Consider the following 55,687-nt stretch of genomic DNA (forward strand, 5'->3'; position numbering starts at 1 on the left):
TGTTTTTGTGGGGTTTCGAAAGGTCCCGGTGCAACAAAAAACCCCTCGTGCCGTGAGGCAAGCGAGGGGAGCGCGCCGGTGCGGTCTCCTCGGAGACCACCGGCCGGCCGGGCGTGCGCCGACCCCGTCCCCACGGTGCGGCGCGCGGGCGGACCGCCGTCATCCGCTCGGACGACGGTCCACGTTCATCAGGTCCCGCTTCCCCGGGGAGCGGGTGGGGAGGCGGGGAGGCCGAGTGCCGGAAGCACGGCGCACTCGATGAAGCGGGTGAGGAAGGCGGCGTCGTCGGGGTGCCGTCCCTCCAGGAGCGGCCGGACGCGCATGACGCCGAGCATCTGGGCGGCCACGTAGTCGGCCGCGGGGTTGTCGGCGTCGATCTCGCCGCGCCGGACGGCTCGTTCGACCATGGCGTCGAAGGCGGCGATGGCCGGGGCGATCAGTGTGGAGCGGAGTGCGCAGAGCAGGTCGGGATTCTGGAGCGCGGCATGGCTGAGGGCGTGCATCAGGGCGGTGTCCTCGCCGGACGCCGCGTCCACCACCCGCGCCGCCTCGTGCAGATCGCCGCTCAGGCTGCCGGTGTCGATGTCCGAGAACCGGGTCTTGCGGCTGCCGTGCAGCGCGGCGACTACCAGCTCCGGTTTGGATCCCCACTGGCGGTAGAGCGTGGACTTCCCGCACCGGGTGCGCGAGGCGACGCCCTCCATCGTCAGTGAGTCGTAGCCGCTCTCCCGCAGGAGTTCCAGCACGGCGGTGTACAGCTCCTGCGCCCGTTCCGGTGTGATCTTCGACCGGCGTGACGCGGGTACGGACTCCTGTGCTGAACCGGGCGACGGCATCTGCTTCCCTCTCTGCGACTCTGCGGCTGGGGACCCTCGATACGCCAGTGTACCGATACGCGCGTGTACCGATACGCCGACGTATCGGTACACTGGCGTATCGATACGGTGTGGACTGTCCACGCCGACGTCGTAACAGCGCACCGTCAGCAAAGGGGCACGGGTGATGCACACCCGCAGCGAGCCTGCGGAGCGGGAGCCGGACGCCTCAGCCCGACCGCCCCTCGTCCGCGAGCTGCTTCTGATAGCCGGACTCTTCCTGGCCTACAAACTCGGCCGCCAGGCCGCGAACGGCCATGTCGAGGCGGCCTTCCACAACGCCGGCCACGTCTGGAACTTCGAGAGGGCTCTCGGCCTTCCCGGCGAGGGGGCCGTGCAAGGCGTTCTGCTGCACAGCGACACGCTCGTCGAGGCGGCGAACACCTACTACGCGACCGTGCACTTCCCGGCCACGGTGGCGTTCCTGGTCTGGCTGTACTGGCGCCGCCCGCGCCACTACGTCTGGTCACGCCGCGTCCTGGCCGCGCTCACCGGCGCCGCGCTCGCCCTGCATCTGCTCTTCCCGCTCGCCCCGCCGCGCATGCTGCACGCCGCCGGTCTCGTCGACACCGGGCAGGTCTACGGGCCGACCGTGTACGGCGAGACGCCCGCGACCGACTCGATGGCCAACCAGTTCGCGGCCATGCCCTCACTGCACTTCGGCTGGGCCCTGGCGGTCGCCGTGGGACTGATCGTCGCCACCCGCTCCCGGTGGAGCCTGCTGTGGCTGCTGCACCCCCTGCTCACCCTGTTCGTCGTCGTGGGCACCGCCAACCACTACTGGCTCGACGTGATCGTGGTCTCCGCCCTGCTCGCCGTCGCGTACGCCGCGCTCAGGCTGCCGCGCACCCCGGTCCGCACGCACCTGCCGTGGCCGGCCGCCGTCCCGCCGCAGAACTACGCGTCCCCCGCGTACGCACGATCCGGAGCGCGCCGATGAACGCCACACTCATAGCCGTCGCGCTCTCCCTCGTCTCCGCCGGCGCCTACGCGGCCGCCGCGGTCGCCCAGGCCCGGCTGGCCGGCCGGACCGACCCCTCCGCCGGGGCGCTGCGCCTGATGGGCCGCGGGGCCTGGTGGTCGGCGGTCGGCCTGAACGCCGGCGGTGCGCTGCTGCACGTCGCCGCGCTGAAGTACGGACCGCTCACCCTGGTCCAGCCGCTCGGCGCGCTCACGCTCGTCGCCGCCGTCCCGCTCGGCGCCCGTTCCGCCGGCCGACGGGTCAGCCGTACGGAGTGGCGCGGCACGCTCCTCACGCTCGTCGGCCTCGCCGCGCTGCTCCTGGCCGCGGGCGGCGCTGCGCCGCACGACACGCTGAGCCTCCCCGAGGCGCTGGGCGTCGGGGCGGTGACCATGGCGCTCGTCGCCGCGCTCAGCCGCCCGGGCACCCGGCCCGGACTCCGGCACGCCGCCGCCTCCGGCATCACGTCCGGGGTGGCCTCCGCCCTCACCCAGACCCTCACGGTCGCCGCGACCGACCACTCGGGCCCGCTGCTGAGCTGGCGGCTGGTGACCGTGGCGGTGCTCGTCTCCTTCTTCGCCCTGGGCGGCCTGATGCTGTCCCAGACCGCCTACCGGGGCGGCCTCGGCGCCCCGCTCGCCGTGGTCACCCTCGCCAACCCGGTCGCGGCCGCCGCGATCGGCCTGATCCTGCTCGGCGAGCGCATCCAGGGCGGCCTGCTCGGCCTGCTCCCCGCGCTCATCGGCGCCTGCGCCGCCGTGGAGGGCGTGATCCTGCTCAGCCGTGCGCAGGCGCGGAGCTCCGCCGGGGCCGTCACCGCGCCGGCCGGGGTGACTCCCGCGCCGCCCGCCGTCACCGGGCGGCCGTCCAGGGTCGTCATCACCGGTGGGGTCGTCACCGCCCCACGCACCGCCGAGCCGCTCACGCTGCGTCCCGAACCGGTCGGGTCCCCGGGCAGCGGGCCCGGCTAGGGCTTGTCCGGCCCGTCAGGCGACCCGGCTGCGGCGGCTGCGGCAGGCTGAGCCCGCCGACGCATCCGCAGCCCTCCGTACGGCTCTGCCACCTCGGTGAATCGGTCACCCTAACGGGGTAATGCCCGACAGATCACGGGATAGTACCTTAGGTATGGCAACGACGAAGGCACATGACTGAGCCTCAGCTTTGCCCAGGTCCGAGCGCCCGACGCGGTTTGCGCAGCGCCAGAAGCACAGTCGTGAATACGGGCCGACACGGCCGCTTCTGCTTCCCACCCCAAGGACACGACCGGCTGCGGGAACACGCAGCTGGATGACGATCGACGTCAGGTCAGCCACGGCCGGTGCGCGGTCCGCCAGGCTGTCTTCTTCCACTCCCCGGTCGCGCGGCCGGCTTCCGATCCGCCGGTATCGCTCGACGCGCCTGCCCCCGCTCGCCCTTCATCCGTTTCGGCCGCAGAGCCGGCGGACCACCCCCGCGTGCTCAAGCGCGCCCGAGTGGTGTGGCGCACACCGTTGCCACCACCACTGGACCCCACAGAAGGAGTTGGCCCATGAGTGAATGCGGCTGCGGGCAGTCCCCGATCGTCATCGGGGGTTGCAAGCCCTCCAAGCCGGACTGTCCTCCCACTGCCTGCTCCGGTTCCAAGCCGGACTGTCCCCCCGCTGCCTGTCCCGGCTCCAAGCCGTGCGAGCACTGCGAGACGACCCCCCTGCGCGACTCCGCGCCGTACCGGGTCGCCGCGACCGCGAGCAGCACCGACCCGACGCCGTACTACACCATCGCCAACACCCATGCCGCACTGGACCCTGCCGTGGCCCAGACCATCCTGGACAGCGGCACGGGCACGTTCCCGGCCGACGACGGGACGCACAACGGCCAGCACACCTGGCTCGCGGGCGTCGTGCGCATCGACCCCACGACGTTGCGCGGGGACCCCACCAGCGTCACGATCAGCGCCTCGGTCCACGTCCACAACGACGGCAGGAGCACCGCCTGCCAGCTCTACGGCCGCTTCGCGCTGTGGAACGGCACGACCTCGATCCGCACCGATCTCCTGGGCCCACCCGATCTGCCGGCCGGTGGCGACGACAACGGTGTCATCCCGCCTACCACCGTGCCCCTCGCGGACGTCCTCGCGGGAAAGGTCGTCGTCGAACTCAACCTGGAAACAGGCAACGACGACACCTGCCGAGTCGGCCCCAAGCAGTGGACCGTCGACAGCTTCGTCCTCACCGTCCAGGCGTCCGCCCCGGGCTGCGGCAGGCCGTTCCTCCGTACGACCTGCCGCGACTGCGACGGCGCGGTCACCTGCACGACCGACACCCTCGACGGCTCGACCCTCTACGCCCCGGTCCCGCCGGTCATCCCCGTCGCCTCCTGCGGGAACGGATGCGCCACCGCCTGCCCTCCGTGTCTCTCCACCGACCGGGGGAACGCCATCATCCGGGGCAGCGACGGGTGTCTGTACGCGCCCGACACACCTGCTCTGGACCCGTCCCCGTGCAACGCCGCACGGAACACGACCGGTGGGCTGCTCGTGCCGCGGATCGGGCTGGCGGGTATCGCTCCCGGCGGCAACACCAGCACCCGGCGGTCGGTGGACATCGACGTCACCGGGACGCCCGGCTGCCCCGAAAGGTGGGAGATCGGCGCCCGCCTCACGCCGGTGAGCGCGTTTCTCAACTCCGAGCGCCAGCACGCCAACCTCCTGGCCCGGACCGGTGCCGACGTACCGATCCCCGAGTCCGACATCGTGCTCCCGGAAGCCGGGGTCTACCACATCGACAGCGACGTGCGGTACGCGCTCGGTTCCGCCACGGGCGGCAGCGGCTACATCGTCGGCTGGCTCAGGGACGAGACCACGGACACCCTCCTGACGAGCTTCACCCAGATCGCGGCGATCAACGCGGACAGGCAGGAGCAGCAGGGCGGAACCACACACATCATGACCGAGTACACGGTCGCCTCCGGCCCCCGGACGGTCCGGCTGCACCTGATGTTCGTCCTCACCGGCGGCAAGATCTCCAACGCCGAGGCCGGCGGCACCGACAGCAACGGCGCTACCCGGATGCGCTTCCTCAAGGTCAGGGATTAGGAAGTCGCCTGTCGCATCAGCGGCCGGGCAGTTCCCAGGAGACGCCGTCAGGCCGGGGCGGCTGTGCGCCGGCCCCCGGCCCGGAACCCTCCAGGTCGTCGATCGCCCTGGTCAGCCAGCCCGTCCAGAACGTCTCCAGATCGATGCCGCCACGCAGTACCAGATGACGCAGCCGGTCCTCCTCGGTGGTCCGCTCCGGAGGGAAGTCCCGTTTCTCGATCTCCAGGTACTCCGCCAGCTGCTTCCGGTGCAGCACCAGATGTCTGCGCAGCTCCCCGGCCAGCCCCGGGGCGCCGACCACGGCGGCCGCCCGCATCCTCAGCAGCAGGGGATCGCGTACCGGCCGCGGATCCTCGGACAGCGACACCCACGCCGTCAGCGCCTCGCGGCCGGCGGGCAGCACCTCGTACTCCTTCCTCTGCCCACGCGCCGGCTGCGCGGCCGGGAGGACCCGGATGTGCCCGGCCTGCACAAGCTTCCCCAGTTCGCGGTAAATCTGCTGGTGCGTGGACGGCCAGAAGTAGCCGATCGACCGGTCGAACCTCCGGGTCAGTTCGAGACCGGACGACGGCTTCTCGAGCAGGGCCGTGAGGATCGCGTGCGGGAGTGACATGCAGTGCATCCTAGAGACGGCGCGAGCGGGTGATCACAGCTCCGCGGCGAGCTCCGTGCCCTGACGGATCGCACGCTTGGCGTCGAGTTCCGCCGCCACGTCGGCGCCGCCGATCAGATGCGCCGGACGGCCCGCGGCGAGCAGTTCCTCGTACAGCTCACGCCGCGGCTCCTGGCCCGCGCACAGCACCACGGTGTCGACCGGCAGCAGGTGCTGCTCGCCGTCCACGGTGAGGTGCAGGCCCTCGTCGTCGATCAGGTCGTACGACGCGCCCGCGATCATCGTCACCCCGCGGTGGCGCAGCTCGGTCCGGTGGATCCAGCCGGTCGTCTTCCCCAGCCCCGCACCGACCTTGCTCGCCTTGCGCTGGATCAGATGGACCGTGCGCGGGGACTTCGGGCGCTCCGGGGCCCGCAGCCCGCCCCGGTCCGCGTACTCCGTGTCCACGCCCCACTGCCGGAAGAAGACCTCCGGGTCCAGACTCGCCGCGTCGCCCCCGTCGGTCAGGAACTCGGCGACGTCGAAGCCGATCCCGCCCGCCCCGACGACCGCCACCCGGTCACCGACCTGCGCGCCGCCCCTCAGGACGTCCAGATAGCTCACCACGCTGGAGTGCCCGACGCCGGGGATCGCGGGGGTGCGGGGCTCGACCCCGGTGGCCAGGACGACCTCGTCGAAGCCGTCGAGCGCGGTGGACGTGGCCCGGGTGCCGAGCCGGAGCTCGACTCCCTCCTCGGAGAGCCGCGTACGGAAGTAGCGCAGCGTCTCGTCGAACTCCTCCTTGCCGGGCACCCGGCGCGCGACGTTCAGCTGGCCGCCGATCTCGTCGGCCGCGTCGAACAGGGTCACCGCGTGCCCGCGCTCGGAGGCCGTGACCGCGCAGGCCAGTCCGGCCGGTCCGGCGCCGACCACCGCGACGCGCTTGCGGACCCGGGTCGGTGCGAGCACCAGTTCGGTCTCGTGGCAGGCGCGCGGATTCACCAGGCAGGAGGTGATCCGCAGGCTGAAGATGTGGTCCAGACAGGCCTGGTTGCAGCCGATGCAGGTGTTGATGGCGTCGGCGCGGCCCTCGGCCGCCTTGGCGACGAAGTCGGGATCGGCGAGGAAGGGCCTCGCCATCGACACCATGTCCGCGCGGCCCGAGGCGAGGACCTCCTCCGCCAGCTCCGGGGTGTTGATGCGGTTGCTGGTCACCAGCGGCACGGAGACCGCGCCCCGCACCTTCTCCGTCACCCAGGTGAAGGCGCCGCGCGGCACGGAGGTCGCGATGGTCGGGATGCGGGCCTCGTGCCAGCCGATCCCGGTGTTGATGATGGTCGCCCCGGCCGCCTCGATCTCGCGGGCGAGCCGGACGACCTCCTCCAGCGTGGAACCACCGGGCACGAGGTCCAGCATGGACAGCCGGTAGATCAGGATGAAGTCGGGGCCGACCCGCTCACGCACGCGGCGCACGATCTCGACGGGGAAGCGGATGCGGTTCTCGTACGAACCGCCCCAGCGGTCCTCCCGGTGGTTCGTCGCCGCGACGATGAACTCGTTGATCAGATAGCCCTCCGAGCCCATGATCTCGACGCCGTCGTAGCCCGCCCGGCGCGCGAGCTCCGCGGCCCGGACGAATTCCTCGATGGTCTCCTCGACCTCGTCGTCGTCGAGCGCGTGCGGGGTGAACGCGCTGATCGGGGCCTTGAGCGCGCTCGGCGCCACCAGGTCGGGGTGGTGGGCGTAGCGCCCGGAGTGCAGGATCTGCATCGCGATCCTGCCACCCGCAGCGTGCACGGCCGCCGTGACCTCGGAGTGCTGTTCCGCCTCGGCCTCGGTGGTCATCTTGGCGCCGCCGGGGAAGGAGCACGCGCGCTCGCTCGGCGCGATCCCCCCGGTGACCATGAGGCCCACCCCACCGCGTGCGCGCGCCGCGTAGAACGCGGCCATCCGCTCGAAGCCGTGCTCGACCTCCTCGAGACCGATGTGCATCGACCCCATCAGCACCCGGTTGGGGAGCGTGGTGAAGCCGAGGTCGAGCGGGCTCAGCAGGGTGGGGTACGGGCTCATCCGGGTCTCCTCGCAGGTGTCGTCGAGCCAGTTGTAGACCACCCGAGCGCCATTGTGCAACTAGTTGCACAATGGCGTACGTCGCAGTTCCCGCAAGGCCCGACGCACGGATGGAGTAACACCGGCGACCCCTGCGGCCCGCCCCGGACGAGAGTGGTTCCGTACGGCTCACCGCCGCTGCTCCTCCTTGTCGACAGGAGACACCCATGGCCTGTACCAACCGACGCGACCTCGGCCTTCTCGTACTCAGGCTCGGCACGGGTGCCGTCCTGGCGGCCCACGGCAGCCAGAAACTGGGCGGGTGGTTCGGCGGGGGAGGCATCCAGGGGACCACCGCGGCGATGGAGGCCATGGGCTTCCACCCGCCGAAGCACAGCGCCCTGGCGGCCGGACTCGGTGAGGCCGGAGGCGGGGTCCTGCTGGCGCTCGGCCTCGCCACCCCCGCGGCGGGTGCCGCAGCGGCGGGCACGATGGCGGGTGCCGTCGCCGTGCACGCACCCGCGGGGTTCTTCGCCATGGGCGGCGGCTACGAGTACCCGGCGTTCCTCGGCTTCGCCGCCGCCGCGATCGGCGTGACGGGGGCCGGCCGCTACTCCCTGGACCATGCCACCGGGCACGTCCTCGACCGCCCGTGGGTCATGGCACTCGCGTTCGCGGGCAGCGCCCTCGGGGCGGCCGCCGTGGTCGGCCGCCGCGCCAAGGGTCAGGCCGCGCAGGACGAGCCGGCGGAAGAGGGCGCGTAACTCCTCCGCATCGATCGTCGATTCAGGGGCACCAGGCAGTGCATGAATGCGAACGCGCTGTCGATGAACGCACGCGGCAAGGCGAGACGGGCCTCGCGCAGCCGGGCCATGGACGTGGGTGCCCGCGCCGGCTTCGTGGCGCGCGGGGTGATCTACCTCCTGGTGGGAGTCCTGGCCCTGCGCATCGCCTTCCCCGACGGAGGCGGAGGCGGGAAGCAGGCCGACCGCGGTGGCGTCATCGCGGAGATCGCCGAGAAGCCGTTCGGGAGCATCCTCCTTCTCGTACTCGGTGTGGCGCTGGCGGGTATGGCGGTGTGGCGGCTCTCCGAGGCGGCCTTCGGCCAGGCGGGCCCCGAAGGCGACAAGCCCGGCAAACGCGCCATGGCAGCCGCACGCTCCGTCTTCTACGCCTTCGTGTCGTTCTCCGTGCTCTCCTACGCGCTCGGCGACAAGGGCAGCGGCAGCGGATCGAGCGACCGTCAGACCGACGACGTCACGGCGCGGGTCCTCCAGTGGACCGGCGGTCAGTGGATCGTGGGGATCGCCGGTGCCGTGGTGGTCGGCGCGGGTCTGTGGATGGCCTACCGCGCCCTCGCACGCAAGTACCACAAGCACCTGAAGATGGGCGGCATGACCAAGAAGACCCGTCAGGCCGTCGACGTCGTGGGCGTCCTGGGCGGCACCGTCCGTGGCGCGGTCTTCGTCACAGCGGGCGGGTTCGCCGTGGCCGCCGCCGTCCGGCACGAACCGGGCCGCGCCAAGGGCATGGACGACACCCTGCGTTCCTTCACGGAGACGCCCGCAGGGCCCTGGCTGCTCGTCCTCGTCGCCGTCGGGCTGGCCGCCTTCGGCCTCTTCTCCTGGGCCAACGCCCGCTGGCGCAAGGTCTGACCGGGACGCCACCCGGGCTCAGTCCAGCCCCCGCGCCTCCTTGAACCTGGCCAGCCCTTCCGGGAGCGTGACGACCGGCTCCGGGTAGTCGTAGCGCCCGCGCTCCCGTCCGGGAAGTTTCCACGGCTCGTGCACGGCGGACCCGGAGACCCCGGCGAGCTCGGGTACCCAGCGGCGTACGTACGCACCGTCGGGGTCGTACCGCCTGGCCTGAGTCACCGGGTTGAGCACCCGGTTGGGCCGGCTGTCCGTGCCCGTGCCGGCCACCCACTGCCAGTTGAGCTGGTTGTTCGCGATGTCCCCGTCGACCAGCAGCTCCAGGAAGTGGCGCGCTCCGGTCCGCCAGTCCACGTACAGCGTCTTGGCGAGGAAGCTCGCCGTCAGCAGCCGCCCGCGGTTGTGCATCCAGCCCTCGTGGAGGAGCTGGCGCATGGCGGCGTCCACCACCGGATAGCCCGTGCGGCCCTCCTTCCAGGCGGCCGTGTCGTCCTCCGCCGCCGGCCCGGTCCGCCAACGGTCCTGCCGGGGACGGTAGTCGGCGCGGGCGGCCGCCGGGCGGTTGGCCAGGACCTGCCGGTGGAAGTCCCGCCAGCACACCTGCCGTACGAAGGCGTCCGCACCCGGTCCGCCCGCGGCGCGGGCACGGTGGACCACCTCGGTGGGGGAGAGCGTGCCGAAGTGGAGGTGCGGCGAGAGCCGCGAGGTGGCGTCGCCCGCGAGGTCGTCGTGACGGTCCTCGTACGACCCGAGACCGTGACGGCACCAGGCGGCGAACAGCCTGCGTCCCTCGGCCTCGCCGCCCCCGGCAAGGCCCGGGGACAACCCCCGCAGGCCGGCACGCGAGGGCAGCGCGGCGGACGCCAGGCCCTCCGGTACGCGCACGGTGCGAGGCGCCCGGAAGGGTGAGCGGAGCCCTTCCTCGGACCACCGCCGGAAGTACGGGGTGAAGACGGCGAAGTGGTCCCTGCCCGCCCCGGAGGGGACGACCGCACCGGGCGGGACGACATCGGCCGTCGCGTCGTGCACGCTCAGCCGGCAGCGTACGGAGGCGAGAGCCTCGCGCAGCCGTTCCTCCCGCCGCTGCGCGTAGGCGCTCATGCCCGCCGCCACGTGGACCGCCTCCGCCCCCGTCCCGGCGACGACCCGTCCGACCTCGTCGGCCACGTCCCCCTCGCGGACGATCAGGCGCCCGCCGCGCTCGCGGAGCCCCGCGTCCAAATCCCGGAGGCAGTCGGCCAGGAACGCGCGCCGGTTCGGAGCGCCGAACCCGGCGGCCTGAACGCCCTCGTCGAGAACGAAGAGAGGAACCACCTCGTCCGCCGAAGCGAGCGCCGAGTGCAGCGGCGGATGGTCGTGCAACCGCAGATCCGAAGTGAACAGGACGATCGCCACGGTCATGCCGGGCCACCCCCCGTGCCACGGCCCGCCGCCAGCGCGATGTTGCGGGCCATCCCGCCGAAGACCACGGCGTGGAAGGGCGACACGCTCCACCAGTAGGCGTGGCCGAGGAGTCCGGACGGGTGGAAGACGGCCCGCTGCCGGTAGCGCGACCGGCCGTCCTCGCCCTTCTCCGCGTACATCTCCAGCCAGGCCAAACCCGGCAGTCGCATCTCCGCGCGCAGCCGGAGCAGCCGGCCGGGCTCGATCTCCTCGACCCGCCAGAAATCCAGCGAGTCCCCGACCCGCAGCCGTTGGGCGTCCCGCCTGCCCCGGCGCAGGCCCACGCCGCCCACCAGCCGGTCCAGCCAGCCCCTGACCGCCCAGGCCGGCGGGAAGGAGTACCAGCCGTTCTCACCGCCGATCCCCTCGATGACCCGCCACAGGGCCTCGGGGGATGCGTCCACATCGCGCTCACGTACATCGGTGTAGAGGCTCCCGCCCGCCCAGTCGGGGTCGGTGGGGAGTGGATCACTGGGAATGCCCGGGGTGGATGCGGAGGACCACCGCGTCGTCACCCTCGCCTCGCGCACTCTCTGCAGTGCGAGCGTGAGGGCGGTGGCGAAGGAGAAGGGCTGCCCTGGGCCGTCCGGCACATGACCGGCGATGTCGTGCTCCTGGCACACGACTTCGTAGCGCAGGGACTCCGCGAGCGGGCGGGCGATGGACGCGGGCACGGGAGTGATCAGCCCGACCCAGTGGCTGGACAGGCCCGGCGAGAGCATCGGCACCGGCAGGATCAGCCGGTGGGGGAGCCCGGCGACCTGGGCGTACTTCTGCATCATGTCGCGGTACGTCATGACGTCGGGTCCGCCGATGTCGAAGGCGCGGTTCACATCGGCGGGCATGTGCGCACTGCCCACGAGGTAACGCAGCACGTCCCGCACTGCGATGGGCTGGATCCGTGTCGACACCCAGCTGGGGGTGACCATGACAGGCAACCGCTCGGTGAGATAGCGCAGCATCTCGAAGGACGCCGAACCGGAACCGATGATGACCGCGGCGCGCAGTACGGTCGTCGGTACCCCGGAATCGAGCAGGATGCGCCCGACCTCGGCGCGCGAGCGCAGATGCGGGGACAGCTCCCTCTCGGGGATGTCCGGGGGTGTGAGCCCGCCCAGATAGACGATGCGCCGGACGCCGGCCGCCTTCGCCCGCTCGGCGAAGTTCCGTGCCGCGTCGCGGTCGGTCCTCTCGAAGTCCGGCCCGGTGGCCAGCGCGTGGACCAGGTAGTACGCGACGTCGATGTCACGCATCGCCGCGCCCAGGGACTCCGCGTCGGTCACGTCCCCCTTGACCACCTCGGCCTCGCCCGCCCACGGATGGTCCCGCAGCTTCTCAGGGGTCCGCGCCAGGCAGCGCACCCGGTGGCCGGCCCCCAGGAGTGCGGGTACGAGGCGGCCGCCGATGTAGCCCGTCGCGCCCGTCACCAGGCACCGTGGCCCGCCGCTGTCGTCCTTGCTCTCCATGGCGCCTCGCTCCGGCTCGGGTCTCCTCCGTCCACGGTCTCCCCGTGGGGGCGGATCCGCTCGCGGACACGCCGAGGCCCACCCCTGCGGGTGGCGGAGCGGCAGGGCTCAGCGAGGCTCGGGCTTCTCGGTGGCCGTCCCCCTGATGACGCGCGGGTCGTTCGCCCCGTCGGCCGGAGGGTCCGCGGGAACCGTGGGGGAGATGCCGTCGGACTTCAGGGCCCGGGCCTCGCTCTTGAGGATCCGGGCCGACTTGCCCAGGGAACGTGCGAGTTCGGGGAGCTTCCTGGCACCGAAGATCAGGACCGCGATGATGAGGAAGATCGCGATCTCACTGATTCCGAACATGACGGCTGTCTTCTCCCTGGTGGGTGTGAGGAGCTCTCCCGGCAGTCCGGGACTCCCCGGTCCGCGGCGGCGCGCCAAATCTACAGCACTGTAGAAGCCCACGGCAGGGTGTCCGGCGGACCGGGCGCTCCCCCTGTCCCGAGGCCGCAGTGCGGTCGTGCGCGCCTAGTATGGGGCGGTGGACAGTGCAGACGGCCCTCGCGACGGATCGGGCGCGGATACGGCGGGGGTGTCGGATCTCCAGGCTCTCGCCGCGCAGTTGCGCCGGATGAACAGTGAGATCAACCGACTGGTCCACGCCTTCGCCCACGCGCAGGGCCTGCACGCCACGGACGTACAGGCGCTCGGGGCGATCCTCGACGCGGACACGCCGCTGACTCCGGGACGGCTGCGTGAGCACCTCGGCCTGACGTCCGGCGCGGTCACCGCGTGCCTGGACCGGCTGGAGCGCTCGGGTCACATCAGGCGCGCACGCGAGAGCTCCGACCGCCGGGTCGTGCATCTCCACTACGAGCCCGGCGCCAAGGCGGCCGCGCGCTCGTTCTTCATGCCCCTCGCGGAAGCGGCGGCAGGGGCGCGTTCCGCGTCGGCGCCCCAGGAGTTGGAGGCCACGCTCCGCTTCCTCGGCCGGATGAACGGTGAACTCGCCCGTATGCAGGTGCCTCGGCGCTGAACCGCCGTGCCGGTGGGAGGCTGGACTGTGCGGCATGTAATCTCAATCATTGAGATACATCATGATTGAGAGATCGCGGCCGACCCAGGAGTGCCATGTCCACCGCATCGAGGCCGGTCCGCCGGCTGGTTCTTGTCCCTGTGTTCCTCGTCCTCGCCTGGCTCGTCGTCGGCGGCGCCTTCGGTCCGTACGCCGGGAAGCTCGGGGAGGTGGCCACGAACGACCAGGCCGCGTTCCTGCCGCAGAGCGCGGAGTCCACCCGGGTCATCGAGGCCCAGAAGGCGTTCAGCAAGCAGGAGACCGTGCCCGCCGTCGTGGTCTGGACGTCGGCCGACGAGGGTGAGGAGCTCGGCCCGGAGCAGCAGAAGGCGGCCACGGCCGCCCTCGCCTCGGCGAAGGACGGTCCCGGAGCCGCCGGCCGGGTGAGCCCGGCGCTGCCGTCCGAGGACGGCCGAGCGCTGGAAGGCGTGGTCCAGCTGCGGCCGGACCTGGGGGACGAACTCCCGAACGCCCTCGCCCATGTCCGGAGCCTCGCTGAGGACGTCCCGGGGACGGTGGTCGGGCTCGCGGGCCCCGCGGCCTCCCAGGCCGACCTGTCCGACGCCTTCGCCGGAATCGACGGACTGCTGCTGGGCGTCGCCCTGGTGACCGTGCTCGTCATCCTGCTCCTGGTCTACCGGAGCGTCCTGCTCCCTCTGATCATCATCATCGGCGCGGTCTTCGCACTCGGCGTCGCCTGCGCGATCGTCTACGTACTGGCCGACCACGACATCGTCCGGGTCGACGGGCAGGTCCAGGGCATCCTGTCGATCCTGGTCATCGGAGCCGCCACCGACTACGCGCTGCTGCTCACCGCGCGGTTCCGTGAGGAGCTCGGGCGGAAGCCCGACAAGTGGACCGCGATGCGCGCGGCACTCCGTGAATCCGCGGGCCCGATCACGGCCAGCGCCGCCACCGTGGCGCTGGGGCTCCTCGCGCTCCTGCTCAGCGACCTGACCAACAACCGCGCCCTCGGACCCGTGGGCGCCATCGGCATCGTGTGCTCCGTCCTGAGCGCTCTGACCTTCCTGCCCGCCGTCCTGGTCCTGCTGGGCCGGGCCGCGTACTGGCCGTCGGGCCCGAAGAAGGGCGGGGCCGAGGCCGATTCCGGTGCGAAGGGGATCTGGCCGAGGATCGCGGCGCTGGTCGACCGCTCCCCGCGCAAGGTGTGGGCCGTCACGCTGGTCGGCCTCCTCGCCTGCGCGGCCTTCATGCCCACGCTGAACTCCAAGGGGGTACCCCTCAAGGAGATCTTCGTCAACGACGCGCCGTCCGTCGCTGCGCAGGAGACCCTGAGCCGCCACTTCCCCGGCGGATCGGGCAACCCCGCCGTCGTGATCGCCGCCGCGGACCGGTCCAAGCAGGTCGTCGCGGCCGCCGAGGAGGTACCCGGGGTCGCGGGCGTCTCCGTCATGACCGTCTCCGGACAGCCGGGCGGCGGGGAACCGCTCGTCGTGGACGGGCGCGTCCGCGTGGACGCGACCCTCGCGGACACGGCGGACAGCGACGCCGCCAAGGAGACGGTCACGCGGCTGCGCGACGCGGTCCACGCCGTACCCGGCGCCGAGGCACTCGTCGGCGGCTACACCGCACAGCAGTACGACACCCAGAGGACCGCGGAGCACGACCGCAACATCATCGTGCCCGTGGTGCTGGTCATCATCCTCGTCATCCTCATCGGTCTGCTCCGCTCGCTGCTGATGCCGCTCCTGCTCGTGGCCACGGTGGCGCTCAACTTCCTGGCCACACTGGGCATCTCGTCCCTCGTCTTCGAGCATGTCTTCGGCTTCAGCGGCACCGACTCCTCCGTGCCGCTGTACGGATTCGTGTTCCTGGTCGCCCTCGGCGTGGACTACAACATCTTCCTGATGTCCCGCGTCCGCGAGGAGTCCCTGATCCACGGCACCCGGCAGGGTGTGCTGCGTGGGCTGACCACCACGGGCGGGGTCATCACCTCCGCCGGTGTCGTCCTGGCGGCCACCTTCGCCGCCCTGGGGGTCATCCCGCTCGCCTTCCTCGTCCAGATCGCGTTCATCGTCGCGTTCGGCGTCCTGCTCGACACCCTCGTCGTGCGCTCGCTCCTGGTGCCGGCGCTGGTGAGGGACATCGGACCCGTCGCCTGGTGGCCGGGCGCGCTGAGCCGGAGCCGCGAGGACGCGCCGGGGGAAGAGACGAAAACCCTGGCGTGACGCCGGGGCGGCACGGCCTCCGGAGGCGTTGATGTCCCGGTGGGGCAGAAGTCCCACCGGGACATTTTAAGGTGTACGATGCATCTATGAATGCGACAGGGAAGGTCCCGGAACGGCGCAGCCGCAAGGCGCGCAGGACGCGGGACGCGCTGGCGCGGAACGCGTTCGATCTCGTACTCGAACGTGGTCTGCGGAGCGTGACGGTCGAGGAGATCGCGCAGGCGGCAGATGTCGACCGGCGCACCTTCAGCCGGTACTTCCCGAGCAAGGAGGCCGCCGTCCTCGACGCAGTGCGGGGCGACGGCGACAGGATCAACCGAGCGCTCCGCGAGCGCCCCCTGGCCGAACCGCCGCTCACCGCCTACCGCCGGGCCGTCCTCGACTGGCTCGACGACCCGGAGGCGGAGCCCTGGCACGTGCGGCCACGCATCTTCGACCTGCTGCGCATGGCCGAGGAGGAACCCACTCTGTACGCGGCGTACCACCACATCCGGGTGGACGCCCAGGAGGAGTCGGTGGCGATTCTCGCGGAACGGCTCGGTGCCGACCCACGGCAGGACCTCCGTCCCGCCGTGGCCGTCGCCGCGGGAGCTGGAGCGCTCCTCGCGGCCCAGGCGGCCTGGGTGCGGGGCGGCCGGCCGGCCGCCCTGCCCGAGTTCGTCGTACACGCCTTCGACGCCCTCTCCGCGAACCTGCTGGAACCCCGGCAGGACGGGCCGGCGCCCCACAGCACCACGCAAGGAAGCACACCATGAGCACCACCCTCCCCACCGCCTACGCAGCGGAGTTCGCCGGCAAGGTCGCCTTCATCACCGGCGGAGCGTCCGGCATCGGCCTCGCCCTCTCCCGGAGGCTCGCCGCGAGCGGCGCCTCCGTCGTCGTCGCCGACTACAACGAGGAGAGCGCGCGCAAGGCCGCCGACGAGCTGAAGGCCACCGGCGCCCGCGCCGCCGCGGTCGCCCTCGACGTCACCGACCCCGCCTCCGTCGAGGCCGGCGTGCGCTTCGCCGTCGACACCTTCGGCGCCCTGCACCTCGCCGTGAACAACGCCGGCATCGGCGGCCCCTCGCAGCCCACCGGTGAGTACGGGATCGAGGACTGGAACAAGGTCGTCACCACCAACCTCAGCGGCGTCTTCTACTCGATGCGGTACGAGCTCCCGGCCATCCTCGCCTCGGGCGGCGGCGCCGTTGTCAACATGTCGTCGATCCTCGGCACCAACGGTTTCGCGGGCTCCCCGGCCTATGTCGCGGCCAAGCACGGCGTCGTCGGCCTCACCAAGACCGCCGCACTCGAATACGCGGCACAGAACGTACGTATCAACGCGGTCGGCCCCGGTTTCATCGACACCCCGCTGCTCCGCGACACCGACTCCCCGGCGCGTGACCACCTGATCTCCCTGCATCCGGCCGGCCGTCTCGGCACGTCGGAGGAGGTCGCCGAGCTCACCGCCTTCCTGCTCTCGGACCGCGCCTCCTTCGTCCACGGCAGCTACCACCTGGTGGACGGCGGCTACTCCGCGTCCTGACCCCCGAGTGGCGCACCGCCACCACGAGGGTCACAAAGGAAGTACGGAGAACGAAGGAGAGACATGAAAGCCGTCCAGTACCGCACCGTCGGCGCCGCCCCCGAGGTCGTCGAGATACCCGAGCCCGTGGCGGGGCCCGGCCAGATCCTGCTGAAGGTCAGCGCCGCCGGTGTCTGCCACTCGGACATCGCCGTGATGAGCTGGCCCGCCGAGGGGTTCCCCTACGAGCTGCCGCTCACACTCGGTCACGAGGGCGTCGGTACGGTCGCCGCCCTCGGCGAGGGCGCCGAAGGCGTCTCGGTGGGAGACGCGGTCGCCGTCTACGGCCCGTGGGGCTGCGGCACCTGCGTGAACTGCGCGGAGGGACGGGAGAACTACTGCCTGCGCGCCGCCGACCTCGGCATCAACCCGCCCGGCCTGGGCAACCCGGGCGCCATGGCCGAGTACATGATCGTCGACGACGTCCGTCATCTGACGCCCATCGGCGACCTGGACCCGGTCAGGACCGTCTCGCTGACCGACGCGGGCCTCACCCCGTACCACGCGATCAAGCGCTCGCTGCCGAAGCTCACCCCCGGCGCCACCGCCGTGGTCATCGGGACCGGCGGCCTCGGTCACGTCGCCATCCAGCTGCTGCGCGCCATGACCGCCGTACGGGTCATCGCGCTGGACGTCACCGAGGAGAAGCTGGCACTCGCCCGCACCGTCGGCGCCCACGAGGCGGTCCTGTCCGACGAGAACGCCGCCGCCAGGGTCCGCGAGCTCACCGGCGGCATCGGTGCCCAGGTCGTCCTCGACTTCGTCGGCGCCGAGCCGACCGTGAAGGCGGCCGGTGCGATGGCCTCCGTGGACAGTGACGTCACCATCGTCGGCATCGGAGGCGGTCTGCTGCCCGTCGGGTTCGGTGTCCTGCCGTTCGCCACCTCGGTCTCCGCGCCGTACTGGGGCTCGCGCAGGGAGCTCGCCGAAGTCATCGAGCTCGCCCACGCCGGTGCCGTCGAGGTCCACGTCGAGACGTACTCCATCGACGAGGCCCCGCTCGCCTACGAGCGGCTCCACGCCGGCAAGATCAACGGCCGCGCGGTCATCCTGCCCAACGGCTGACCGCCGGGACGACTCGCCGGGACGCCCGAGGAGGGTGCCCGGCGAGTCGTCCGCGCTCTCAGGGAGCGGCCGTGACCACGTCGGACCGGGTCAGCCGCACGGGTTCGGTGCCGGACGAGCTGTGCCGCTCGGCCCAGTTCTCCAGCGCCGTACGGCAGGCGTGGTCGAGATGGTGCAGACCGGAGAGGTCCAGCGAGATCGGCCGGTCCTTGGGAAGGGCCTCCAGGCTGTCGAGTATCTTCGGCAGCCGCAGAAAGGTCGCGTTGCCCGACAGACGGGCCCGGACCCCGTCGGGATTGCTGTCGACGATCTCCAGCTTGATGTGCGAGGCGTCCCAGGCAGCCTTGGCCACCGACAGGGCCAGACCGGTCAGAACTCCTTCGAACATGTTCACCGTCACGATCGCCACCGCCGTGACGACCAGGATCACCGCCTCACCACGGTGCGCCCGCCACAGCGTCACGAGCGTGCGCCGGGGGATCAGCTTCCATCCGGCGTGGATGAGGATGCCGGCGAGGGCGGGCAGGGGGATGAGGCCCAGCGCGGACGGAAGGAGCGCCGCGAACAGGAGCAGCCACACACCGTGCAGCACCCGGGAGGCCCGTGTCCGCGCACCCGCCTGCACGTTGGCCGAGCTGCGCACGATGACCGCGGTCATCGGCAGCGCGCCCAGGAGTCCGCACACGGTGTTGCCCGTGCCCTGGGCCATCAGCTCCTTGTCGTACTGGGTACGAGGACCGTCGTGCAGCCGGTCCACCGCGGCCGCGCTGAACAGGCTCTCCGCGGAGGCGATCAGGGTGAACGCCGCCACGGTCCCGAGCAGGCTCAGGCTCGCGAGCCCGCCGAACTCCGAGAGCGCGGGGCTCTGGACGGCGTCCACGAGCCCCTGGACCCGGACGGTCTCGACCGGCAGTCCGAACGCCAGTGAGGCGAGGGTGGCGAGCGCGACCGCGGCGAGTGCGCCCGGGACGGCCCGCACCCGCTTCGGCATCCTGTTCCACCCCACCATCAGGGCGATCGTCCCGGCGCCCACCGCGAGCGAGGCGAGAGCCGCGGGACTGGTCACGCTGTCGGCCAGCAGCCCGGGGATGCCGGCCATCTTGCCCGTACCGGAGAGCGGCGCCTCGACACCGGCGGCGGCGTAGAGCTGACCCGCGATCAGGACGAGGCCGATGCCCGCGAGCATGCCCTCGACCACCGAGACCGAGATCGCCCGGAACCAGCGGCCCAGCCGCAGCGCGCCCATGGCGAGCTGGAGCAGCCCCGCCGTCAGCACGATGACTCCGAGCGCGGGCAGCCCGAAGGACTGGACGGCTTCGAAGACGAGCACGGTGAGGCCGGCGGCCGGTCCCGACACCTGGAGACTGCTGCCGCGCATGAGGCCGGTGACGAGACCGCCCACGATGCCGGTGATCAGCCCCAGTTCCGCCGGGACCCCCGACGCGACGGCCACGCCCACGCACAGCGGCAGAGCGACGAGGAAGACAACGAGTGACGCGGCGAAATCCTGCCGCAGATGAGGGAATTTGGAGACCTTGTCCATGGCGGCCCTCATCCCGTGCGGAAGGGGGCCGAGCGCCCGTTGCCGGGCGGGGGTGCCCAGACGACGCTGTCGCTGATGCGTAGGACTTCTGTCCGGGAGTGATCGACGAGGGATTGCATACCAGTGGTTCCTCCTGGCGCGCCCGAGGGCGGCGCGTCGGCATACGTACGAGAACTGGAGCCCGGGGGCAGGGCGACATGGCCCGGCGTCCCGCGGCAGCGGGGCGAGGGGCAGGTCACCGGACGCCCGAGGTCAGCTCAGCAGCGGAACACCTGGAGCAGGGTGGGGGAGTGGGCGGTCGAGGATCTGGAGGCGTGGTGCGCGTCGCCCCTCGCGGCGACAGCCGCCGGGGCGAGCAGGCCGCCGGCGTCGATCGCCAGGACCGAGCGCGAAGGGGTCTCCGGAGCGGGGGCGCTCGCGGAGCGATGCCGGTCGCGGTGGCGCACCAGGCCGTTCGACTCGCCGCCGCGTTCGGAGGTGCCGCACGTGCCGTACTCGCCGTGCGCCTCGCCCGTGGGCACTGCCGGGAGCGCGGCTGCCTGCCATCCGGGGGCGGACGCCTGGGCGTCGCCCGAGGGCGTGCCGGAGTACGGCGCCAGGAGGAAGCCCATCAGGAGCACGAGTACGAACCGGACCGTCGCTGCTCGCACGCTTCACCTCCTCCTGGACTTCACCCGTCCTTCGGGACGCTAACAGGCCAAGGGGATTATGGAGTTAACCCTTTGTGAAGAGTCCGAAAGTCGACGCCTGACGAGCCGGATTATGTGGCGGCGTCCCCTCGGCCTCCGGAGCCGGCCGAACCGCCGTTCTCACCATTTGAGATCATCCGGGCCTCCGTGGCCGGGTGCATATGCCGGGCGATTGGCAATAGTCATATTCGCACAGTGGTTCGGTCGGGAAGGTCGGTTAACCCGTTGGAAACACGGCCACGGTTCACTGGACCGTTTCCGTCCTCAAGGCGGTCGCCACCCGGAGTGAGCGGCTCCGGAGCCATGGGCTGGGCACTCCCCGCCGGACCGAGACGCACGACCGTGCGGAGAAGTCCGAGTCCGGCGAAAGCCGACGACCCGGTGCGGGAAAGCAATGCCCCCTTCCGGACGCCATGGGCGGGAAAGGGCGGACCGCTCGGTCCGGCCGCCCAGGACCGTAATTCCGGAACGAGATCGTGTTTCCCGAAGGCATTTCCTCGTGCGCCGGTCACCCGGATTACATCCATGGTTGTCCGCGGCGGAAGGCGGACGGAGTTCGTGCGGGCCCCGGCGGCGTGTCGAGGACGTGTGAAATCGCACCTGCTCCCGGTCGGCATAATGATGGCCGCGGGCCGGCCTGCACCGTAATCCGCCGGTTCCCAGCAAGGTTGGCGGACAGGGGAGATGGCGATGGGCGCACAGGACACGGCGGAGCGACTGCGAGCGATCACCGGTGAACTGTCAGGGCTGTTCTACGAGCGGGACGACGTCATACGGACGCTGACGGTGGCGATGCTGGCCGGTCAGCACTCACTCCTGCTCGGCCCTCCGGGCACCGCGAAGTCGGAACTCGCGCGGGAACTGACGGGCCGTATCGGGAGCGCGAACTACTGGGAGATCCTGCTCAGCAAGTTCACCGCGCCGACCCGCATGTTCGGCCCGATCGACGTGGGGGCGCTGAGCCGGGGCGAGTACCGGCAGATATTCGACGGCCGGGCGACGACAGCACACATCGCGTTCATCGACGAGATCTTCAAGTGCTCCACCGCGGCTCTGAACGAAACCCTCGGGCTGCTCAACGAACGCCTCTACCACCCGGAGAACGGCGGCGAGCCGATCCACTGCCCCCTGATCAGCGCGATCACCGCGTCCAACGAACTGCCGGCCGGTGAGGACAGCGCCGCGATCTACGACCGGCTGCTGGTGCGGCTCGAGGTCGGGTACCTCGCCGACCCCTCCAACTTCGCGGGACTGGTGCGCTCCGCCGTCACCGCCCCGGCCGTCCTCACCCGGACGACGGTGGAGCTGGCCGAACTGCAACACGCCGTGACCGAAGCCGTGCCGGCCGTGGGTGTCCCGGACGCGATCGTCGACGCCTTGTGCACGCTGCGGGCCGCCCTGCGCCGCAAGGAGCTGATCTCATCCGACCGTCGCTGGCGGCAGTCGGTCCGGTTGCTCCAGGCGAGCGCCTTCCTGGACGGCCGGGACAAGGTGGGCCGGAACGACCTGTCGGTGCTCACCCATGTGCTGTGGGACTCGCCCGCCGAACGACCGGCCGTCGAACGAGAGGTGCTCCACCTGGTCAACCCCGACGCCAAGGAGGCGCTCGACCTCGCCGACGCCATCGAGGAGCTGGAGGCCCAACTCGACGCCAAGGCCGGGCAGTCCCGTGAGGCACTGGGCGACTGGGCGATCAGGGAGGCGATCACCAAGCTCAACACGGCAGGAAAGAAGCTGGAGAGACTTCGCAAGGAGGCCGGGACCGCCGGACGCTCCACGGCTACCGTGGAGCGTGTGATCCTCCTTCAGCGAGCCGTCCACGCCCGTGTCCTGACCGAAGCGCTCGGGGTGGACGCGAGTATCGTCCAGGCCCGGCTCTGAGCGGCGGGGGCACGGTCATGGAGGAGAGACCCGGCGGGATCGCGGACCTGACGGCCCGCGCCGGCAAGTGGCTGGGGCCGCCCGCTGACACGGGCCGCCCGAAGGCGCACACCGCGGTGGCCGGCGACCGGTTCGACACGATGGCCTGGCGCGACACCTACACCCAGGCCACCGGGCTGCAGCGACTCGCGAGGGACCTGAACGAACGCTTCGACCACACCGAGGACCTGCTCGCGGACGTGTTCCTGGCCGCCTACAAGGTCAGCCCGCAGATGCGCGAGCGGGCCGAGATGGACCCCTCACGGCTGGTCAACCACCAGGTCGTCACGGCCATGACGGGCAGCCCGGAGTTCGCCGAGCTGCACCGCGAGACGTCCGGCGACCCCTACGCCGCCGCGATGGGGGTGCTGGCCCAGTCCGACGCCCTGCGCCTGATGCTGGAACTGGCCAAGGAGGCGGCGGACCGGGCCCGGCGGGCGAAAAGCGCCCAGGAGCGGGCCGAGCACGCCGCGGCCGCCGTCACCGGAGCGCTCCAGCAGGCCGGCGGGGAGACGGACGAGGACGGCACGGTGCCTGACGCCACGGCCGACGCCCTGACGCGGGCCGTCGAGACGGCCGAGGCCGCCGACGCCGCCGCGCGGCAGGCGGCACAGGAGGCCGGGCAGGCACTCGCCGCAGCGGCTCCGGGCATCCGCGCGGCCGCGCGGAGCGGCTCGGGCAAGGCCGCCGGGCAGTCCCGCGAGGAGGCCGAGCTGATGCGCGCGTGGGGTGTGGGCCCGGGCGAGCTGGAGCGGATGCCGTTCGACCGGCGTGCTCGCCTCGCCGAGCGGCTGCGCTCCGGCCGGCTGGGGCGGTTCGCGGACCTCATCGGCCGGTTCAGGCAGATGGCCGACGGGGAACGCGCCCGCAAGGTCGAGCAGGGCACGGGCGAACTGGTCGGAATCACCCTGGGCGACGACCTCTCCCGGGTCATCCCCTCCGAGCTGGCGAACCTCGGCGTACCCGCCATGAGGAGCGTGTTCGCCGCGAGGTACGCCGAGTCGCGGCTGATGCTCTACGACAGCCGAGGTGAGCAGACCACGGGCAAGGGCGCCGTCATCGCCTGTGTCGACTGCTCGTACTCGATGCTGGAGTCCGGACCCGGTGGTGTCACCCGGGAGGCGTGGGCCAAGGCCTGCGCCCTGGCGCTGCTGGACCAGGCCCGCCGGGCGCGCCGTGACTTCGTCGGAATCCTGTTCTCCTCGTCCGACTCCGTGAAGGTGTGCCGCTTCCCGGGCTCGCAGCCGGCCGGTATCGCCGACGTCCTCGACTTCGCCGAGCACTTCTTCGGAGGCGGTACGGAGTTCCGGACCCCGCTCGCGGCCGCCGTCAGGCTGCTGGACGAGGAGTTCAACTCGGACGGGCGCCGGCGCGGCGACATAGTGATGATCACCGACGGGGAGTGCGACGTCAGCAAGCAGTGGATGCGCAGCTGGAACGACGCCAAGCGCACGCTGGGCTTCCGCTCCTTCGGCGTGGCCATCGGGGCCACGCAGGCCGCCGGCCCCGGCACCGTCCTGGACGCGTTGTGCGACAACCTGCGCACCATCGAGGACCTCACCGACGTCCATGCCGCCGGCGACCTCTTCCGCGTCATCTGACCGCTCACCGGCGTGCGGCGGCCTGCCCCCTGCCGCCGGCGGGCGAGGCGAAGCCGGCGAGTTCCTCGGGGGTGCGGGGGCCGGGCGCCGACGCGTCCAGCAGGCCGTGCGCGCGCAGCAGCCGGGCGGTCGCGACGCCCCACGGCAGCCGCAGTCCGGCCTCCTCCAGGAGATCCGTACGGGCGAGCATCACCGGTGCGGGCCCGGCTCGGACGCCAGAGGGGGTGAGGAGCGCGGCGTCGTCGGCCCAGCGCAGGGCCAGGTCGACGTCGTGGGTCGCCATCATGACGGTGGTGCCGCTCTCCCGGAGGGTGCCCAGCGTGGCGAGCAGCCGCTCCTGACCGTCCGGGTCCAGACCGGCGGTCGGCTCGTCGAGGATCAGCACCCGGGGCCGCATCGCGACCGCGCCCGCGATGGCGGCCCGTTTGCGCTGCCCGTACGAGAGCAGATGGGTGGGCCGGTCCGCCAGTGCCGTGATGTCCAGCGCGCCCAGCGCCTCGTCCACCCGGGCCCGCACCTCGCTGTCGGGCAGCCCGAGATTCAGCGGTCCGAAGGACACGTCCTGGGAGACGGACGCGGCGAACAACTGGTCGTCCGGGTCCTGCACCACCAGCTGGACCGTCGTACGCAGCCGGGTCAGGCCCTTCCGGTCGTACGTGACCGGATGGCCCTCCACCGTCAACCGCCCCTCGCGGGGGCGCAGCCCGCCGCTGAGCAGACGCATCAGCGTGGTCTTCCCACTGCCGTTCCGGCCGAGCAGGGCGAGCGCACGCCCCGCCCGCGCCTCGAAGTCGAGACCGCTGAGCACGGCAGGGCCGTCCTCGTACGCGAAGGACGCGCCCCGCAGGGCGAGCAGAGCGGATTCGCTCATGAAAGGGGCCTTTCCAGGACGAAGGTCAGCGCGGCGAGGGCCGCGAGCAGGGTGATGCTCATGGCCACGAACCGGCCGGAGACGCGGGCGTCGGGTACCAGGACACGCAGGGTCCCGTCGTAACCGCGTCCGGCGAGACCCGCCTGGAGCCGTGCCGCGCGGTCGAAGGCCCTGACGAACGCGGTGGCCCCCAGCCTCGCCAGCGACCGCCAGGCGGCGGCCCGAGTGGTGTGCCCGAGCCGGGCCGCCTGGGCCTCCCGGATCCGGCGCACCGAGTCCAGGAGCAGGAAGCTCATGCGGTACGTCACCAGGGCGACGTCCACCACAGGCGCCGGCACCCCCGCCTTGACCAGGCGCGGCAGCAGGTCGGACATCGGGGTGGTGAAGGCGAACAGCAGGACCCCCAGCGACGCCGCGGAGGTGCGCAGCAACAGCTCACCGGCACGGTTCGGCCCCCCGTCGGCGAGGGTCACGAACCCTTCCGGCCCGCCGACCTGCACGAGCAGTGTGGCCGCCCCGGTGACGCAGAAACCCAGGGGAACCCGGTAGGCCCGCCAGAGGTGGCGGGCGGGCACACCGGCCGGCCCCAGCAGCACGGCGACGGCGGTGAGGAGGATCAGCACGGCTCCGGGCCAGGGCGGCAGCGAGATGGCCAGGACGGTGAGTCCCAGACCGAGTACGGCTTTGTCCACGGGATGGCGGCGGCGCCAGCGACTGCTGTGCGCCGCCGCGTCGATCGGCAGCACGAGCGCTCAGTTCTCCCGGGCCGCCGGCTCCCCGGCGCTCTCCTGCCGCGTGGTCCCGCGCAGCTCGCCCTGGCGGCGCCCGCGCCGGAGCCCGAAGTAGTAGGCGAGCACGCCCGCGCCCAACGCCGCCTGGAGGGCGAACAGCGCCGACTCGATCTCGCCCGACGGTGGTTCGTACAGCGGGGAGAACCAGGGTTCGTACCCGGGATCGATCTCGGTGATCGCCGTCTCGGCCTGGGCATCGGCCCCCGCGAACGGCTCCTTCTCGTCGTCGCCGAGGCCGAGGGCCAGCGGCAGGACGGCCAGCGCGGCCACGACGAGCAGCAGCAGGGCGTTGATCCTCGTGTTCTTGTTCATCGGGCCACCGCCTCGGTTCCGTCCGTCCTGGTCCGGTCCCGCCTTCCGGCGAGGAACACGCCGAGCCGGGTCAGATCTCCCTTGCTGGACTGCACCAGGAGCCGCATGACCAGAACGGTCAGGAGCCCCTCACTCACCGCCAGCGGGATCTGGGTGACCGCGAAGATGGAGCCGAACTTGCCGAGCGCGCCCAGGAAGCCGCTGCCCGGGTCCGGGAAGGCGAGCGCCAGCTGCACGCTCGTGACGCAGTACGTCGACAGGTCGGCGACGAACGCGCCGAAGAACACCCCCACCATCAGCGGCACGCCGTACCGGCGCAGCAGCCTGTAGACGGCGTACCCCGCCCAGGGCCCGACGATCGCCATCGAGAAGACGTTGGCGCCCAGCGTGGTCAGCCCGCCGTGGGCGAGCAGGAGCGCCTGGAACAGCAGGGTGATGGTGCCCAGGACCGCCATGATCGGCGGGCGGAACAGGATGGCTCCCAGCCCCGTGCCCGTGGGATGGGAGCAACTCCCGGTCACGGAGGGGATCTTCAATGCGGAGAGAACGAACGTGAAGGCCCCGGAAGCCCCCAGGAGCAGCGTGCTCTCGGGGTTCTCCCGTACTTCGCGCGTGAGTGAGCGGACTCCGTGGACGACGAACGGCGCGGACGCGACACCCCAGGCGATCGCGTGCGCCGGAGGCAGAAAACCCTCGGCTATGTGCATGGCTCAGCAGACCCTCTCCAGCACCTCGTGGATGGTTGAAGTGCCTTGGCCGGTCTCCTGGCTTACGGGTAACACCGCCCGAATTCCGCCTTCCCGGGTCACAAGGACCCAGTGGCTGCCCGTGAGGGCCGGAGCCGGACTTCCCGATCACAGTGGCGAGGGCCGCACCGGCATCACACCGATTTCCCGTTCACCAAGGCGTGGCGACAGTAGTGCCAGGCGGGGGACGATGACAAGCGGGCCCGAGATCACCGAGGGCGGCCACCGTCACGGTTCTTCGGCCCTGCGCAGGGCGCGCCAGGTCTCCGGGCCGACCGACCCGTCCGCGTCCAGACCGGCCCGTTCCTGAAAGGTGACGACGGCTCCATGGGTCATGGGCCCGAAGTCGCCGTCCACCTCGCCGACCTCGGTGATGCCGTGCAGGTGTCTGAGCAGGCACTGGGCCTCCCTGACCTGACTGCCTCCGTCTCCCCGCTTGATGGTGAAGTCCCAGGTGCCGCTGTGGCCCGCCATGAAGCCGCGGCCGTGCGCGTCCTCGTACACCACGGGTCTCTCACAGGTGGGCGGCGCCGCGCTCGGCTCCGCGGTCTCCGGCAGGAAGGTGTACGCGGCTCCTCCCAGCAGCACCGCCACGAGCGCCGCCGCGACGTGCAGGCGCCGCCACCGTCTCGGCCGCAGTCTCGGCAGTCTCGCCGAACGGGAGGCGCCCGCGGCACGCTCCACCCTGCGGAGCAGCGCGCCGGTGTCCGCGAGACGTCGCTCGTGCGTGGGGGCCAGGCACTCCCGCACGATGTCACGCCAGTCGTCGGGGAGGGCGGGGGACAGGCGCAGCTCCTCACCACCGCGCGCGTACTGCGTCGCCGCATCGGCCCGGGCCTCCGCGGTCGCGCCCGGCAGCGGGAACGACCCGGTCAGGACGACATGGGCCAGGACACCGAAGGCCCAGATGTCGCAGGTGGGGCGGATCCGCGTGCCACGCTCGTCGATCTCCGGCCAGAACAGCTCGGGCGGGGTGTAGTCGGGGGTGGCGAACGCCGGGGCGTAGGCGTGGGTGCCTTCCAGTTCGGCCGCCATGTTGAAGTCGGCCAGCCGGACCGAACCGTCCTTCAGGAGCAGCACATTGGCAGGCTTCAGGTCACCGTGCACCCACCCCGCGTGGTGCAGTTGGTGCAGACCCTCACAGATCTGCGCGAGCAGGGACGGTCCCGCCTCCGGGACCGGAGTCCGCTCCAGGAGCTGGTTCAGATCGGCCTCGGCCCGCTCCAGGACGAGGACGGTGGCGCCGTCCAGCTCCGGGCGGTCCGGGTCGTCGACCGTCAGCGTCTCGTACATGCGGATGAGGCGGGGCGTGCGGAGCCTGGCCAGCAAGTCGATCTCACGCTCGGTCAGTTCGCGCAGATGGCTGAGCTGACGTGGTGTGCGGGTGCCGGTGGGCAGGAACTTCAGCGCGGCCCGTTCGGGCGGATCCGGCTCGGTCTCGCCGTCGTCCACGCGCCGCCCCGTGTAGACGGTGGCGAACGCCCCGGAGGCGATGGGTCCGCCGACTTCCCAGGAGCCCACCCGGTAGCCCCTGGGGACGGAGACCGCGTGCAGCTGCCCGCTCACTGCGCCACCTTTCCGAGAGGCGTGAGCACCACGAGGTCGTCCTCGCGGACCAGGTCGAAGCGGAGCGCGAGCGCGACGAGGGACTCCTTCTTCCCGTGGACACGCTGACCGGGCTCCGCGGCGATCCGGTCGGGGCGCAACCGCAGCTTCACGGACAGATAGTCGATGTTCCAGTACATGGCCGACCGGCTGACGGTGGGCCAGGTCGGACGGAGCCGGTCCATCAGCTGTTCGACGGCCGGCAACGGGGCGCTGGTCGTACCGCGCAGCCTGGGTTCGCACAGGGCCGCCAGCACGGCGAAGTAGCGCTTGGTGCGGTCGAGTACGAAGGCCGGAACGGTGGCGGATCCGTCGAGGCCGTGGCGCGGGACGCTGCGGAACGCGTGGCGAGGCGCCCAGACGTCGAAGGTGAGCAGATCGCCCGAGGCCGGCAGGACCACACGCCCGAACTCGAAGGGCACGGGCGCCTCCAGCCGGCCCGGCGCGACCTTGATGTGCTCCCCGGCACCCTCCGGGTTCTCCACCACGTACGTCTGGTCCTCGCTGAAGTTGCTCAGCAGCCAGAAGGTCCTGTGCGCGACGATCTCCCCGGCGACCCTGGCCACCCCCGCGTGTATGACGGCGAAACCTCCGTCGCTCCCGGACCGGCCGAAAGCCACGCGTTCACCTGCGGTGATCCTGATCTGATCCTTGACGTCGCCGCACGACGGCGGCACGACGATGACGCTGTACATGAGGTCCCCCTCCCCGATCGATCGGGGTCAACTCTCCCCAGTTCAACGCCGGAAAGCCTACGCATGTGCCGGAGCAGAACCCAGCGGTGCGGCCTGCTCGGCGGGTCGGCGTACACACAGCAGCGGCTGCGGTCCGGGGCCGGAGGTCACAGGAGCCGCTTGCGCCCCCGGAGGAGGACGAAGGTGGCGACGGCGGCGGCGACGGCGAGCATGACGCCGGCTCCGAGCCACTGCATCGTGTCCATCTGGGCGACGGGGAGATAGTCCAGGGACCAGCCGATGACGTGCTTGGACTCCAGGCAGGCGGTGTGCGCCCGGTCGTCCTCGATCTGGTCGAGACAGGTGGTCCAGTCCAGACGGTCCCCGGAGCTGGTGAGGAAGTAGGTGCCCTGCCCCTGCTGCTCGGCCTCGGTGGGCAGTTCAGGCGGTGCCGCGCCGGGTCCGACGCCCTTGTCGGTGGTGAGCGACAGGACATGCCCCAGACTCCGCCAGAGCTCGTCCCAGACGAAACCGATCGCCACGACGATGCCGAGCGTGACCACCATCGACACCAGCGTGCGGCGCAGGACCATGCCGGCCGCCACACCCACCGTGAACGTGAGGAGGGCGTAGGCCACCGGTGTGACCCCCGTGACGCTGAAGAAGGAGGTCCAGATGAGACCGCTGGACAATCCCTTGACCGGGTGCCACCACCAGGTGAGGACGGCACTGAGCACGCCGGTGGACAGGGCGAGCATCACGGCGGGAACGGCCAGTTTCGTCGTGAGCCACCGCAGTCGGCTGACGGACTGCGAGGTCACGAGCTTGGCCGTGCCGCTCTCCAGGTCGCCGGCGACGAGCGGGGCCCCGAGGAAGACACCGGCCAGGACGGGGATGTAGCCGAGGTAGCTTCCGATGGTGAACAGACGGTGGGCGTGCGTCTCGAACTCGGTCGGCAGGCCGCCGGCCCTCCGCGACGTCGGGTCCTGGGTGGCCAGGAAGTCCATCATCTGCCCGCGCAGGTGGACCATGACGACCACGCCGAGGAGAGTGACGGCGATGAGCGTCCAGAACGCGGCGCGGTGCTGTCGCCAGACCAGCCAGACCGGACCGCCGAGCCGGGGGATCCAGTGGTTGCGCGCGGACCCGGTGGGCGCTGTGCGCGCCGGGTCGTGAGTGAGCGTGGTCATGCGGTCACAGCCTTCGTGCGGTCGTGGGTGAGGATGTCGTGGATGTCGCCGACGCGGGCGCTGGGGGCGATCAGCGGAGGCGCGTCGGGTGACCGCAGGTAGGCGAGCAGGAGCTCCTCCAGGGTGGGAGGCTCGACCGGCCCGCCGTATTCGACCGGTCCGCCGAGACGGGCCAGGACGCCCGGCCGGCCCTCGTCGTGCGATCCGATGACGCTGTGCGGTGCGAGGGCGGCGGACGAGGCGTCCCCGGACTCGGCGAACAGCGCGTGTGCCGCGCGCAGTTCGTCCGCCTCGCCGGCCAGGCGCAGGCCGCCGTTCGCGATGACGAGCAGGTAGTCGCAGATGTGCTCCAGCTCGGCGAGCATGTGCGAGGAGACCAGCACCGTGGTGCCGTGCTGGGCGGCCTCCGCGGTCAGGGTGGCCATGAGCTCGCGACGGACCAGCGGGTCCAGATCGGCCATCGGCTCGTCGAGGATGAGCAGGTCGGGGCGCTTCCCGAAGGCCAGGGCGAAGGCGACGCGGGTGCGCTGCCCTCCGGACAGCGTGCCGACCTTCGCCTCCAGCGGCACCTGGCCCGCGCGGACGATGCCCTCGGCGACCTCCTGGTCCCAGCAGGGGTTGAACTCGCGGCCGAGCCGCAGGGTCTCCGCGACGGTGAAGCGCCGGAACAGCGGCTTCTCCTGGGTCAGGAACGCGGTCCGCAGGACAGCTTCCGTCGACCCCGGCGCCGCGCCGAACACCCGCAGGGAGCCGGTCGTCGGCCGGATCATGTGGGTGGCCAGGCCCATCAGCGTGCTCTTGCCGGCGCCGTTCGGGCCGACCAGGCCGCACACCCGCCCGGCAGGCAGCCGGAAGGAGACGTCCCGCAGCGCCCAGCCTCGCCGGTACTGCTTGCCGAGCCCATGGGCCTCGATCGCAGCCGAGCCGACGGGGCGCCCGGACCCCGGCCCGCTTCCGTGGTGCACCTCTGCGTGGTTCATGTGACTCCTGTGCGTGTGGGAGGGTCGGCTGTGACACGCCGCCCCGGTGGACACCACTCTTCTCCGCCGTGGCCTGCGGCGGATCAGGCAAAAGACAGATCATTCGCGGCCGGCTCCGACTTTCGGCCGGTCGGCGGGAGGACGGTGAGAGAGATGCCGGCGAGGTCGGCCGCACCCACAGCCACACGGTGGAAGGACCATCCGCAGCTGCTTGTCACGGTCCGGCTGGTTCTGGTCGTGGCCCTGGCCGGCCTCGTCGTACTGGACTGGGTGGGCGGCGATTTCTATCGGATCGGCGGACCTGACGACTCCGCGCTGGGCATCGTCAAGCTGGGTGGCGCACTGCTGGCGATCGCTCTGGTCGTCGCTTCACCCAGGCTCGGCAGCCGGGCGCTGCCGGCGGCCGGTTGCGCACTGGCGGTCGTGTCGCTGTGTATCTCGGTGGTGCTGCACGTGGAGATGTCGGTCAGCTCGCAGGCGCTGGGATACGCCGAACCGGCGGCTCTGGTGTGGATCCTGCTGGTCGTCGCCCGGCGCGGGGCGCCGTCGTGGGCGGCGGTGGCCCTCCCCGTGCTCCTCATGGCGATCGTGCTGCGGCCGGTCTCGGTCTCGGTGCGGCAGTCCACCACCATCTTGGCGCTGCTCTTCGCGCTGGCAGCGGTCACGGCGCTGGGCACCGGCCTGGGGATGCGCCTGCTCCTGGCGGACCGGCGACGGCAGGCCGCGGCCCTCAGGCTCGAGCAGCGGACGGAGTTCGCCAGGGACCTGCACGACTTCGTCGCGCACCACGTGACCGGAATCGTCGTCCAGGCACAGGGCGCCTACGCGATCGCGGACCGGCGGCCCGAACTGGTGCCGCCGGCGCTGCGGAGAATCGAGCAGGCGGGCTCGGAGGCGCTGACATCCATGCGGCACATGGTGGGAATGCTGCGCGACACCGACGGGGAAGTGGCGCTGACGCCGCTGGCGGGCATCGGCGAGCTGCGTTCCCTGGTGGAGGAGTTCTCGGCTGTCGGAGGAGCCCGCGCCCGGCTCGATCTGGAAGGGACCTTCGACGACCTGCCGGTGGAGGTGACCACCACCGCGCACCGTGTGGTGATGGAGGCACTCACCAACGTACGCAAGCACGCCCATGGCTGCACCGAGGTACGGGTGCGTGTGTACCGCTCGGCAGAACGTCTCACCGTACGGGTCAGCGACGACGGGCTGCCGCGCCATGTCTCGCGGAACGGCTTCGGGCTGAAGGGCCTGGCCGAGCGGGTGGGCCTGATCGGCGGACGTGTCCAGGCGGGCCCGGTGACGGCGGGCGGCTGGGGCGTCGAGGCGACGCTTCCCGTGTCCGCGGCAGGGGTGGCGGTCCGATGACGATCCGTGTGCTGATCGCCGACGACCAGGCGATGGTCCGTGCGGGGTTCGCGATGATCCTCGCCGCGGAGGACGACATCGACGTCGTGGCGGAGGCCTCGGACGGGGTGTTCGCGGTGGAGCTCGCCGAGCGCCACCGGCCCGACGTGGTGCTGATGGACATCCGTATGCCCCGCATGGACGGTCTGGAGGCGTTGCGCAGGCTGACCCGCCCCGGCACCGTGGACCCGCCGAAGGTCGTCGTGGTCACGACGTTCGACGACGACGAGTACGTCCAGCGGGCCCTGGGTGAAGGCGCCTCCGGGTTCCTGATCAAGGACTCGGGCCCTGCCCTGCTGGTCGAGGCCATCAGGGCGGCCGCCTCCGGCGAGGCGCTGGTGAGCCCGGCCATCACCGTACGGCTGCTGCGGCGCCTCAACAGCGCGACGCCCGTGCGCCGGGAGCCGCACACCGCGCTCTCCGTACGGGAGAAGGGCCTGGTGCGTCTGGTGGCCAGAGGGCTGACCAACGCGGAGATCGCCGTCGAGCTGTCCATCTCGGTGGGCACGGTGAAGACGCACCTCGCCAACGTCCAGACCAAGCTGTCCGCCCGCAACCGTGTGGAGATCGCCGCGTGGGCTTGGGAGTCCGGTCTGGTCGAAGGACGAGAATGAGCTGGGCATGCCAAGTCGGGCCCTCGGGGCTCGTGTTGGCCAGGGTAAAGGGGAGTGCCGAAGAGGTCTAGACCCCCTACGTCTTACCTCTTGGCTCCCGGCGCCGCACCATCCATGAGAGCAAGGGCATTTGATGGTCCGGACCATGCTTGGAGAGCTCATGGGAAGAAACCTGAAGGCCACCACGGTGCTCGGCGTGTGCTTCGCACTCGCAAGCACCCTGGCGCTCGACGCGTTGCCGGCCGCCGCCGACGGTGCCACCCCCCGCGCTGCCGCGGCCGTGCCGTCGGTCTCCCCGGCCCCGCAGTCCCTCACCCGGGCGGGCGCGGACGCCGTCGTTACCGGCCGGGTGCTCGTCGTGGCGGACAAGGACACCGACGGCGCTGCCCGCGACCGCCTCGTCCGCGAACTGAAGGCACACGGCGCCCACCGGGTGGACATCGTCCCTCCTGGAAAGGTTCCCGAGGCCGCCGCCGGACTGCTCACCGTACGGCTGGGTCCGGCCACGCGCTCCGACATCGCGGCGGGGCTCGGCGACACGGCGGTTCCTGACCACGCGGAGGGCTACGCGCTGCGCGTCTCGCGCACCGGACCGGGATCCCGGATCACCCTCGGTGGCAAGGACGCCGCCGGCCAGTTCTACGCCGTGCAGACCCTGCGCCAGTTGTTCGTCCGCTCCGGACACCACGGCTGGAAGGTGTCCGGTGTACGCGTCAGCGACTTCCCGTCGATGCCGCTGCGGGGCACCATCGAGGGCTTCTACGGCCAGCCCTGGACGCCCGCCGAGCGCCTCGACCAGATGGACTTCTACGGGGACGTCAAGGCCAACACGTACATCTACGCGCCCAAGGACGACCCCTACCACCGGGGTGAATGGCGCGAGCCCTATCCGGCCGACAAGCTGGCGGAGCTGGGCGAGCTGGTGGAACGGGCCACGGCGAACCACGTCCGCTTCACCTTCGCCGTCTCCCCCGGGGAGTCGATCTGCTACTCCGACCCCGCCGACCGCAAGGCGCTCAAGGACAAGCTCCAGGCGCTGTACGACCTCGGTACCCGCGCCTTCTCCCTCCCGCTCGACGACATCGACTACGCCAGCTGGAACTGCGAGGGCGACCGGGAGGCATACGGAGAGCCGGGCAGGGGAGCGGCCGGAAGGGCCCAGGTCGACCTGCTCAACGACGTACAGCGCGACTTCATCGCCACCCACCAGGGCACGTGGCCGCTGCAGATGGTGCCCACCGAGTACTCCGACCTCTCCGAAACGGCCTACAAGAAGGCGATACGGGACACGCTGGACCCCGCGGTCGAGGTGATGTGGACCGGCGTGGGCGTCGTGCCGGAACGAATCACCAACGCCCAGGCGGAGCAGGCGGCGACGGCCTTCGGCCGCAAGGTCTTCGTGTGGGACAACTACCCCGTCAACGACTTCGGCAACACCAGCGGACGGCTGCTGCTCGCACCGTACGACAAGCGCGAGGCGGGCCTGTCCGAGCACATCTCCGGCATCGTGGCCAACCCCATGAACCAGCCGTACGCGAGCAAGGTCGCCGTCTTCGGGACCGCCGACTTCACCTGGAACGACCGGGCGTACGACGCGGAGAGGAACTGGCGTAACGCCATGTCCTATCTCGCGGGCGGCGACCGCGAGGCCACCGCGGCCCTGCTCGTCCTCGGCGACCTCGAACACATGGCCCCGACCTTCGGCGCCACTCCCTGGCAGCCCCAGGCCCCCGGACTCGCCCGGCGCACGGCGGAGTTCTGGAAGACATGGGACGAGGGGGACCGTGCCGGTGCCGTCAAGGCCCTGCGCACCTACGCGCACGCCGTCGAGCGAGCCCCGGCCACGATCCGCGGCGGATCCGTGGAGAGGGGGTTCACCGTCGACGCGGCACCCTGGCTGGACGCGACCGAGCTGTGGGGCAAGGCGATGGTGACGATGCTCGACGCACTCCAGGCCCGGCAGGCGGGGGACGAGGAGAGCTCCGCCCGGCTGCTGGCCGAGTCCGACAAACTCCAGCGGCGGGCCCGCGCCGTGCGGGTCGACCCGGCGCGCAACTCCTGGGGGAAGGTCCAGCCCAAGGTGGGTGACGGTGTGCTCGACACCTTCCTCGTCCAGGCCGGTGTCCGGCTGCAGCTCTGGGACTCCGCGGGAGGCGGCGAGAACCTGGCCCTGAAAGGCAGGGCATCCGCGTCCGGCGTGGAGCAGGACCTCGACCGCCTGGCGCCCGGCCATGTCAACGACGGCCTGATGGGCACCCGCTGGGCATCCGGTTACACGGACGACGCATGGGTGCAGATCGAACTCGCCGCCCCGGCGAAGGTCGCCGCGGTGACCCTCGCCTGGGAGGGCGCCTGTGCGACGGAGTACGCCGTCCAGACCTCCCAGGACGGGAAGGAATGGAAGACCGTGTCCACGCAGCGCCCGGACGCCTGCGGCAACGACGTCGTACGGCTCCCCGCCGACGAGGCCGTGCGATACGTCCGCATGCAGGGGGTCGAGCGGAAGACGACATGGGGCTACTCGATCCACGAGATGGGCGTCTACGGAGCCACCGCTTCCTGACGCGCATGACACACCGGAGGACGGGCGCTGCGCGGCAGCCGCCCGTCCTCACCGGTCGCAGCGCCTCCGCGAGGGGGTCCGTCCGGACCGTGGGCGGGCCGGGAAACCGCTGGAGGAGCGCACTCTCCTCGTGCTTGCATGACCGTCATGGTGTCCACCGACCGCTTGCTCGCTTTCGCAGCCATGTCATTCCTGCTGATCATCGTCCCCGGCCCCAGCGTGCTGTTCGTGATCGGGCGGGCGCTGGCCCAGGGACGCCGCGCCGCGCTGACCACGGTCGTGGGGAACACCCTCGGCGCCTATGTGCTCATCGTGGCCGTGGCGTTGGGGATCGGGTCCCTCGTGGAGGGCTCCGTCCTCGTCTTCACCGTGCTCAAGCTGGCCGGCGCCGCCTATCTGGTGTATCTCGGCGTGAAGGCCTGGCGGGAGCGCGGTTCGCTGCGGGCCGCGTTCGCCGGCGGCGGGGCGGCTCAGGGTGGCTCGCGCACGTTCTGGGAGGGGTTCGCCGTCGGTGTGTCGAACCCCAAGACCATCGTGTTCTTCGCGGCCGTCCTCCCGCAGTTCGTCGACCGCGACCAGGGGCACGTGGCGGCTCAGATGCTCGTGCTCGGCCTGGTCTTCAACGTCATCGCGGTGGTCTCGGACTGCGCGTGGGGGCTGGTCGCGGCCACTGCGCGGGACTGGTTCGCCCGCTCGCCCCAGCGGCTCTCCCTGGTAGGCGGCGTCGGCGGGCTCGCGATGATCGGTCTCGGCGTCACCGTGGCCACGACGGGGCGCAAGGACTGACTCCCGCTGCGATGACATCGCTCGCGGGAGTCGGTCCGAAACGGGGGCCGGTTACGTCGCGTCGCGGTCGAACCGCGCCTTGGACCAGCGGTAGCCGAGGGCGGTGAGGCCCAGGCACCAGGCGACGGCGATCCAGCCGTTGTTGCCGATCCCGGTGCCGAGGAGGAGGCCGCGGAGGGTCTCGATGGCGGGGGTGAAGGGCTGGTACTCGGCGATGGGCCGGAACCAGCCCGGCATGGCGTCGACCGGGACGAAGGCGCTGGAGATGAGCGGCAGGAAGATGAGCGGCATGGCGTTGTTGCCGGCCGCCTCGGCGTTCGGGCTGACCAGCCCCATGCCGACCGCGATCCAGGTGAGCGCCAGCGCGAACAGCACGAGCAGCCCGAACGCCGCCAGCCACTCCATGGCCGTGGCATCCGTGGACCGGAATCCGATGGCCACTCCGACGGCGCCTACGAGGATCACGCTCATCACACACTGCAGCACGCTGCCGGCGACGTGCCCGATGAGCACCGACTGGCGGTGGATGGCCATCGTACGGAAGCGGGCGATGATGCCCTCGGTCATGTCGGTGGAGACGGACACGGCGGTGCCGATCGTGGTGGATCCGATCGTCATCAAGAGGATGCCGGGCAGGAGGTAGGCGATGTAGTCGGAGCGGTTTCCGCCGCCGATGCCCGCACTCATGGTGTCGCCGAAGATGTAGACGAAGAGCAGGAGGAGCATGACCGGGGTGAGCAGCAGGTTCAGGGTGAGCGAGGGGTAGCGCCGGGCGTGCAGCAGGTTGCGGCGCAGCATGGTGGACGAGTCGCGCATGGTGAGGGAGAGGGCGCTCATCGGACGTTCTCCTTGGACTGGCCGGGGACGTCGGTGTTACTGGTCAGAGCGAAGAACACGTCGTCGAGGTCGGGGGTGTGCACGGTGAGTTCGTCCGCCTCGATGCCTGCCGAGTCCAGCCGGTCGAGGACGGCGCGCAGTTCGCGCTGGCTGCCGGCGCTGGGGATCTGCAGTGCGAGTGCCTCGTCGTCCCGGGTGACCTCCCCGAGGCTGGAGGCGGCGGAACGGTACGCGGCGGGGTCGGTGAAGCGGAGCCGTACGTGTCCGCCGGGGACGATTCGCTTGAGTTCGTCGGCGGTGCCCTCGGCGGCGAGCTTGCCGTCGTGGAGTACGGCGATGCGGTCGGCGAGCTCGTCCGCCTCCTCCAGGTACTGGGTGGTGAGGAAGACGGTGACGCCGTCGGAGACGAGTTCGCGGATGATGCCCCACATGTTGTGGCGGCTGCGGGGGTCGAGACCGGTGGTCGGTTCGTCGAGGAAGATGATCCTGGGGCCGCCGACCAGGGTCATGGCGATGTCCAGGCGGCGCTTCATACCGCCGGAGTAGCTCTGCGCCGGCTTCTTCGCCGCCTCGACCAGGTCGAAGCGCTCCAGGAGTTCGGCGGTGATCCGCTTGCCCTCCCTGCGGGAGAGGTGGTGCAGGTCCGCCATGAGGAACATGTTCTCCTCGCCGGTGATCAGGCCGTCGACCGCCGAGAACTGCCCGGTGACACCGATCGCGGCCCGCACCGCCTGCGGGTCCGCGGCGAGGTCGTGGCCCGCGACCTGCGCCTGGCCGCCGTCGGCGGTGATGAGCGTGGAGAGGATCTTCACGGCGGTGGTCTTGCCGGCACCGTTCGGACCGAGCAGGGAGAAGACGGATCCGGCCGGGATGTGCAGATCGATGCCGTCGAGGACGGTCCTGTCCCCGTAGGACTTGCGCAGACCTACGGCGGAAATGGCGGCGGGCGACTGCGCACCGGCCTTCCGCTTGGACGTGGGCATGACAGATGAAGGCATGGAGCCCTCCCCTTCGAAGGGTGAAGTGGCTGGGGTGTGGTGGGCGAGCCGGCGGGGCGGGTGCCCAGGCCGTTCAGGCCTTGGCGCGGCGGATGTCGATGTTTCCGTGCCGGGTGCGGGCGCGGATCTTGACGGTGTCCTCGGTCTCCTCCGGTGCGTCGGACGCGGTGAGCGCGTTACGGACCTGGCCCGAGCCCGAGTTGACGTCGAGCCAGGCGGCCGTGCCCGCGCGGACACCGATGTCGATGGCGCCGTAGTGCGTCTCCAGCTGGGTCGTGCCGCGCGCTACTTCGCCCACGCGGAGGGTGCCGTGGGCGGTGGTGGCGGTGACCGAGTCCTCGGCGCGCCGGATCTCGATGTCACCGTTGGCGCCACTCACCCGGACTTCGCCGGTCACGGCGTCGACGGTCGTGGTGCCGTGCGAGTTCTTCAGGACCGCGGGTCCGTCGACGATGCCGACGCGCAGGCTGCCCGAGCTGGTGGTGATCTCGGCCAGGCCCTCGACCCGGTCCACGCTGATCGAGCCGTGGGAGGCCTTGAGCCACAGGGGGCCGGTCGTGTCGAGGCGCAGGTCTCCGGACGACGTCTTCACCCGGACCTCGCCGAGTCGGCCCTCGCCCAGTACCTGGGCCCAGGCGCCGGTCATGTCGATGCGCGAGCCCGTCGGCAGTTCGACGGTCACATCCACGGTGCCGGTGCGGCCGAGCAGATTGGTCTTGGGCGTCCTGACCGTCAGTGTGCCGCCGGCGTACGTGATCTCGGTCTGGTCCGCCGTCCGCACGTCCATGTCCTTCTTCGGGTCACGGGGCCGGATCGCGACCACCGTGTCGAGACGGTCGCCTGCGGTGAACTGGATGGAACCGGCCTCCACGTGTGCGGTGACCGAGATCGGTTCGGGCGTGTCGAAAGAAGGCATGGCTGTTCCGTCCTCTTGGGTCTTCAAGGCGTCCCCGCGGGTGGGACGTGGTGTGGGTGAAGCGGTGCGGTCAGGGGGTGCTCAGCGCACCCAGCCCGTGAAGCTCTGTCCGACGGTCCGGGTCTTCTCCGTCGTGCGCGGCTGGGCGCCGCCGTCGGCCGCAGCCGACACGGCGCGGACTACCCACGCGTTGACCGACAGGCCCTCGCGGGCGGCCGCCTCCTCTGCACGGGTCTTGAGGTGGGCCGGCAGGCGCAGGTTGACGCGGGCGGTGCCGCCCTCGTCGCTGTCGGCCCCGGCCGGGGCCCCGGAGGATTCCAAGGGTGCGGCCGGCCCCGCGGAAGCGCCGCCGTCGCCGGGCGGTGTCGTCACCACGAAGTCGGGGTCGAGCCCGCGCAGCCGTACGTCGACCGAGCCGGGGGCGAGTTCGCGAGTGATCTCGTCCATCGCGGCGGAGAGCACGTTGAGCATGGTCAGCCGGATCGCCGACTCCAGGGGAGCGGTGAGCCTCTCTGCCAGCTCGCGGGCTTCGTCGCCGCCGGCTTCGGCGGCCACCGCCAGGTCGCGGCGGATGGTGTCGACGTACGGGGTGAGGTCCATGACGCCATAATGGCACCATGATGGCGCCAAGCGCAAGAGTGTGGCGGCATCGCCGGGCCTGCTCGCCGTCGAAACTGTGCTGACCTGCGAAAATGCATTGGCGCCTGTGAGGGCCTCAGTGGCGCTGTACGTGCTCATGCATGGTGGGCGGCGTCGAGTGGCGCCATCTGGCGCCAGATGGCGCCAGATGGCGCCGGTCTGGTGTCAGGTCGAGCCGGGGACACACGACGCGTGGACGGGACCAGAAGGCCTCGTCAGTGACGCGTCAAGTGTCAGGCGGGCGGAGTCAAGGGTCCGCTGACGGATACCTCCGGCCCGCGGAGGGCGGACATGGCGTCATCGGTGTGCCCCCGGCCGCCAGCGGTCCGGGGGTGTGCCCGTCTCCATGAAGTGCCATGAACGACAGCCAAGGCGTCGAGGACCCCGGCCCCCTTCAACCCGCGCCCGCCTCTTCCGTACGCCCCTCTGTGGATGTCGCCCGGGTCGACTACGAGGCTCTCCAGGGCGTCCGACTGCAACGCGGTCGGCCGTCCCCCGGACGTCGCCGTTTGCGTGGTTCAGCGGGACGGGTGCTGATGGAGGCCGCCGCCCGGGACGACGATCTCCTGGTTGTCGGGGCAGGTTCGCGCCGGCACCGCGCACCGGTGCCCCCGAGCACCGGCAGGGAGAGAAGGCGTCATGACCGCGCCGTGCCTGAAGGCCGCGCGGGCCGGCTCAGCCGAGGGGCTCGACCTGCGGGAAGGCCGTGCGGGCCCTCAGCCGAGTGGCTCGAAGGGGCCCGGGGTTTCGCCCGTCCAGCGGTGCAGGCGGATCTCGCCCTCCTGCCCGACGACACCGTCCTGCTCCACGGCCCGGCCCTCCGCGACGTAGTAGCGGCCGTCGCCCAGTGCGTCGAACCCGTAGCTGCCGTGGAACTCCCAGCCGCGGATGCCGGTCGCCTCGTCGCGCAGGCCGGCCTCGCGGAGGGTGAGGAGCTTGCCGGTCTCCCGTGCGGGCTGGCCCTCGATCTCTCCGCGTACCGGCGCGGCGGAGCCGTCGACCGTGAAGAACGAGTAATTCGGGAAACCCCCCTTCCTGCCCTTGTAGACCGCCATGATCCAGTTCCTGGTGTACGGGTCGTACTGGAGGTTCTGCACGCCGTAGGTGGTGTTGCCGGTGCGGACGAAGAACTTGCCGTCGTGGCGGCGGGGGCCGCTGTGGTGCGGCGCGTCCTGGGAGAGCGGTCGCGCGTACCTGCCCCAGGTGCTGATGTCGTACTGCAGGATCACCTGGTGATCGTTGTCGGTCCGGCCGGTGTGGGAGTAGACGCCGTACGCGACCTTCAGCGTCTGTCTGCCGCCCCGCTTGCCGAACTCGGGGCCGAAGGACACTCCGTCGATGCCGCTGCACCCGTAGCGGTGGTCGGGGGTGTCGGCCGTGTCGCCGTCGAAGACGCCGTTGCCGTCCATGTCGGCGGTGAAGTCCTCGGCCACTTCGTCGAGATGGACCGCGGTCATGACGCCGTCCCGCTCCGCGTTCATCCCGACGCGGTCGATCTTCCGGGCGTCGAACACGGCGATGTAGAAGGATTCCGCCGACTTGTACTCGAGCGATCCGTAGACCCTGCCGTCGCGGTCGTCGACGTCGATGTCCCCGAGGTGGCCGGTGAGGCCCTCGACGGTCCCGAGGACCTTGCCGGCGAGGTCGGTCCTGACCAGCTGCTGGGTGAAAGACCAGTAGACGGAGCCCCGTCGGCGGTCCACGGTCACGCCCTGCAGATGGCTGGTCGGCCACGCGCCCCCGTAGACATAGGACGGCAGCCCGGGCGGCCGGCCGCCGCGGTCGCTCACGGCGGCGACGCCGGGGGAGGGGGCGGCGAGGAGGAGGGCCGGGACACTGATTCCGGCGACGAGCACGGTTCGGAACATCCGGAGCTTGCGGCGCACGCGGTTTCCTTTCCACGGGAACGTGAATCCTGCTCCAACTCCCTTCGTACGTCCGTCATGACCAGGTCCGCAGCACCTCCGGGTTCGCGCAGTGCGCGGGGGCGCGGCCGGCCAGGAAGCGGGCGACCTCGCCGGCCACGAGGGCGGAGGCGTTGTGGGCGGTCTGCCTGCTGGCGCCCGCCAGATGCGGGGTCATGACGACGTTGGGGGTACGCCGGAGCCGGGAGCCGGACGGCAGCGGCTCCTCCGGATAGACGTCGAAGGCCGCGCCGAAGAGGCGGCCCTCGTCCAGGGCGTCGCAAACGGCGTCGTAGTCGAGCAGGGAGCCACGGGCGCAGTTCACAAGTACGCCGCCGGGCGGCATGAGCCCGATCAGCTCACGGGAGAGCAGCCCCTCGGTCTTCGGGGTGGCCCGGGCGTGGACGGTGACGAAGGACGAGCGGCGCATCAGCTCGGGGAGGTCGACCCGCTCCGCCCGCCCCAGGCCGGCGTCGTCGGCGTACGGATCGGCGACCAGGACACGCGCGCCGAAACCCCGGACGATCCGGGCCACCCGGGAGCCGATGGCGCCGTATCCCACGATGCCGACCGTGCTGCCCTCCAGCTCGGGTCCGACACTGTCGTAGCGGTAGTAGTCACCCCGCCAGACGCCCGCCGTGAGGTCCTGATGAACGGCGGGCACGCGGCGGCTGGCGGCCAGCATCAGCGCGACCGTGTGCTCGGCGGTGGCGGTGGCGTTGCGGCCGGGGGCGAAGGTGACCGCGACACCGTGCCGGGTGGCCGCCGCGAGATTCGCGTTGACCGGGCCGCCCCGGCCGACGCAGAAGAGACGGAGCCCCGGGCTCGCTTCGAGAACCCGCTCCGTCAGCGGTGCCATCTGGGTTACGCAGATGTCCACCCCGTCCAGGGCTTCGATGAGCTGGTCCTCCGTGCCGGAGGCCTCGTGGACCTCGGCCACCGCCCCGAAGGGCTCCACGGGCCAGGGCAGGGTGAGTTCACGGAAGGTGACCTCGGGTGCGACCGGCCTGAGGTGGCCGGTGAAGAGGGAGTTGAGGACGAAGTGGTCGCCGGCCGCGAGGATCGTGGTCACTCGGGTACTCCTGGGGTCACGTGCTGGTTCAGCGCCAGCAGCGAGGGCGTGCCGTCTCGGAGGATCAGTTCGTTCAACGCGCAGTTGGCCAGGTACGGGAAGACGCGGCGGTAGTCCTGGAGCGGGATGCCGAGCAGTCGGCAGAGGACGAGCCGGATGGCGGTCGAGTGGGCCACGACGAGGACACGGCCCTCCTCGTGACCGGCGCGCAGACCGGCGAGAAAGCCGGCACAGCGTTCGCCGACGGCGCCGGGGTTCTCCCCCTCCGGGAAGTGGTTCCCCACCGGGTCGGCCTCGAACGCCTTCAGCGCGCCGGGCAGGCGCTCGCGCATCTCGGCACGGGTCAGCCCCTCGGCGACGCCGAAATCGAGCTCCCGCAGCCGTGGTTCGAGATTCAGCGGCAGACCTGCGCGGGCCGCGCTCCCCTCCGCGGTCTGCCGGCAGCGCCGCATCGGTGAGGACCACACCGCCGTGAGACCGGCCCGGCCTGCCCAGGAGGCGAGCCCGGCGGCCTGGGCGCGGCCGTGCTCGGAGAGGTCGATGTCGGAGACCCCTGCGTAGCGGTTCTCGGCATGCCAGACGCTCTCCCCGTGACGTACGAGGAAGACGTGGAGGCTCATGACGCGGTCCCTTCTCGTGCGTGGGCGGCGACGGTCTCGGACAGCCAGCCGCGCTGGACCAGCAGACCGAGCAGCCGGACGTAGCCCTCGTCGTGCGCGGACTCCGAGACCCGCGGCTCCAGTACCACGTCGGGCCGGACCATCGCGGCGGCGGCACGGTCCAGACCGCCAGGGTCCCCACAGGCGGAGGCGGCGAGAACAGCCATGCCGAGGGCGGGCTGGGCATGGCGGGGCAGTGACACGGGCCGGCGCAGCACATCGGCGCGGAGCTGGTTCCACACCGGGTTACGGGTCGCGCCGCCGGTGAGGACGACGGCCCCGTCGGTGGGGGCGCCGAGCAGGTGCACGTAGTCGAAGCAGAGGCGTTCGAGATAGGCGACGCCCTGCATCAGCGCGGCGAAGTCCTCGGCGCGGCCCGCCGGTTCCCGGCTGCGGAACGCCACTGCGTCCGGGGCGACGAAGGGGAACCGCTCCCCGGGTGAGACCAGCGGGTAGCGCAGCAGCCCGGTGGGCAGCAGCGGCGCCGCCTCGTCGGTCAGCAGGTCGAGACCGACGCCGGGGAACTCCCGGGCGACCAGGCCCGCGCCGGTGCTGGAAGCCCCGCCGGGCAGCCAGTGGCCGGAGGGCGAGCGGTGGGAGTAGACGACACCGGCCGGGTCGTGCAGCAGTTCCTCGGTGACACCCTTGAGCACGAGCGTGGTGCCCAGGACGGAGTTCCAGCTGCCGACCGCGGTCGCCCCGGAAGCCAGCTGGGCCGCACAGCCGTCCGTCATCCCGGCGACCACGGGAATTCCCGGGACGAGCCCGCACTCCGCCGCGGCACCGGCGCAGACCTCGCCGATCACGGTGCCGGGCAGCACCAGGCCGGGCAGCACACCGGTGGGGATCGCCAGCGCGGCGAAGACTTTCTCCGGCCAGCACACCGCCGCGGCGTCGGCCCCGGACTTGAGGGCGTTGCTGGTGTCGGTGGGCACCTCGTGCCCGACGAGCCTGCGGTTGATCACGTCGTTCTGGTGCGCGAGGCGCCAGCCGTCCGCCACCGCGTGCGGATAGCGGTCGAGCAGCCAGCGGAGCTTGGGAAGCCCCCAGGAACGCTGCATCCGCCGGTAGCCGGCCTTGGCCCACTGCCCCTCGCCGAGCGCGTTGACCTGCTCCGCCTCCACGGTCGCGCGGCCGTCGTCGTACATGAGGCCGGGGGTGACGCACCTGCCGTGCCGGTCGGTCAGCGTGACGGTTCCGGAGGTCGCGTCGACGGCCACCGCCCGGATGCGGCGCGGGTCGGCGCCCTCGGCGCAGGTCTGCCCCACGGCCGAGCAGACCGCACGCCACCACTGTTCCGGGTCCTGTTCATGGCGTTCGCCCCGCCGGTTGCTGGTCAGCGGCGAGGACCCCGACCCGAGCAGCCGGCCGTCCGAGGTCACGGCGACCGCGCGGACCCCCTGGGTGCCCAGGTCGACGCCCAGCCAGACGTCCTGGCCGGCGCCGCTCACGCGCCCGCTCCGCCGACGAGACCCGCGCTGTCGCGCCCGAGCGCCCAGATGGGCCGGTGCAGCTCCCGCAACCGGACGAACTCCTCGTAACGGGCACTCACGGACCGGCCCTTGGCCGGGTCCGGCTCGCAGGTCGCGGAGATCCGCACGTGCCGTGCCGCCGCCGTCGCGAAGTCCGGCTCACGGCCGGTGGCGACCATGCCGGTCAGCCAGGCTCCGCGGGCGCCGGTCTCCGCGTCGGCGGGGATCGCCACGGGCAGGCCGGTGACATCCGCGATCAGCCGCGTCCAGTACGCGCTCCGGGCACCGCCCCCGCTGAGGGTCAACACGTCCGGGGCGGCCGCGGAGGCGGCCAGACAGTCGCGGATGGCCATGGTGGCGCCCTCCACCACCGCCCGGGCCACGTCCTCCCGGCCGCTGTCCAGGGACAGGCCGGACAGGGAACCCCGCGCGCCCGGGTCGAAGAACGGGGCGCGTTCCCCGGCCGAGGACACGTAGGGCAGGAACCGCACTCCGGCCGTGTCCTCGGTGCCCCGCTCGGCCAGCGCCATCAGGTCCGCGACCGAGTCGAGCCCGAGCAGCCGTGCGCCCCAGTGCAGCATGTCGCCGCCGCTCATCGTGGGGAAGGCGCGCAGATAGTGCCCGGGGACGCCCAGGGCGACGGTGATGCCCACCGGCTCGTCGGTGAGCACACAGCCCGCCGAGTCGGCGACGAGCTCGGTGGACAGGGTGGTGCCGAGCACGGTGCAGGCCCGGCCGGTGCTCACGGCGCCGGACCCGATCGCGGTGGCGCAGATGTCGTAGGGAGCCAGCACCACCGGGATGCCCTCGGGCAGTCCCGTCCCCGCGGCGGCGGCGCCGCTGAGCGCGGTCACACGGTGGTCGTCGTCCCGCAGCCCGGGCAGCAGCTCACGGGCCCACTCGACGCCGTACAACTCGAACAGCCGGTCGGACCAGGTACGTCGCCCGATGTCCAGGAAGGGCGCCGACGCCTCGGACTCGTCCACCGCCGCTTCCCCGGTGAGCTTCAGGAAGAGCCAGCCGCCGCAGGTCAGCAGGTGGCGGGAGCGGCGCGTCCGGTCCGGGTCGTGCTCCCGCATCCAGGCCAGCACGGCGTTGGGCATGCCGGTGGACAGCCGGGAGCCGCAGATCCTGAAGGCCTGCTCCAGGGTGCCGTCGCGCTCCCAGCCGGTGACCAGGTCGGCTGCCCGGCCGTCGTTCCACAGCACGGCGGGCCCGGTGGGCCGGCCCCGGTCGTCCACGAGCCACGCCCCGTCGCCCTGACCGGTGACGGCGACCAGATCGGGCGGCTCCGGCAGCGCGGCCACGACTTCGCGGACGGCGGAGACGACCGCCTCCCAGACCTGGCCCATGTCCTGCTCCGCCAGACCGGGCCGGGGCCGCAGCACCCGCGTCGGCCGGTGGCCGGCCGTCAGTTCTGTTCCGTCCGAGCCGTATCCGACCACCTTGACCGTGGTGGTGCCCGCGTCGATGGCCAGCGACGTCATGCCTCAGCCCCTTCCGTGTGCCTGCCGCGAACGGCGGGCGGCGGAGTCCAGGGCGACGGCGACCAGCAGCACGCAGCCCGTGATGATGAAGCGGTACGAGGAATCGAGATTGAGCAGGGTCAGCCCGCTGGAGATCGACTGGATGACGAGCACCCCGAGCAGGGCGGCGAACGCGGAGCCACGGCCGCCGAAGAGGCTGGTCCCGCCGATCACCGCCGCGGCGATGGCGTTCAGGTTCACGTCCGCCGTGCCGGTGCTCTGGTTGGCCGCCGCGAGACGGGCGGCGGCCAGGACCCCGCCGGTCGCGGCGAGTGTGGAACACATGACGAACGCCGCGGTGTACACCCCGCGTACGTCGATACCGGCCCTGCGGGCTGCCTCCGCGTTGCCGCCCACCGCGTACAGGGACCGGCCGAACCCGGTCCGGGTGAGGACGTAGTGCAGGACCAGGACCAGGGTGGTGAAGAGCACGAACATCCACGGCACACCACGGGTGCGGTTCAGGTAGTACACCGCGAACAGCAGCGCCGCCGCCAGGGCCAGAGCCTGCACCGCCAGCCACCGCGGCGAGACGGACGACAGCCCGGCACGGCGGCGGCTGCGCGACCGGGCCAGGCCGACGGCGAGGAAACCGCCGGCGGCCAGGAGCATGAGGGCGTAGGCCAGGGCGTCGGGGACGAACCACACCTGGGCGAACTTCACCAGGGCGGAGTCGTACGGCAGATTGATGGCGTTCTGACCGCGCAGCAGCCAGAGCTGGGTGCCGAGAAAGGCGAGCAGGCCGCCGAGGGTGACGACGAAGCTGGGCACGCCGAAGCGGTTGAGCACCTGCCCGTAGACCCAGCCGATCAGCGCGCCGACGCCGGCCGCGATCAGGACCGCCAGCCACACCGACTGCTCGTGACGCACCATCACCACGCCCGTGGTGGCGGCGGCCACCCCGCTCACCGAGCCGACCGACAGATCGATCTGGCCGACCAGCAGGACGCACACGATGCCGAGCGCGATCACCCCCAGGGACACCATGTCGAAGGAGAGGTTCACCAGATTGGTGCTGGACAGGAAGGTCCGGTTCAGCGACTGGAAGATCGTCCAGATCACCACGACACCGGCGACGACCGGCAGCATGCCCAGATCGCCGGCCCGGGCCCGGCGGACCGTGCCCCGGACGCCGTCCCGGAAACCGTGCCGCGCCGCCGAAGGCTCGTCCTGCGGATCGGTGGCCGCCGCCACCGAAGAACCGAGAGAGGTCACGACCTTCCCTCCTCTTCCCGAGAGGCGACCGCGCGGCGCGCGGCACGCTGCGAAACGGCGTTGTCGGTGGCGCCGGTGATCGCGGCGACGACCTCCTCGGAGGACACCGACCGGGCGTCGAACACACCGTTGTTGCGCCCGAGCCGCAGCACGGCCACCCGGTCGGCGACCGCCCGCACGTCCTCCATGTTGTGGCTGATCATGACGACACCGAGCCCCTTGCCCCTCAGCCTCTCGATGAGGTTGAGCACCTCCGCGGTCTGCGCGACACCGAGGGCGGCCGTCGGTTCGTCGAGCAGGACGACCTCCGGGCGGCCGAGCAGAGCCCGGGCGATCGCCACCGTCTGCCGCTGACCGCCCGACAGAGCGGCCACCGGGACGTCGAGCGTGGGAATCCTGGCCCTCAGCTCACGCAGCAGTTCCCAGGACCGCTTCTCCATGGCGACGTCGTCCAGCAGCCAGGGCCGTAGCTCCTGGCCGAGGAAGAGGTTCGCCTTCACATCGAGGTTCTCGCACAGCGCCAGGTCCTGGTGGACCGTCGCGATGCCCAGCGCGTGAGCGGCGCCCGGGGAGTCGAACGAGACCTCCCTCCCGTGGAAGGAGACCGTCCCCGCGTCGGGCGCGTACACACCCGAGAGGATCTTCACGAGCGTCGACTTGCCGGCGCCGTTGTCCCCGACCACGGCGACCACCTCACCCGCCGCTACGTCGAGATCGATGCCGCTGAGCGCGGCGACCGCGCCGAACTGCTTGCTCACCCCCCTCAGCGACAGCACGACTGTCCCGTCGCCTCCCTGGACCGCCCCAGGCGGACCGGAGGCCGCAGGGATCGCGGAGCTCGTCATGGACACCCTCTCTCGCTCCGGCACAGGACCCCGCTACCCGATGCCCAGACGCCGGCAGTCGTCGGCGTACGCGCGGGTGCAGACATCCGCGGGCTCCAGCACCCCGCCGGGACCGAAGACGACGTCCTTGACGTTCTCCCGCGTCACCACCGTCGGTCCGAAGAGTTGCGAAGGCGTGTCGAAGAGCGTCGAGTCGCCCTGGGGCGTCTCACCCTCCATCAGCTGATGGGCGGCCTCCGCCGCCGCCTCCGCGACCGTCCTGATGGGCTTGTAGATGGTGTTGTACTGGTCACCCGAGATGACGCGCTGGACCGCCGCCAGCTCGGCGTCGTTGCCCGTTACCGGAGGGACCTTCACCTCGGCGCCCTTGAAGGCCGCGATCACCCCGCCCCCTGTCCCGTCGTTCGCGGCGACCACACCCGCGATCCGGCCGGGGTACTGGGCGATCTGCCCGCTCGCCCACTGCTGCGCCTTCTCAGGTGACCAGTCCGGCGTGTCGTACTCGGCGAGCAGTTCGAATCCGCTGTCGTCGATCGCCTTGTGGATGCCCTTCTTGATCAGCCCGGCGGCGGCGTCGGTCGGAGAACCGTTGACCTGGAGCAGTCCGCCCTTCGCCCCCGACTTCTCAAGACGGTCGACCAGCGAGCGGCCGATGGATTCACCGATCGCCTCGTTGTCGAACGAGACATAGAAATCCGCGGCCTTCTTGGTCACCGGGCGGTCGTAGGCGATCACCTTGACGCCCTGGGAATGCGCCGTCTGCACGATCGTGGAAGCGGAATCGGAGTCGACCGGGTCCAGCACGATGACCTCGGCGCCCTGCGCCATCGCCGAGTTGGCCTGCTGCTGCTGCAACGAGGCGTCACTGTCGGCGTTCTGATAGATGACCTCGCATTCCTTGCAGAGTGCCCCCATGCGCTTCTCGAAGAGGGGGGCGTCGTACTGCTCGTACCGGGTGGAGGCCAGGTCAGGCATCAGGAACGCGACCTTGCCCGGGCCGCTGCCACCGCCGGAGCCGGCCGTGCCGCCGGGCTCCTCCGCACACGATACGAGCGCCCCCATGGCGAGGATGCCGGTGAGAGCGAGACGTGCCGGTCTTCTCATGTTCCACTCCCTGCTCATCGACACTGAAGGCAACGATCAGGAAACTCAGATGTTTCATTTGTGTCAACGGACCGCAGTAATTGAACAATTGCTGCGCTGTTTCCCGGGCATTCGATGTTCGCTCGGCATCCGGGATCCGGCATGCGGGACGCGGACCCCGTCCGACAGCCCTCGTTCGGTAACGGGGGCAAGAGCGGCCGCAGGAGATGTGCACTGCACAGAAAACGAACAGGAGCACCTGTGGGAGCAGAGGACCGGCAACCGGCCGACATGAGCGGAAGGAAACCCCGCGAGCGGAGGGAGCGGATCAAGGCCCGCGTCGTGGACATGGGTTACGTCCGGATCGAGCAGCTGGCGGACGAGCTGGGCGTGACCGCCATGACCATCCGCCGGGACCTCGACCACCTACAGGACCGGGGCTGGCTGAGAAAGGTCCGCGGGGGCGCGACCGCGCAGCCCTCGACCGCCTTCCACGGCGACGTGCGCCACCGTGCCCGCACCATGACGGCGGCCAAGGAAGCCATCGCCCGCGCCGCCCTGCCTCTGGTCAGGCCCGGCCAGGCGGTCGTCATCGACGACAGCACGACGGCTCTGGCACTCACCCGTCTCCTGGACCGGCACGCCCCCTTGACCGTCATCACCAACTTCGGCCCCGTCACCCAGACGCTGGCCGGCAGCCCGGGCATCGAGCTCATCTCCCTCGGCGGCACCTACTACCCGGCTTACGACGCCTTCCTCGGGCTGCGCACGGTGGACGCCGTGACCAGTCTCAGCGCCGATCTGCTCTTCGCCTCCACTACCGCCATCACCCGTGGCCACTGCTACCACCAGTCGCAGGAGACGGTGGCGGTGAAGCGAGCCCTGATGGACGCGTGCGCGCGCAAGGTCCTGCTGGTCGACCACACGAAGTTCCGGCGGCGCGGGCTCTACCAACTCGCCCCCGTGACCGCCTTCGACCTCGTCATCGTCGACTCGGGCATCCCGGCCTTCGACCTCGACGCCCTCCAGGCGGACGGCGTCGAGGTGCTCGTGGCCCGCCCGGAACAACCGCGGGCGCAGGTGACGCCCGGCACGGGGCCGAGCCGGTAGCGGCACCAGAGGCAAGGCTGCTTCTCGCGCGCACGGGTGCCTGCCCGCGCTCCTGCGCACGGGGACCACCCGGTTCACGCTGCTTCACCGCACCTTCACCACATGCCGGGGTGGAAGCCCCTCCCACGGGCGGGGAGGCCGGCAGGCCCGGATGGGGCCGCCGGCCTCCCCGCCTCGCTCCACTCGACAGGTCAGGCGCCGACGTTGACGTCGATGCAGGCGTAGAACGCGTTGTCGGTGTCTGCCACGTTCCACACGGCGAGCACCTTCTGCTGCCCGGTGAGGCCGCCGAAGTCGACCGCGTGGTTCACCACGGCACCGGGCTTGGCACCGCCGTCGTCGAACACGGCGATCTGCTGACCGCCGACGTAGTACTCCCAGGTGCTGGTGGAGTGCTGAGCGGTGAGCTTCCAGGAGAACGTCGCGTTCTTCGGGACCGAGGTGACGGCCCAGCCCTTGCTGTCGTCGTCCAGCTCCGCGAAGCGGCTGTTCCCTCCGCTGCAGCTGGTCAGGCCCTTCGGCCCTTCGACGCTCTGCGGTTCGTAGGTGATGTCACCGCAGGACACCGTCCCCGCGGCGCACTGCGCCTGCCGGCTCGGCGGATCCGAGATGTAGCCGTGGGCGCTCGCCGAACCGGCGGGCAGACTGATCGCGATGACGGGAGCCAGGGCCGCACCGATCAGTGCGGCTGTCTTCCTGCTGGCGTGCATACGTAACTCCTTCACATCAGGCCGCGCCGGGGCGTGTGCGGTCATGTGTGGGGATGACCGCACGGGGCCGGCACGGCCTCTGGGTGGGGGCCAAGAGGCGCGAAGGTCATGCGCACTCACCGTCCTCGCCGGCGTGCGGAGACACCGGCAAGGCTCAACTCCGTAAGTGGAGCGGCGAGTTCTGTTGGACTAGACCATACAAGCGGACGTGTGCGTGTCAAGCGTCCGTCACGGCATCGATGCGGGGCTCTACGTGCCGCGCCCCGGCACGGATGGCCAACTGATCGACGCTTCAGGCAGGTACGCGACGTTGGCATCCATGTGCCCCTAAGGAGCAGCCGACTCTGTCCGGGAGGGGGGCACCGGTGTCGCGCTCGGTGCCGGAACATGCGGGTAACTGATGTGCACCACACGCACGAGCGCCCCCGGTACGAAGACACACACGGTCGGTGACTCGGTCCGAGGTACGTCGCCCGGGCCCGTCCACGCGATCGGCCGCTGGAGCACGATGTCCCGGCGGGCCGGGTCCGGGTCGGTCGACACGTAGCGCACGTAGCCTTCCACCAGTCTGCCGTCGGACAGTTCGACGGCTACGAACGGCTTACGTCGCCTGTCCGGTCCCGCGCGGTCGGTGAGGGCGTGTACAGCCACCGTCCCTTCCCGGACCGCGGTGCCCGTGCGTCTCGGCGACTTCCGGCCCGCGTACACGCCGGCGAGCGTGCTCAGCGCCATGCTCAGTGCCATGGCCAGCACGACCGCACCGACCCACGACCAGGGGTGGTCCCCGAAGTGGGCCGGCGCCTTCGTCACCTCATGGAGCGTCACGAGGAAAGGCGCCAGTTCACCGAGGAGCAAGGTCAGCAGCAGCCCGGCGGCGGTCGCCAACGCCCCCACGCTGAACAGCTCGACGACCTCGGCGGTCGAGGACCTGGTGTCCTTGGGGCGATAGCGATTCACGGCCCGGTGGAAGGCGTAACCCGGAGTCATCGCGGCCAGCAGCAGCACCGCGGCGATGACGCTACTGGGCACGTGGCTCCCCCGGCGGCTCGGCGGCGGGCGCCGGGGCGGGAGGGGCGCCGGTCACGGCGGGAGGCAGCGGCTCGGGCATGTCGCTGAGATCCTCGACGACGAACTGGCGGTCCTCGAAACCGAACTCGTCCTCCCAGTCCGCTCCCTCGCCCCCGTTGTTCTCAGGGCCCGGTGATGGCTCACTGTTCCGGGTCGTCATGAGCACGCGTCCTTTCTCTGCAGGCTTCCGGCATGGGTGGGTCAGGTGTGGGGCGGGTCGTCGAACGACGCCGTGATACTGACAAGTCCCGCCCACAGCAGCGGCGGGACCGGGCCGACCTCTGCCCGGAACCGGCGCTGGGCGGTGCGCAGTGCCGTGGCCGGCGCCACGCCCTCGGCCAGAAGCTGGTAGAGAGCAGCCAGGATGCGGGCCGTCGGATGGCTGTACAGGGGGTTGTTCCCCTTCCCGTCCGGCAGCGGAAATATCCCCCCGATGACCGTCTCGGCGCCTCGGCACAACGCGACCGTCGGGATTCCGAGCGGGTCGGTGCCGCGGCGTTCGTCGAGTTCGGCGGAGAGGCAGGCGTTGATGAGCAGCGTGCGGGGGAACCGCAGGGTGAGCATGCGGGCGGCGGACAGCGTCGTGTGCCGGTCCAGGCGCAGGGCGTGAGCGAGTCCCGGTCTGTCGTTGCCGTGCACGGAGGCGGCACCGACCACGAACTCCATGCCGTCGGGGTCCAGCAGCGACAGCAACTGCCCGGGGGTACGGGCGTGCACGACACCGGCGCCGTACGCGGCGTCCAGGGCGGTCCGTTCAAGGTCCAGCCCTTCGGCGTTCACACCGGAGAGAAACGTGAATGCCCGCCCGGGCGCCCCGCGATCCATGCCCGAGGCAGGCCGGGGAGTCTGCTGCCGGCCGTCCATGAGGGAGAGGCTCGGCGACATGGCGAGGACCGCTCGGTCCACTACGTACCCGTCCGGGTCATCCGGCGCGACGCTCAGAGCGGTCCACGGCACCCGCCACAGGCTCGAGTCCGGGACGACCAGCAGCTTGGGCACTGTGCCGCTGGGGTCGGCGTCGTCCAGGAGCTCCAGGAGACCGGGCGGCAGCAGAAGACGGGCCAAGGTCGCCCAGGGTGAAGCGTCTCGGGAGGCCAGGCGGCGATGGCGTGGCGTCCTCCGCCAGGCCGGTGCTTCGGCGCGCACACCCTCTGTCTCCCCGGTGGTGTCCGGCTCGGGTGGAGTCACCGGCTTCGGCCCGTCCCGCAGGGACTCGATGCCGACCACGTCGCCGAGCAGCGCCGCCGCGGCGCCTTGGACCGGGTGCAGGAAGGGGTGTCTTGTGCCGTCGGGGGTCGTCCACAGCCCCACCACACAGGTTTCCTGGCCGTTGGAGACGAGCCGCGCTTGCAGCACATGGCTGTTCCAGAGCCTCGCGTACGCGCGCGGATCGGCGACCGGAGCGTCGTCGTCTGCTTCGATGGCCCATCGGAACCTCAGTGACACCAGCGTCTCCAGGCGCTCGTACGCGCGCGACACCTGGCCGCTCGTCACTCCGGGGCGGGGAGAGGCCGTCTGGACCTCGGCGATCAGCGCCCCCTCCGGACCGCTGGCCGTGAACTCGGCTCCGGCCAGCGTCGTCAGCAGGCCGACGATCTCGCTCATACCGTCCTGCTCGATGTCGTCAGGTGTACGCACGACGAGTTCACCGCGCAACATGCGCCGCAGGGCGGTCCGGCTGCCGAGGTCGAGCAGTGACGCGAAGGCGTCCAGGGCTTGGTGGTCGCCGCTCCGGTACAGGGCGTGAGCGGTGGTGTACGCGGTGAACTCGTGCTCGCTGTACAGGTCGACGTAATACGCCTGGGCATCGCGCCAACCCCAACTGGTGCGCAGTTCGGCGACGCCCCGCATCATCTCCAGGTATGCGGCGAGTGCGCCCGTCTCGTCGCCCTGCCCGTGGGAGACGAGGGCGGTGGCGATCAGGTGGCGTACGCGGTGAGGCAGAGCATTGCCGTCGCGCGAGAGCGCACGATCGGCCTCCGCGGTCCACGTGGCCGCGTCCTCGACGCGGTTCTCAGCGAGCGCTACGAGGGCGAGCGTGTCGCACGCACCGGCGTGTTGCGGGTGGCAGTGCCACTTGGCGGCCAGCGTGCGGGCAGTCATGGCGTGTTCGGCGGCCTGCGGAACGTCGTCCTGATCGAAGGCGAGGTTGGCGAGGTAGAGCTCCGCACGGACCCGACTGATCCGGAACATGTGGCCCCCGCCGACGGCCACGGCCTGCTTGACCGTGGCGTACGCCTCGTCGTTCCGGCCCAGGAGCAACTGGATCTTGCCAAGCTTCTCCAGAGCCTCGGAATGGGCGGAGCGGTTACGGCCCTGCTCGTGGTGGCGCACCGCGGCGACCGCCTCCGACTCGGCGGTCGCCAGGTCGCCCTGCCCCACCGCGAAGTCGCTGCGCTTCATGGCGACATGCGCCGCCAGCAGTGGCAACCGCCGGGTGGCCGGATCCGCGGCCACGGAATCGACCAACTCGACGGCCGCAGCGAGCTCTCCCGCCAGACTCAGCTGGTCCGCCCTCTGCAGTTGCTTCATCAGCGGCTCCGCAACGGTGGCCTCACGCAGGAGCCGGCCCATGCCGGCCATGCTTGTGTCCCGTAGGTGCCGCACGGTGAGTACGACGACACCCAGGACGAGCATCCCCAGGGGCCAATACCAGGAGCCGCCCCTGAGTGCCCGCGATATGAGGTACGAGAAGGCCGCCACCGCGACAAGGAACTTCCACGAGACCCGACGTCGTGTGCCGTCGCTCTTCGGCTCATGGTCCTGCCCGGCTTCGCCCATGTTCCCCCCACTGCTCAGCCTTGGGCGCTCAGCATAGGGACACGGGCCTGTGGCGACCGTCGAAACGGGGAATCCGACGAAACCGGCCCCCGCCGTCCACCGACCGGCCGTGATCGCGCCGGCCTTCGCTGCCGGCACACGAGCGGGGTACACATCCAGCGGGCTGTCCTGGATTCGACGCAGCCGTCGAGTTGCTGGACTCGGAGGGCATCGAGGCGCTCAGCATGCGCAAGCTCGGCACGCGGCTGAACGCCGCGGCCCGTATCTGACTGTCCGGGAAGAGGCTCTGGTCCCTGACGGTCGACAAGCTGCTCACCGGGACGGACTTCCGCACGCGCGCGGATGAGCGGACCGCGGGCCCGATCGGCCGAGCGGTGTGCCGAGACATGCGGCGGTCATCCTCGCGTCGTCCGCCCCAGGGCGATCGCGGTGAGCAGGACACCCCGGTGGGAGAGCCACCGGCCGTTGAACTCCTCGACGCGTTCGCCGTCGATGCGGGGTCCCGGGACGAGCAGTCGCGCGGAGAAGGACTCCGAGCCGGGGCTGATCCGGATGTCCGCCTCGGCGAAGT

At 71.3% G+C, this 55,687-nt stretch carries 50 protein-coding genes, 1 pseudogene and 1 riboswitch (1 of these 52 cut by a window edge); of the genes and pseudogenes, 18 read left to right on the forward strand and 33 right to left on the reverse strand.

What is annotated here, in order from left to right:
• Positions 1 to 188 precede the first annotated feature (188 nt).
• Entirely contained in the window at positions 189 to 836 is a 648-nt protein-coding gene (locus AB0P41_RS28870; RefSeq protein WP_356714778.1) for a TetR/AcrR family transcriptional regulator, read from the reverse strand.
• A 163-nt stretch (positions 837 to 999) separates the two neighbouring features.
• On the opposite strand from AB0P41_RS28870, the gene AB0P41_RS28875 reads away from it, so the two are divergent.
• The 3 genes from AB0P41_RS28875 (at position 1,000) to AB0P41_RS28885 (ending at position 4,909) form a co-directional block, all read left to right on the forward strand.
• On the forward strand, positions 1,000 to 1,815 hold the full coding sequence (locus AB0P41_RS28875) for a phosphatase PAP2 family protein (protein WP_356714777.1): 816 nt from the start codon (positions 1,000 to 1,002) through the stop codon (positions 1,813 to 1,815).
• On the forward strand, positions 1,812 to 2,807 hold the full coding sequence (locus tag AB0P41_RS28880) for a DMT family transporter (RefSeq protein ID WP_365934962.1): 996 nt from the start codon (positions 1,812 to 1,814) through the stop codon (positions 2,805 to 2,807). The genes AB0P41_RS28875 and AB0P41_RS28880 overlap by 4 nt, the downstream gene beginning before the upstream one ends.
• Before the next feature lie 557 nt (positions 2,808 to 3,364).
• Positions 3,365 to 4,909 carry a hypothetical protein gene (locus tag AB0P41_RS28885; protein WP_356714775.1) on the forward strand — a complete coding sequence of 515 codons (1,545 nt, stop codon included), beginning with the start codon at positions 3,365 to 3,367 and terminating at the stop codon, positions 4,907 to 4,909.
• A 16-nt stretch (positions 4,910 to 4,925) separates the two neighbouring features.
• On the opposite strand, the gene AB0P41_RS28890 is transcribed toward AB0P41_RS28885, so the two are convergent.
• Both AB0P41_RS28890 and AB0P41_RS28895 read right to left on the reverse strand, forming a co-directional pair.
• Positions 4,926 to 5,522, reverse strand: coding sequence for a PadR family transcriptional regulator (locus tag AB0P41_RS28890; RefSeq protein ID WP_365934964.1), 597 nt, complete (start codon positions 5,520 to 5,522; stop codon positions 4,926 to 4,928).
• Between the two features lie 33 nt (positions 5,523 to 5,555).
• Positions 5,556 to 7,571, reverse strand: coding sequence for an NADPH-dependent 2,4-dienoyl-CoA reductase (locus AB0P41_RS28895; RefSeq protein ID WP_365935058.1), 2,016 nt, complete (start codon positions 7,569 to 7,571; stop codon positions 5,556 to 5,558).
• A gap of 206 nt (positions 7,572 to 7,777) precedes the next feature.
• Here AB0P41_RS28895 and AB0P41_RS28900 point away from each other — a divergent pair, with 206 nt between their 5' ends.
• Both AB0P41_RS28900 and AB0P41_RS28905 read left to right on the forward strand, forming a co-directional pair.
• Complete coding sequence (locus AB0P41_RS28900; protein WP_365934966.1) at positions 7,778 to 8,314, forward strand: DoxX family membrane protein; 537 nt, start codon at positions 7,778 to 7,780, stop codon at positions 8,312 to 8,314.
• Between the two features lie 42 nt (positions 8,315 to 8,356).
• Complete coding sequence (locus AB0P41_RS28905; protein ID WP_356714772.1) at positions 8,357 to 9,205, forward strand: DUF1206 domain-containing protein; 849 nt, start codon at positions 8,357 to 8,359, stop codon at positions 9,203 to 9,205.
• 18 nt (positions 9,206 to 9,223) lie between these two features.
• Here AB0P41_RS28905 and AB0P41_RS28910 read toward each other — a convergent pair whose 3' ends face one another.
• The 3 genes from AB0P41_RS28910 to AB0P41_RS28920 all read right to left on the reverse strand — a co-directional run bounded on the left by AB0P41_RS28910 (position 9,224) and on the right by AB0P41_RS28920 (position 12,459).
• Entirely contained in the window at positions 9,224 to 10,603 is a 1,380-nt protein-coding gene (locus AB0P41_RS28910) for a deoxyribodipyrimidine photo-lyase (protein WP_365934969.1), read from the reverse strand.
• Entirely contained in the window at positions 10,600 to 12,111 is a 1,512-nt protein-coding gene (locus tag AB0P41_RS28915) for an SDR family oxidoreductase (protein ID WP_365934971.1), read from the reverse strand. Before AB0P41_RS28915 ends, AB0P41_RS28910 begins: the two co-directional genes overlap by 4 nt.
• A gap of 108 nt (positions 12,112 to 12,219) precedes the next feature.
• On the reverse strand, positions 12,220 to 12,459 hold the full coding sequence (locus AB0P41_RS28920) for a twin-arginine translocase TatA/TatE family subunit (protein ID WP_356714769.1): 240 nt from the start codon (positions 12,457 to 12,459) through the stop codon (positions 12,220 to 12,222).
• Between the two features lie 178 nt (positions 12,460 to 12,637).
• On the opposite strand from AB0P41_RS28920, the gene AB0P41_RS28925 reads away from it, so the two are divergent.
• The 5 genes from AB0P41_RS28925 to AB0P41_RS28945 all read left to right on the forward strand — a co-directional run bounded on the left by AB0P41_RS28925 (position 12,638) and on the right by AB0P41_RS28945 (position 17,992).
• Positions 12,638 to 13,132, forward strand: coding sequence for a MarR family winged helix-turn-helix transcriptional regulator (locus tag AB0P41_RS28925; RefSeq protein WP_365934973.1), 495 nt, complete (start codon positions 12,638 to 12,640; stop codon positions 13,130 to 13,132).
• A gap of 95 nt (positions 13,133 to 13,227) precedes the next feature.
• A complete protein-coding gene (locus AB0P41_RS28930) occupies positions 13,228 to 15,360 on the forward strand; it encodes an MMPL family transporter (protein WP_365934975.1) in 2,133 nt (710 codons plus the stop codon).
• 86 nt (positions 15,361 to 15,446) lie between these two features.
• Positions 15,447 to 16,115, forward strand: a complete 669-nt coding sequence (locus tag AB0P41_RS28935; protein ID WP_356714766.1) for a TetR family transcriptional regulator — start codon at positions 15,447 to 15,449, stop codon at positions 16,113 to 16,115.
• Positions 16,112 to 16,888, forward strand: a complete 777-nt coding sequence (locus tag AB0P41_RS28940; protein WP_356714765.1) for an SDR family NAD(P)-dependent oxidoreductase — start codon at positions 16,112 to 16,114, stop codon at positions 16,886 to 16,888. The genes AB0P41_RS28935 and AB0P41_RS28940 overlap by 4 nt, the downstream gene beginning before the upstream one ends.
• A gap of 63 nt (positions 16,889 to 16,951) precedes the next feature.
• Entirely contained in the window at positions 16,952 to 17,992 is a 1,041-nt protein-coding gene (locus tag AB0P41_RS28945; RefSeq protein WP_356714764.1) for an NAD(P)-dependent alcohol dehydrogenase, read from the forward strand.
• 58 nt (positions 17,993 to 18,050) lie between these two features.
• Here AB0P41_RS28945 and AB0P41_RS28950 read toward each other — a convergent pair whose 3' ends face one another.
• A complete protein-coding gene (locus AB0P41_RS28950; protein ID WP_365934978.1) occupies positions 18,051 to 19,535 on the reverse strand; it encodes a SulP family inorganic anion transporter in 1,485 nt (494 codons plus the stop codon).
• Positions 19,536 to 19,792: 257 nt separating this feature from the next.
• Positions 19,793 to 20,185: a hypothetical protein gene (locus AB0P41_RS28955; RefSeq protein ID WP_356714762.1), complete on the reverse strand. Its 393-nt coding sequence runs from the start codon at positions 20,183 to 20,185 to the stop codon at positions 19,793 to 19,795.
• A gap of 729 nt (positions 20,186 to 20,914) precedes the next feature.
• Between AB0P41_RS28955 and AB0P41_RS28960 the strand changes: the two genes are divergently transcribed.
• Together AB0P41_RS28960 and AB0P41_RS28965 are read left to right on the forward strand one after the other, a co-directional pair.
• Positions 20,915 to 22,105: an AAA family ATPase gene (locus AB0P41_RS28960; RefSeq protein ID WP_365934980.1), complete on the forward strand. Its 1,191-nt coding sequence runs from the start codon at positions 20,915 to 20,917 to the stop codon at positions 22,103 to 22,105.
• Positions 22,106 to 22,122: 17 nt separating this feature from the next.
• On the forward strand, positions 22,123 to 23,745 hold the full coding sequence (locus AB0P41_RS28965) for a VWA domain-containing protein (protein WP_365934982.1): 1,623 nt from the start codon (positions 22,123 to 22,125) through the stop codon (positions 23,743 to 23,745).
• Between the two features lie 4 nt (positions 23,746 to 23,749).
• On the opposite strand, the gene AB0P41_RS28970 is transcribed toward AB0P41_RS28965, so the two are convergent.
• From AB0P41_RS28970 to AB0P41_RS29005, 8 genes are all read right to left on the reverse strand, one after another.
• Positions 23,750 to 24,616, reverse strand: coding sequence for an ATP-binding cassette domain-containing protein (locus AB0P41_RS28970; protein WP_356714759.1), 867 nt, complete (start codon positions 24,614 to 24,616; stop codon positions 23,750 to 23,752).
• Positions 24,613 to 25,362, reverse strand: a complete 750-nt coding sequence (cbiQ, locus tag AB0P41_RS28975) for a cobalt ECF transporter T component CbiQ (RefSeq protein ID WP_365934984.1) — start codon at positions 25,360 to 25,362, stop codon at positions 24,613 to 24,615. The genes AB0P41_RS28970 and cbiQ overlap by 4 nt, the downstream gene beginning before the upstream one ends.
• A gap of 6 nt (positions 25,363 to 25,368) precedes the next feature.
• Positions 25,369 to 25,719, reverse strand: a complete 351-nt coding sequence (locus AB0P41_RS28980; RefSeq protein ID WP_356714757.1) for an energy-coupling factor ABC transporter substrate-binding protein — start codon at positions 25,717 to 25,719, stop codon at positions 25,369 to 25,371.
• Positions 25,716 to 26,426 carry an energy-coupling factor ABC transporter permease gene (locus AB0P41_RS28985; RefSeq protein ID WP_356714756.1) on the reverse strand — a complete coding sequence of 237 codons (711 nt, stop codon included), beginning with the start codon at positions 26,424 to 26,426 and terminating at the stop codon, positions 25,716 to 25,718. The genes AB0P41_RS28980 and AB0P41_RS28985 overlap by 4 nt, the downstream gene beginning before the upstream one ends.
• Before the next feature lie 29 nt (positions 26,427 to 26,455).
• Positions 26,456 to 26,661: riboswitch (cobalamin riboswitch) on the reverse strand.
• Positions 26,662 to 26,693: 32 nt separating this feature from the next.
• Positions 26,694 to 28,031 carry a protein kinase gene (locus tag AB0P41_RS28990; protein WP_365934987.1) on the reverse strand — a complete coding sequence of 446 codons (1,338 nt, stop codon included), beginning with the start codon at positions 28,029 to 28,031 and terminating at the stop codon, positions 26,694 to 26,696.
• Complete coding sequence (locus AB0P41_RS28995) at positions 28,028 to 28,765, reverse strand: FHA domain-containing protein (protein ID WP_365934989.1); 738 nt, start codon at positions 28,763 to 28,765, stop codon at positions 28,028 to 28,030. Before AB0P41_RS28995 ends, AB0P41_RS28990 begins: the two co-directional genes overlap by 4 nt.
• Before the next feature lie 146 nt (positions 28,766 to 28,911).
• On the reverse strand, positions 28,912 to 29,934 hold the full coding sequence (locus AB0P41_RS29000) for an ABC transporter permease subunit (protein WP_365934991.1): 1,023 nt from the start codon (positions 29,932 to 29,934) through the stop codon (positions 28,912 to 28,914).
• Positions 29,931 to 30,914, reverse strand: coding sequence for an ABC transporter ATP-binding protein (locus tag AB0P41_RS29005; RefSeq protein ID WP_365934993.1), 984 nt, complete (start codon positions 30,912 to 30,914; stop codon positions 29,931 to 29,933). Before AB0P41_RS29005 ends, AB0P41_RS29000 begins: the two co-directional genes overlap by 4 nt.
• Before the next feature lie 153 nt (positions 30,915 to 31,067).
• Between AB0P41_RS29005 and AB0P41_RS29010 the strand changes: the two genes are divergently transcribed.
• From AB0P41_RS29010 to AB0P41_RS29025, 4 genes are all read left to right on the forward strand, one after another.
• The gene (locus AB0P41_RS29010; RefSeq protein ID WP_365934995.1) at positions 31,068 to 32,279 is read left to right on the forward strand and encodes a histidine kinase; all 1,212 of its coding nucleotides are present in this window, start codon (positions 31,068 to 31,070) and stop codon (positions 32,277 to 32,279) included.
• Entirely contained in the window at positions 32,276 to 32,932 is a 657-nt protein-coding gene (locus AB0P41_RS29015) for a response regulator transcription factor (RefSeq protein ID WP_365934997.1), read from the forward strand. The genes AB0P41_RS29010 and AB0P41_RS29015 overlap by 4 nt, the downstream gene beginning before the upstream one ends.
• 160 nt (positions 32,933 to 33,092) lie before the next feature.
• Entirely contained in the window at positions 33,093 to 35,495 is a 2,403-nt protein-coding gene (locus AB0P41_RS29020) for a beta-N-acetylglucosaminidase domain-containing protein (RefSeq protein WP_365934999.1), read from the forward strand.
• Between the two features lie 147 nt (positions 35,496 to 35,642).
• Positions 35,643 to 36,281 carry a LysE family translocator gene (locus AB0P41_RS29025; protein ID WP_356714747.1) on the forward strand — a complete coding sequence of 213 codons (639 nt, stop codon included), beginning with the start codon at positions 35,643 to 35,645 and terminating at the stop codon, positions 36,279 to 36,281.
• 51 nt (positions 36,282 to 36,332) lie between these two features.
• On the opposite strand, the gene AB0P41_RS29030 is transcribed toward AB0P41_RS29025, so the two are convergent.
• From AB0P41_RS29030 to AB0P41_RS29085, 12 genes are all read right to left on the reverse strand, one after another.
• Positions 36,333 to 37,118: an ABC transporter permease gene (locus tag AB0P41_RS29030; RefSeq protein ID WP_365935001.1), complete on the reverse strand. Its 786-nt coding sequence runs from the start codon at positions 37,116 to 37,118 to the stop codon at positions 36,333 to 36,335.
• Positions 37,115 to 38,101, reverse strand: a complete 987-nt coding sequence (locus AB0P41_RS29035; RefSeq protein ID WP_365935060.1) for an ATP-binding cassette domain-containing protein — start codon at positions 38,099 to 38,101, stop codon at positions 37,115 to 37,117. Before AB0P41_RS29035 ends, AB0P41_RS29030 begins: the two co-directional genes overlap by 4 nt.
• Positions 38,102 to 38,189: 88 nt before the next feature.
• Positions 38,190 to 39,032 (reverse strand): DUF4097 family beta strand repeat-containing protein, encoded by an 843-nt coding sequence (locus AB0P41_RS29040; protein ID WP_365935003.1) that lies wholly within the window; start codon positions 39,030 to 39,032, stop codon positions 38,190 to 38,192.
• An 81-nt stretch (positions 39,033 to 39,113) separates the two neighbouring features.
• On the reverse strand, positions 39,114 to 39,632 hold the full coding sequence (locus tag AB0P41_RS29045; protein WP_356714744.1) for a YlcI/YnfO family protein: 519 nt from the start codon (positions 39,630 to 39,632) through the stop codon (positions 39,114 to 39,116).
• Positions 39,633 to 40,387: 755 nt separating this feature from the next.
• Complete coding sequence (locus AB0P41_RS29050) at positions 40,388 to 41,557, reverse strand: hypothetical protein (RefSeq protein ID WP_365935005.1); 1,170 nt, start codon at positions 41,555 to 41,557, stop codon at positions 40,388 to 40,390.
• Between the two features lie 55 nt (positions 41,558 to 41,612).
• A complete protein-coding gene (locus tag AB0P41_RS29055) occupies positions 41,613 to 42,647 on the reverse strand; it encodes a 2-hydroxyacid dehydrogenase (RefSeq protein WP_365935007.1) in 1,035 nt (344 codons plus the stop codon).
• On the reverse strand, positions 42,644 to 43,267 hold the full coding sequence (locus AB0P41_RS29060) for a histidine phosphatase family protein (protein WP_365935009.1): 624 nt from the start codon (positions 43,265 to 43,267) through the stop codon (positions 42,644 to 42,646). Before AB0P41_RS29060 ends, AB0P41_RS29055 begins: the two co-directional genes overlap by 4 nt.
• Entirely contained in the window at positions 43,264 to 44,757 is a 1,494-nt protein-coding gene (locus tag AB0P41_RS29065) for an FGGY family carbohydrate kinase (RefSeq protein ID WP_365935011.1), read from the reverse strand. The genes AB0P41_RS29060 and AB0P41_RS29065 overlap by 4 nt, the downstream gene beginning before the upstream one ends.
• Positions 44,754 to 46,265, reverse strand: coding sequence for an FGGY-family carbohydrate kinase (locus AB0P41_RS29070; protein WP_365935012.1), 1,512 nt, complete (start codon positions 46,263 to 46,265; stop codon positions 44,754 to 44,756). The genes AB0P41_RS29065 and AB0P41_RS29070 overlap by 4 nt, the downstream gene beginning before the upstream one ends.
• A gap of 3 nt (positions 46,266 to 46,268) precedes the next feature.
• A complete protein-coding gene (locus tag AB0P41_RS29075; RefSeq protein WP_365935015.1) occupies positions 46,269 to 47,519 on the reverse strand; it encodes a sugar ABC transporter permease in 1,251 nt (416 codons plus the stop codon).
• Positions 47,516 to 48,349 carry an ATP-binding cassette domain-containing protein gene (locus AB0P41_RS29080; RefSeq protein ID WP_365935062.1) on the reverse strand — a complete coding sequence of 278 codons (834 nt, stop codon included), beginning with the start codon at positions 48,347 to 48,349 and terminating at the stop codon, positions 47,516 to 47,518. The genes AB0P41_RS29075 and AB0P41_RS29080 overlap by 4 nt, the downstream gene beginning before the upstream one ends.
• Before the next feature lie 48 nt (positions 48,350 to 48,397).
• Positions 48,398 to 49,468, reverse strand: coding sequence for a sugar ABC transporter substrate-binding protein (locus tag AB0P41_RS29085; protein ID WP_365935017.1), 1,071 nt, complete (start codon positions 49,466 to 49,468; stop codon positions 48,398 to 48,400).
• Positions 49,469 to 49,738: 270 nt separating this feature from the next.
• Between AB0P41_RS29085 and AB0P41_RS29090 the strand changes: the two genes are divergently transcribed.
• Complete coding sequence (locus AB0P41_RS29090) at positions 49,739 to 50,557, forward strand: DeoR/GlpR family DNA-binding transcription regulator (protein ID WP_365935064.1); 819 nt, start codon at positions 49,739 to 49,741, stop codon at positions 50,555 to 50,557.
• A gap of 191 nt (positions 50,558 to 50,748) precedes the next feature.
• On the opposite strand, the gene AB0P41_RS29095 is transcribed toward AB0P41_RS29090, so the two are convergent.
• The 4 genes from AB0P41_RS29095 to AB0P41_RS29110 all read right to left on the reverse strand — a co-directional run bounded on the left by AB0P41_RS29095 (position 50,749) and on the right by AB0P41_RS29110 (position 55,116).
• Positions 50,749 to 51,267: a lytic polysaccharide monooxygenase auxiliary activity family 9 protein gene (locus AB0P41_RS29095; RefSeq protein WP_365935019.1), complete on the reverse strand. Its 519-nt coding sequence runs from the start codon at positions 51,265 to 51,267 to the stop codon at positions 50,749 to 50,751.
• 327 nt (positions 51,268 to 51,594) lie between these two features.
• A complete protein-coding gene (locus AB0P41_RS29100; RefSeq protein WP_365935020.1) occupies positions 51,595 to 52,296 on the reverse strand; it encodes a DUF6338 family protein in 702 nt (233 codons plus the stop codon).
• Entirely contained in the window at positions 52,286 to 52,495 is a 210-nt protein-coding gene (locus AB0P41_RS29105; protein ID WP_356714731.1) for a hypothetical protein, read from the reverse strand. The genes AB0P41_RS29100 and AB0P41_RS29105 overlap by 11 nt, the downstream gene beginning before the upstream one ends.
• A gap of 41 nt (positions 52,496 to 52,536) precedes the next feature.
• Positions 52,537 to 55,116 carry a CHAT domain-containing protein gene (locus AB0P41_RS29110; RefSeq protein ID WP_365935022.1) on the reverse strand — a complete coding sequence of 860 codons (2,580 nt, stop codon included), beginning with the start codon at positions 55,114 to 55,116 and terminating at the stop codon, positions 52,537 to 52,539.
• 182 nt (positions 55,117 to 55,298) lie between these two features.
• Here AB0P41_RS29110 and AB0P41_RS29115 point away from each other — a divergent pair.
• Positions 55,299 to 55,376: pseudogene (locus tag AB0P41_RS29115) on the forward strand (TetR/AcrR family transcriptional regulator); the annotation flags it as partial.
• Between the two features lie 135 nt (positions 55,377 to 55,511).
• Here AB0P41_RS29115 and AB0P41_RS29120 read toward each other — a convergent pair.
• On the reverse strand, positions 55,512 to 55,687 hold the final stretch of the coding sequence (locus tag AB0P41_RS29120; protein WP_365935024.1) for a 4'-phosphopantetheinyl transferase superfamily protein. It continues 496 nt past the right edge of the window; 176 of the gene's 672 nt are visible here — the last part of the coding sequence; its start codon lies beyond the right edge, outside the window; it ends in the stop codon at positions 55,512 to 55,514.

Origin of the sequence: Streptomyces sp. NPDC079167 (genome assembly GCF_040686735.1) — a bacterium.
Taxonomy (GTDB): Bacteria; Actinomycetota; Actinomycetes; order Streptomycetales; family Streptomycetaceae; genus Streptomyces.

Bases quoted from the DNA above. Each gene is read 5' to 3' on its own strand.
- AB0P41_RS29040 (WP_365935003.1), bottom strand. From the start codon at position 39,032: ATGCCTTCTTTCGACACGCCCGAACCGATCTCGGTCACCGCACACGTG.
- AB0P41_RS29025 (WP_356714747.1), top strand. From the start codon at position 35,643: ATGGTGTCCACCGACCGCTTGCTCGCTTTCGCAGCCATGTCATTCCTG.
- AB0P41_RS29035 (WP_365935060.1), bottom strand. From the start codon at position 38,101: ATGCCCACGTCCAAGCGGAAGGCCGGTGCGCAGTCGCCCGCCGCCATT.
- AB0P41_RS29070 (WP_365935012.1), bottom strand. From the start codon at position 46,265: ATGACGTCGCTGGCCATCGACGCGGGCACCACCACGGTCAAGGTGGTC.
- AB0P41_RS28885 (WP_356714775.1), top strand. From the start codon at position 3,365: ATGAGTGAATGCGGCTGCGGGCAGTCCCCGATCGTCATCGGGGGTTGC.
- AB0P41_RS28940 (WP_356714765.1), top strand. From the start codon at position 16,112: ATGAGCACCACCCTCCCCACCGCCTACGCAGCGGAGTTCGCCGGCAAG.
- AB0P41_RS28905 (WP_356714772.1), top strand. From the start codon at position 8,357: ATGAATGCGAACGCGCTGTCGATGAACGCACGCGGCAAGGCGAGACGG.
- AB0P41_RS29045 (WP_356714744.1), bottom strand. From the start codon at position 39,632: ATGGACCTCACCCCGTACGTCGACACCATCCGCCGCGACCTGGCGGTG.
- AB0P41_RS28935 (WP_356714766.1), top strand. From the start codon at position 15,447: ATGAATGCGACAGGGAAGGTCCCGGAACGGCGCAGCCGCAAGGCGCGC.
- AB0P41_RS29005 (WP_365934993.1), bottom strand. From the start codon at position 30,914: ATGAACCACGCAGAGGTGCACCACGGAAGCGGGCCGGGGTCCGGGCGC.
- AB0P41_RS28900 (WP_365934966.1), top strand. From the start codon at position 7,778: ATGGCCTGTACCAACCGACGCGACCTCGGCCTTCTCGTACTCAGGCTC.
- AB0P41_RS28915 (WP_365934971.1), bottom strand. From the start codon at position 12,111: ATGGAGAGCAAGGACGACAGCGGCGGGCCACGGTGCCTGGTGACGGGC.
- AB0P41_RS28920 (WP_356714769.1), bottom strand. From the start codon at position 12,459: ATGTTCGGAATCAGTGAGATCGCGATCTTCCTCATCATCGCGGTCCTG.
- AB0P41_RS28965 (WP_365934982.1), top strand. From the start codon at position 22,123: ATGGAGGAGAGACCCGGCGGGATCGCGGACCTGACGGCCCGCGCCGGC.
- AB0P41_RS29110 (WP_365935022.1), bottom strand. From the start codon at position 55,116: ATGGGCGAAGCCGGGCAGGACCATGAGCCGAAGAGCGACGGCACACGA.
- AB0P41_RS28945 (WP_356714764.1), top strand. From the start codon at position 16,952: ATGAAAGCCGTCCAGTACCGCACCGTCGGCGCCGCCCCCGAGGTCGTC.
- AB0P41_RS29085 (WP_365935017.1), bottom strand. From the start codon at position 49,468: ATGAGAAGACCGGCACGTCTCGCTCTCACCGGCATCCTCGCCATGGGG.
- AB0P41_RS29060 (WP_365935009.1), bottom strand. From the start codon at position 43,267: ATGAGCCTCCACGTCTTCCTCGTACGTCACGGGGAGAGCGTCTGGCAT.
- AB0P41_RS28960 (WP_365934980.1), top strand. From the start codon at position 20,915: ATGGGCGCACAGGACACGGCGGAGCGACTGCGAGCGATCACCGGTGAA.
- AB0P41_RS28880 (WP_365934962.1), top strand. From the start codon at position 1,812: ATGAACGCCACACTCATAGCCGTCGCGCTCTCCCTCGTCTCCGCCGGC.
- AB0P41_RS29105 (WP_356714731.1), bottom strand. From the start codon at position 52,495: ATGACGACCCGGAACAGTGAGCCATCACCGGGCCCTGAGAACAACGGG.
- AB0P41_RS29095 (WP_365935019.1), bottom strand. From the start codon at position 51,267: ATGCACGCCAGCAGGAAGACAGCCGCACTGATCGGTGCGGCCCTGGCT.
- AB0P41_RS28950 (WP_365934978.1), bottom strand. From the start codon at position 19,535: ATGGACAAGGTCTCCAAATTCCCTCATCTGCGGCAGGATTTCGCCGCG.
- AB0P41_RS29000 (WP_365934991.1), bottom strand. From the start codon at position 29,934: ATGACCACGCTCACTCACGACCCGGCGCGCACAGCGCCCACCGGGTCC.
- AB0P41_RS29015 (WP_365934997.1), top strand. From the start codon at position 32,276: ATGACGATCCGTGTGCTGATCGCCGACGACCAGGCGATGGTCCGTGCG.
- AB0P41_RS29030 (WP_365935001.1), bottom strand. From the start codon at position 37,118: ATGAGCGCCCTCTCCCTCACCATGCGCGACTCGTCCACCATGCTGCGC.
- AB0P41_RS29090 (WP_365935064.1), top strand. From the start codon at position 49,739: ATGAGCGGAAGGAAACCCCGCGAGCGGAGGGAGCGGATCAAGGCCCGC.
- AB0P41_RS28910 (WP_365934969.1), bottom strand. From the start codon at position 10,603: ATGACCGTGGCGATCGTCCTGTTCACTTCGGATCTGCGGTTGCACGAC.
- AB0P41_RS28895 (WP_365935058.1), bottom strand. From the start codon at position 7,571: ATGAGCCCGTACCCCACCCTGCTGAGCCCGCTCGACCTCGGCTTCACC.
- AB0P41_RS28985 (WP_356714756.1), bottom strand. From the start codon at position 26,426: ATGCACATAGCCGAGGGTTTTCTGCCTCCGGCGCACGCGATCGCCTGG.
- AB0P41_RS28995 (WP_365934989.1), bottom strand. From the start codon at position 28,765: ATGTACAGCGTCATCGTCGTGCCGCCGTCGTGCGGCGACGTCAAGGAT.
- AB0P41_RS28970 (WP_356714759.1), bottom strand. From the start codon at position 24,616: ATGAGCGAATCCGCTCTGCTCGCCCTGCGGGGCGCGTCCTTCGCGTAC.
- AB0P41_RS29020 (WP_365934999.1), top strand. From the start codon at position 33,093: ATGGGAAGAAACCTGAAGGCCACCACGGTGCTCGGCGTGTGCTTCGCA.
- AB0P41_RS28890 (WP_365934964.1), bottom strand. From the start codon at position 5,522: ATGTCACTCCCGCACGCGATCCTCACGGCCCTGCTCGAGAAGCCGTCG.
- AB0P41_RS29010 (WP_365934995.1), top strand. From the start codon at position 31,068: ATGCCGGCGAGGTCGGCCGCACCCACAGCCACACGGTGGAAGGACCAT.
- AB0P41_RS28930 (WP_365934975.1), top strand. From the start codon at position 13,228: ATGTCCACCGCATCGAGGCCGGTCCGCCGGCTGGTTCTTGTCCCTGTG.
- AB0P41_RS28980 (WP_356714757.1), bottom strand. From the start codon at position 25,719: ATGAACAAGAACACGAGGATCAACGCCCTGCTGCTGCTCGTCGTGGCC.
- AB0P41_RS28870 (WP_356714778.1), bottom strand. From the start codon at position 836: ATGCCGTCGCCCGGTTCAGCACAGGAGTCCGTACCCGCGTCACGCCGG.